General features: G+C 71.4%; 54 protein-coding genes and 1 riboswitch (1 of these 55 running past the window's edge). Of the genes, 38 read left to right on the top strand and 16 right to left on the bottom strand.

The window, feature by feature from the left end:
• Positions 1–82 precede the first annotated feature (82 nt).
• The 8 genes from FV242_RS13245 to crcB all read left to right on the top strand — a co-directional run bounded on the left by FV242_RS13245 (position 83) and on the right by crcB (position 7305).
• Positions 83–973: a DUF58 domain-containing protein gene (locus tag FV242_RS13245; protein WP_147939249.1), complete on the top strand. Its 891-nt coding sequence runs from the start codon at positions 83–85 to the stop codon at positions 971–973.
• Positions 974–1078: 105 nt separating this feature from the next.
• On the top strand, positions 1079–1543 hold the full coding sequence (locus tag FV242_RS13250) for a DUF4381 family protein (protein WP_147909098.1): 465 nt from the start codon (positions 1079–1081) through the stop codon (positions 1541–1543).
• A complete protein-coding gene (locus FV242_RS13255; RefSeq protein WP_147939250.1) occupies positions 1540–2580 on the top strand; it encodes a VWA domain-containing protein in 1041 nt (346 codons plus the stop codon). The genes FV242_RS13250 and FV242_RS13255 overlap by 4 nt, the downstream gene beginning before the upstream one ends.
• A gap of 166 nt (positions 2581–2746) precedes the next feature.
• Entirely contained in the window at positions 2747–3676 is a 930-nt protein-coding gene (locus FV242_RS13260; protein WP_147939251.1) for a VWA domain-containing protein, read from the top strand.
• The gene (locus FV242_RS13265; protein ID WP_147939252.1) at positions 3676–4596 is read left to right on the top strand and encodes a tetratricopeptide repeat protein; all 921 of its coding nucleotides are present in this window, start codon (positions 3676–3678) and stop codon (positions 4594–4596) included. The genes FV242_RS13260 and FV242_RS13265 overlap by 1 nt, the downstream gene beginning before the upstream one ends.
• A gap of 173 nt (positions 4597–4769) precedes the next feature.
• Entirely contained in the window at positions 4770–6008 is a 1239-nt protein-coding gene (locus FV242_RS13270) for a BatD family protein (protein ID WP_187278417.1), read from the top strand.
• Positions 6009–6180: 172 nt separating this feature from the next.
• Positions 6181–6690, top strand: coding sequence for a hypothetical protein (locus FV242_RS13275; protein ID WP_147939254.1), 510 nt, complete (start codon positions 6181–6183; stop codon positions 6688–6690).
• 62 nt (positions 6691–6752) lie between these two features.
• Positions 6753–6826, top strand: a riboswitch (Fluoride riboswitch).
• Between the two features lie 89 nt (positions 6827–6915).
• The gene (gene crcB, locus FV242_RS13280; protein WP_147856154.1) at positions 6916–7305 is read left to right on the top strand and encodes a fluoride efflux transporter CrcB; all 390 of its coding nucleotides are present in this window, start codon (positions 6916–6918) and stop codon (positions 7303–7305) included.
• Between the two features lie 122 nt (positions 7306–7427).
• Here crcB and FV242_RS13285 read toward each other — a convergent pair whose 3' ends face one another.
• Positions 7428–8258: a pyruvate, water dikinase regulatory protein gene (locus FV242_RS13285; RefSeq protein ID WP_058190745.1), complete on the bottom strand. Its 831-nt coding sequence runs from the start codon at positions 8256–8258 to the stop codon at positions 7428–7430.
• A 453-nt stretch (positions 8259–8711) separates the two neighbouring features.
• Between FV242_RS13285 and FV242_RS13290 the strand changes: the two genes are divergently transcribed.
• The 3 genes from FV242_RS13290 (at position 8712) to FV242_RS13300 (ending at position 10726) form a co-directional block, all read left to right on the top strand.
• Positions 8712–9869 (top strand): uroporphyrinogen decarboxylase, encoded by a 1158-nt coding sequence (locus FV242_RS13290; protein ID WP_147939255.1) that lies wholly within the window; start codon positions 8712–8714, stop codon positions 9867–9869.
• Positions 9870–9874: 5 nt separating this feature from the next.
• Positions 9875–10306, top strand: coding sequence for a protoporphyrinogen oxidase HemJ (gene hemJ, locus FV242_RS13295; protein ID WP_147939256.1), 432 nt, complete (start codon positions 9875–9877; stop codon positions 10304–10306).
• A 75-nt stretch (positions 10307–10381) separates the two neighbouring features.
• A complete protein-coding gene (locus FV242_RS13300; protein ID WP_147909088.1) occupies positions 10382–10726 on the top strand; it encodes a lysozyme inhibitor LprI family protein in 345 nt (114 codons plus the stop codon).
• Positions 10727–10993: 267 nt separating this feature from the next.
• On the opposite strand, the gene hisG is transcribed toward FV242_RS13300, so the two are convergent.
• From hisG to FV242_RS13325, 5 genes are all read right to left on the bottom strand, one after another.
• Entirely contained in the window at positions 10994–11986 is a 993-nt protein-coding gene (gene hisG, locus FV242_RS13305) for an ATP phosphoribosyltransferase (protein WP_147909087.1), read from the bottom strand.
• Complete coding sequence (locus tag FV242_RS13310; protein WP_147898692.1) at positions 11983–13125, bottom strand: ATP phosphoribosyltransferase regulatory subunit; 1143 nt, start codon at positions 13123–13125, stop codon at positions 11983–11985. The genes hisG and FV242_RS13310 overlap by 4 nt, the downstream gene beginning before the upstream one ends.
• 118 nt (positions 13126–13243) lie before the next feature.
• On the bottom strand, positions 13244–13486 hold the full coding sequence (locus FV242_RS13315; protein ID WP_147939257.1) for a hypothetical protein: 243 nt from the start codon (positions 13484–13486) through the stop codon (positions 13244–13246).
• A 155-nt stretch (positions 13487–13641) separates the two neighbouring features.
• Positions 13642–15186 carry a histidine--tRNA ligase gene (gene hisS / locus FV242_RS13320; RefSeq protein WP_147939258.1) on the bottom strand — a complete coding sequence of 515 codons (1545 nt, stop codon included), beginning with the start codon at positions 15184–15186 and terminating at the stop codon, positions 13642–13644.
• Positions 15187–15454: 268 nt separating this feature from the next.
• Positions 15455–15958, bottom strand: a complete 504-nt coding sequence (locus FV242_RS13325) for a DUF3429 domain-containing protein (RefSeq protein ID WP_147909084.1) — start codon at positions 15956–15958, stop codon at positions 15455–15457.
• A 682-nt stretch (positions 15959–16640) separates the two neighbouring features.
• On the opposite strand from FV242_RS13325, the gene rho reads away from it, so the two are divergent.
• From rho to FV242_RS13355, 6 genes are all read left to right on the top strand, one after another.
• The gene (gene rho, locus FV242_RS13330) at positions 16641–18011 is read left to right on the top strand and encodes a transcription termination factor Rho (RefSeq protein ID WP_147909083.1); all 1371 of its coding nucleotides are present in this window, start codon (positions 16641–16643) and stop codon (positions 18009–18011) included.
• A gap of 229 nt (positions 18012–18240) precedes the next feature.
• Positions 18241–18852 carry a nucleoside triphosphate pyrophosphatase gene (locus tag FV242_RS13335; RefSeq protein WP_147939259.1) on the top strand — a complete coding sequence of 204 codons (612 nt, stop codon included), beginning with the start codon at positions 18241–18243 and terminating at the stop codon, positions 18850–18852.
• Positions 18853–19014: 162 nt separating this feature from the next.
• Positions 19015–20001: a cation diffusion facilitator family transporter gene (locus FV242_RS13340; protein WP_187278413.1), complete on the top strand. Its 987-nt coding sequence runs from the start codon at positions 19015–19017 to the stop codon at positions 19999–20001.
• Complete coding sequence (locus FV242_RS13345; RefSeq protein WP_147939260.1) at positions 19998–20849, top strand: shikimate dehydrogenase; 852 nt, start codon at positions 19998–20000, stop codon at positions 20847–20849. The genes FV242_RS13340 and FV242_RS13345 overlap by 4 nt, the downstream gene beginning before the upstream one ends.
• Positions 20846–21487 (top strand): dephospho-CoA kinase, encoded by a 642-nt coding sequence (gene coaE / locus FV242_RS13350; RefSeq protein WP_147939261.1) that lies wholly within the window; start codon positions 20846–20848, stop codon positions 21485–21487. Before FV242_RS13345 ends, coaE begins: the two co-directional genes overlap by 4 nt.
• 57 nt (positions 21488–21544) lie before the next feature.
• Complete coding sequence (locus FV242_RS13355; protein ID WP_147939262.1) at positions 21545–21775, top strand: hypothetical protein; 231 nt, start codon at positions 21545–21547, stop codon at positions 21773–21775.
• Positions 21776–21874: 99 nt separating this feature from the next.
• Here FV242_RS13355 and FV242_RS13360 read toward each other — a convergent pair whose 3' ends face one another.
• Complete coding sequence (locus tag FV242_RS13360) at positions 21875–22747, bottom strand: alpha/beta fold hydrolase (RefSeq protein ID WP_187278414.1); 873 nt, start codon at positions 22745–22747, stop codon at positions 21875–21877.
• Positions 22726–23628, bottom strand: a complete 903-nt coding sequence (locus FV242_RS13365) for a YihY/virulence factor BrkB family protein (RefSeq protein ID WP_147909078.1) — start codon at positions 23626–23628, stop codon at positions 22726–22728. The genes FV242_RS13360 and FV242_RS13365 overlap by 22 nt, the downstream gene beginning before the upstream one ends.
• A 255-nt stretch (positions 23629–23883) precedes the next feature.
• On the opposite strand from FV242_RS13365, the gene FV242_RS13370 reads away from it, so the two are divergent.
• The 4 genes from FV242_RS13370 to FV242_RS13385 all read left to right on the top strand — a co-directional run bounded on the left by FV242_RS13370 (position 23884) and on the right by FV242_RS13385 (position 28709).
• Entirely contained in the window at positions 23884–24774 is an 891-nt protein-coding gene (locus FV242_RS13370) for a DMT family transporter (RefSeq protein ID WP_187278415.1), read from the top strand.
• A gap of 93 nt (positions 24775–24867) precedes the next feature.
• The gene (locus tag FV242_RS13375; RefSeq protein ID WP_147939263.1) at positions 24868–26418 is read left to right on the top strand and encodes an FAD-dependent oxidoreductase; all 1551 of its coding nucleotides are present in this window, start codon (positions 24868–24870) and stop codon (positions 26416–26418) included.
• A gap of 182 nt (positions 26419–26600) precedes the next feature.
• On the top strand, positions 26601–26807 hold the full coding sequence (locus FV242_RS13380) for a hypothetical protein (protein WP_147909075.1): 207 nt from the start codon (positions 26601–26603) through the stop codon (positions 26805–26807).
• Between the two features lie 219 nt (positions 26808–27026).
• Entirely contained in the window at positions 27027–28709 is a 1683-nt protein-coding gene (locus FV242_RS13385; protein ID WP_147909074.1) for an acyl-CoA dehydrogenase family protein, read from the top strand.
• Positions 28710–28825: 116 nt separating this feature from the next.
• On the opposite strand, the gene FV242_RS13390 is transcribed toward FV242_RS13385, so the two are convergent.
• Together FV242_RS13390 and FV242_RS13395 are read right to left on the bottom strand one after the other, a co-directional pair.
• On the bottom strand, positions 28826–29005 hold the full coding sequence (locus FV242_RS13390; RefSeq protein WP_147909073.1) for a hypothetical protein: 180 nt from the start codon (positions 29003–29005) through the stop codon (positions 28826–28828).
• Positions 29006–29124: 119 nt separating this feature from the next.
• A complete protein-coding gene (locus tag FV242_RS13395) occupies positions 29125–30393 on the bottom strand; it encodes a glycosyltransferase family 4 protein (protein ID WP_147939264.1) in 1269 nt (422 codons plus the stop codon).
• Positions 30394–30505: 112 nt separating this feature from the next.
• On the opposite strand from FV242_RS13395, the gene FV242_RS13400 reads away from it, so the two are divergent.
• The 3 genes from FV242_RS13400 to FV242_RS13410 all read left to right on the top strand — a co-directional run bounded on the left by FV242_RS13400 (position 30506) and on the right by FV242_RS13410 (position 33174).
• Positions 30506–31759, top strand: coding sequence for a glycosyltransferase (locus tag FV242_RS13400; protein WP_147939265.1), 1254 nt, complete (start codon positions 30506–30508; stop codon positions 31757–31759).
• A 350-nt stretch (positions 31760–32109) separates the two neighbouring features.
• Positions 32110–32466: a phasin gene (locus FV242_RS13405; RefSeq protein ID WP_147909070.1), complete on the top strand. Its 357-nt coding sequence runs from the start codon at positions 32110–32112 to the stop codon at positions 32464–32466.
• 219 nt (positions 32467–32685) lie between these two features.
• Positions 32686–33174 carry a hypothetical protein gene (locus FV242_RS13410; protein WP_147939266.1) on the top strand — a complete coding sequence of 163 codons (489 nt, stop codon included), beginning with the start codon at positions 32686–32688 and terminating at the stop codon, positions 33172–33174.
• 60 nt (positions 33175–33234) lie between these two features.
• Here FV242_RS13410 and FV242_RS35475 read toward each other — a convergent pair whose 3' ends face one another.
• Entirely contained in the window at positions 33235–33714 is a 480-nt protein-coding gene (locus FV242_RS35475; RefSeq protein ID WP_246692697.1) for a hypothetical protein, read from the bottom strand.
• On the opposite strand from FV242_RS35475, the gene FV242_RS13420 reads away from it, so the two are divergent.
• The 3 genes from FV242_RS13420 (at position 33614) to FV242_RS13430 (ending at position 38110) form a co-directional block, all read left to right on the top strand.
• Positions 33614–34093 carry a PIN domain-containing protein gene (locus FV242_RS13420; RefSeq protein ID WP_246692695.1) on the top strand — a complete coding sequence of 160 codons (480 nt, stop codon included), beginning with the start codon at positions 33614–33616 and terminating at the stop codon, positions 34091–34093. The two genes, FV242_RS35475 and FV242_RS13420, sit on opposite strands and share 101 nt — an antisense overlap.
• Positions 34094–34242: 149 nt before the next feature.
• Positions 34243–35523: an N-acetylmuramoyl-L-alanine amidase gene (locus FV242_RS13425; RefSeq protein WP_147939269.1), complete on the top strand. Its 1281-nt coding sequence runs from the start codon at positions 34243–34245 to the stop codon at positions 35521–35523.
• A gap of 169 nt (positions 35524–35692) precedes the next feature.
• Positions 35693–38110, top strand: a complete 2418-nt coding sequence (locus FV242_RS13430; protein ID WP_147909487.1) for a penicillin-binding protein 1A — start codon at positions 35693–35695, stop codon at positions 38108–38110.
• Positions 38111–38448: 338 nt separating this feature from the next.
• Here the strand turns inward: FV242_RS13430 and purQ are convergent, their stop codons facing one another.
• From purQ to FV242_RS13455, 5 genes are all read right to left on the bottom strand, one after another.
• Positions 38449–39129 carry a phosphoribosylformylglycinamidine synthase subunit PurQ gene (purQ, locus tag FV242_RS13435; RefSeq protein ID WP_147939270.1) on the bottom strand — a complete coding sequence of 227 codons (681 nt, stop codon included), beginning with the start codon at positions 39127–39129 and terminating at the stop codon, positions 38449–38451.
• A complete protein-coding gene (purS, locus tag FV242_RS13440; protein ID WP_147939271.1) occupies positions 39129–39368 on the bottom strand; it encodes a phosphoribosylformylglycinamidine synthase subunit PurS in 240 nt (79 codons plus the stop codon). The genes purQ and purS overlap by 1 nt, the downstream gene beginning before the upstream one ends.
• A gap of 131 nt (positions 39369–39499) precedes the next feature.
• Complete coding sequence (locus FV242_RS13445) at positions 39500–39733, bottom strand: hypothetical protein (protein WP_147854731.1); 234 nt, start codon at positions 39731–39733, stop codon at positions 39500–39502.
• Positions 39734–39853: 120 nt separating this feature from the next.
• The gene (locus tag FV242_RS13450) at positions 39854–40453 is read right to left on the bottom strand and encodes an ActR/PrrA/RegA family redox response regulator transcription factor (protein ID WP_147854732.1); all 600 of its coding nucleotides are present in this window, start codon (positions 40451–40453) and stop codon (positions 39854–39856) included.
• 58 nt (positions 40454–40511) lie between these two features.
• Positions 40512–41897 (bottom strand): ActS/PrrB/RegB family redox-sensitive histidine kinase, encoded by a 1386-nt coding sequence (locus FV242_RS13455; RefSeq protein ID WP_147909484.1) that lies wholly within the window; start codon positions 41895–41897, stop codon positions 40512–40514.
• A gap of 215 nt (positions 41898–42112) precedes the next feature.
• Here FV242_RS13455 and FV242_RS13460 point away from each other — a divergent pair, with 215 nt between their 5' ends.
• The 11 genes from FV242_RS13460 to FV242_RS13510 all read left to right on the top strand — a co-directional run.
• Positions 42113–43405: a polyhydroxyalkanoate depolymerase gene (locus FV242_RS13460; protein ID WP_147939272.1), complete on the top strand. Its 1293-nt coding sequence runs from the start codon at positions 42113–42115 to the stop codon at positions 43403–43405.
• Between the two features lie 481 nt (positions 43406–43886).
• The gene (locus tag FV242_RS13465; RefSeq protein WP_147939273.1) at positions 43887–45473 is read left to right on the top strand and encodes an ABC transporter substrate-binding protein; all 1587 of its coding nucleotides are present in this window, start codon (positions 43887–43889) and stop codon (positions 45471–45473) included.
• A gap of 16 nt (positions 45474–45489) precedes the next feature.
• On the top strand, positions 45490–46431 hold the full coding sequence (locus tag FV242_RS13470; RefSeq protein WP_147909481.1) for an ABC transporter permease: 942 nt from the start codon (positions 45490–45492) through the stop codon (positions 46429–46431).
• Positions 46432–46538: 107 nt separating this feature from the next.
• Positions 46539–47402 carry an ABC transporter permease gene (locus FV242_RS13475; protein ID WP_147909491.1) on the top strand — a complete coding sequence of 288 codons (864 nt, stop codon included), beginning with the start codon at positions 46539–46541 and terminating at the stop codon, positions 47400–47402.
• An 11-nt stretch (positions 47403–47413) separates the two neighbouring features.
• On the top strand, positions 47414–48412 hold the full coding sequence (locus FV242_RS13480; RefSeq protein WP_147909480.1) for an ABC transporter ATP-binding protein: 999 nt from the start codon (positions 47414–47416) through the stop codon (positions 48410–48412).
• A 244-nt stretch (positions 48413–48656) separates the two neighbouring features.
• Positions 48657–49664 (top strand): ABC transporter ATP-binding protein, encoded by a 1008-nt coding sequence (locus FV242_RS13485; RefSeq protein WP_147939274.1) that lies wholly within the window; start codon positions 48657–48659, stop codon positions 49662–49664.
• A gap of 19 nt (positions 49665–49683) precedes the next feature.
• The gene (locus tag FV242_RS13490; protein WP_147939275.1) at positions 49684–50823 is read left to right on the top strand and encodes an amidohydrolase/deacetylase family metallohydrolase; all 1140 of its coding nucleotides are present in this window, start codon (positions 49684–49686) and stop codon (positions 50821–50823) included.
• A gap of 324 nt (positions 50824–51147) precedes the next feature.
• Positions 51148–51918, top strand: a complete 771-nt coding sequence (locus FV242_RS13495; RefSeq protein ID WP_147939276.1) for an ABC transporter ATP-binding protein — start codon at positions 51148–51150, stop codon at positions 51916–51918.
• Positions 51911–52831 carry an ABC transporter permease gene (locus FV242_RS13500; RefSeq protein ID WP_147909477.1) on the top strand — a complete coding sequence of 307 codons (921 nt, stop codon included), beginning with the start codon at positions 51911–51913 and terminating at the stop codon, positions 52829–52831. The genes FV242_RS13495 and FV242_RS13500 overlap by 8 nt, the downstream gene beginning before the upstream one ends.
• A 112-nt stretch (positions 52832–52943) precedes the next feature.
• Positions 52944–53936: an Ldh family oxidoreductase gene (locus FV242_RS13505; RefSeq protein ID WP_147909476.1), complete on the top strand. Its 993-nt coding sequence runs from the start codon at positions 52944–52946 to the stop codon at positions 53934–53936.
• Between the two features lie 166 nt (positions 53937–54102).
• A protein-coding gene (locus FV242_RS13510) for a molybdopterin-dependent oxidoreductase (protein WP_147939282.1) crosses the window boundary here: on the top strand, positions 54103–55100 show its 5' portion. It continues 205 nt past the right edge of the window; only the first 998 of its 1203 coding nucleotides appear in the window; it begins with the start codon at positions 54103–54105; its stop codon lies beyond the right edge, outside the window.

Here is a 55100-nt window from a genome sequence, read left to right on the forward strand (position 1 = left end):
ACCCGGCCTGACGGCCGGCCCACCCTCCCCCGCAGCGGGGGGAGGGAAGAGCGCGCGTTTTGAGAGTGCCGCCCAGTCCCAAATGAACGGCGTCCATCTCTCGGGTGAGGCCCTGATGGGCCTGCGCCACTTGGCCCGGCGGGGCGCGGCGCCGGCGACCCGGACGCTCGCCGGCCTGCCCGGCGGCATCGTCACCAAGCGGCGCGGGCGCGGTTCCGAGCCGGAGGACGTGCGGCTCTGGTCCGAGGGCGACGACCGCCGGTTCATCGACCGCAACGCCACCGCGCGCACCGGGCAGCTGCACGTGCGCACCCATCACGACGAGCGCGACCGCGCCGTGGTGCTGCTCGCCGATTTCCGGCCCTCGATGCTGTTCGGCACCCGCCGGGCCCTGCGCTCGGTGGCCGCCGCCGAGGCCCTGGCGCTGCTCGGCTGGCGGGTGGCGGCCGATGGCGGCCGGGTCGGCCTCGCGGTGGCGGCCTCGGGGGGGCAGACGGTGCTGCGCCCGGCCGGCGGCGAGCGCGCCATGATCGCGGTGACCGGCGCCCTGGCCCAGGCGCATGCGGACGCCCTCGCGGCGGCCGGCGCCGCCGGGTCCGACACACCCCTGGAGCCGACCCTCGGGCTCGCCCGCAGCCTGCTGCCCGCCGGCGGACACCTGGTCGTCGCCAGCGCCCTCGACGCCCCCGGCCCGGGCTTCGACGAGACGCTGACCCTGCTGGCCGAGCGGGTCGCGATCCGGCTGATCCTGGTGAGCGACGCCTTCGAGCGCGCCCGCCCGCCGGGCTTCTATCCCTTCGCGTTGGCGGATGGCCGGCGCGGCACCGCGCTCCCGACGGCGCTGCCGGGTGAGACCGCCGAGGCGCGGCTGGCCGATTATGCCCGCTGGGGCATCGCGGGGGTGCGCCTCGACGTCGAGGCCGGCCCGGAGGCCTACGCGCCGCTGATGGAGCGCCTCGATGCGGTGCTGTGAGGCTCGGGGCTCTTCCCGACAGATGGGTGCCGGCTTGCGGACCGAGACGAGGCGCAGACGAAACCCTGCCGCGTCGCCGCGTCTCCCACATCCGGGCCCGGCGCGATGAACCCCGTCGAGATCGCCCCGAGCCTCGACCAGCTCCGCGGCCTGCACCTGCCGGGGGGCGCCGCCGGGGCGGTGCAGGGGGAGGTCGTCGCGGCGGCGGCCTTGGGCTTCCTCGCCGCCCTGCTGGTCGGGCTCGTCCGCTACCTGCGCGGACGGGCCCGGGCGAGCCTGCGCCGGGCGGCGCTCGCCGAGCTCGCCGGCACCCGCGGCCTCGATCCGGCTTCCCGTCTCGTGGCGCAGGCGCGCCTGCTGCGCCGCCTCGCCCGGACGCTCGCGGGGGACGCCGCCGCCCGGGAGACTGGCGCGGCCTGGGCCGCCCGCCTCGACACGCTCCTGGCCACCGACTTCTTCACGCGCGGATCCGGCCGGGTCCTGGCCGACGGGCTGTACCGGCGCCAGGAACCCGACCTCGACGGGCTCGACGCCGAGCTGGGACGCCTGATCGGACGGTTGCGGACATGAGCGGCCTCCTCCCCGCCTGGCTCACGGCGCAGCTCTCGGCCTTCGACCTCGCGGCGCCCTGGATCCTGTTCGCCTTGCCGCTACCGCTGCTGGCCGCCCGCCTGCTCCCGGCCGAGACGGAGGGCGGCAGCGGCGCCCTGCTGGTGCCCGGGACCCTGGTCGGCACCGCCCGCTCCGGCGCCGACCTCGCCGCCCGCGGCCGCCGCCGGGCCGCCCTGGTCTGGACCCTCTGGGCCGCCCTGGTGGTGGCGCTCTCCGGGCCCCGCCTGGTGATGCCGGCCGCGGCCCTGCCGGCTTCCGGCCGTGAGATCATGATCGCCATGGACCTGTCCGGCTCGATGGAGCGCCGCGATTTCACGCTGGACGGCGAGACCGTGAACCGGCTCACCGCGGTCAAGCGCGTCGGCACCGACTTCATCCGGCGCCGGGCCGGGGACCGGATCGGCCTCGTGATCTTCGCCGACCAGGCCTACGTCGCCGCCGCCCCGAGCTTCGACACCGCGGCGGTCGCCCGCGCCCTCGACGAGGCGACCATCGGCATCAGCGGCCGTTCCACCGGCATCGGCGACGGCCTCGGACTGGCCCTGCGCCGGCTCGACCCGAAGGACCCCGGGCCGCGTGCCGACGGCCTGGCGGCGCCCTCCGCGGCGCCCTCCGCGAAGGCCGTGATCCTGCTCTCGGACGGCGCCAACAATGCCGGCCAGACCGCCCCCAAGGACGTGGCCGCCCTGGCCAAGGAGCTGGGCATCAGGGTCTACACGATCGCGCTCGGCCCCCGGGACATGGCCGATGCCGACGGCGAGCAGGACGTGGTCGACACCGAGACCCTGCGCGACATGGCCCAGGCCAGCGGCGGCGAAGCGTTCCGGGTCCGCACCACCGAGGATCTCGTCCGGGTCGCCGACGCGATCGACAGGCTGGAGGGCGGCCGCGCCCTCGCGCCCCCCCTGCCGCTGCGCCGGGATTTTTGGCCCTGGCCGGCGGCCCTGGCGCTCGCCGCCGCCGCGGCCCTGCTGGCGACCCGGAGGGGGGTATGATGCGTCCGAATACGGCCTCCCCAACCCACACCCTCTTCCTGAGGTGCCGCGTCGGCGGCCTCGAAGGAGGGCTCCAGCCAGCCGCACGATCCCTGGAAACCTCCTTCGAGGCCTCCGCTGCGCTTCGGCACCTCAGGATGAGGATGTGGGCGGCAGGACAGCCCGCATGAGCGCCCTCGACGCCTTCGCGTTCCTGCGCCCCTGGTGGTTCCTGGCGATCCCGGTCGTGGCGCTGCTGGCGCTCCGCGCCGCCTGGCGGGCGGCGCCGCTCGGCGATTGGGGGCGGGCGGTCGATCCGGCCCTCATGGCCCATCTCGCCCGCGCCGGAGCCGTGCTCGGCGGACGGCGGCAGGCGAACCGGGCCGCCGCCCTGGCCGCCGGGGCGATCGCGCTGGCGCTGACCGGCCCCGCGGTGGAGCGCGCCGATACGGCGACCTTCCGCAATCTCGACGCGACCGTGATCGTCCTGGACCTCTCCCGCTCGGTCACCGAGGGTGGGAACCTCCAGGGCGTCCGCCAGGCCGCCGCCGCGATCGCCGAGGCCGCCGGCACCCGGGCCGTGTCGCTCGTCGTCTATGCCGGCGACGCCTATCTCGCCGCCTCGCCGACCACCGATCGGGACAGCTTCGGCACGACCCTGTTCGCCCTCGATGCCGACACCGTGCCGGACCGCGGCAGCCATCCCGAGCGCGGGCTGGCGCTGGCCCGCCGGACGCTGGCGGAGGCCGACGTCGTCGCGGCCGACGTGGTGCTGATCAGCGACGGCGACGGCATCGGCGAGGCCGCCAACCGGGAAGCCCGCGCTCTGGCCGATCGCGGCTGGCGCCTCCAGGCCCTGTTCGTCCCCGCCGACAAGCCGCTGCCGCCGGGTGCCCCGAAGCCCGACCGGGCCGCCCTCGACGCGCTGGTCCGGGCCGGCGGCGGGCGCGTCGCCGACATCACCGAGCCCGGCCCGGTGCTCGACGCGGTCGGGGCGGGGACCGCCCAGCACCTCGCGGCCGGTGGCTACGGCGTGCTCGCCTACGCGGATCTCGGCCGCTGGCTGCTGCTGCTTGCAGCCCTGCCGGCCCTGGTCCTGTTCCGCAGGAGCGCGTGATGGAGCGGTTCTTGTCCAGAACCGGTCTCGCAGTCCCGATCCGCGCCGGCCTTCCCCCGGGCTGGCGGCGGTTCGCCCGGATGGCCGGGCTGGCGCTGGCCGGCCTCGGGCTCGTGGCTCTGCTCGCCGTCTCGCAGCCCCGCACCGGGTTCGGGCGGCTGCTGATGGCGCTCGGCCTGCCCGGGCTCGCCGCCGACCTGATCGTCGATCCGGCCTGGCGCGCCGCCGCCCTGTACCAGGCCGGCCGCTACGGCGAGGCGATCGCGCTGTTCCGCAACGGCGGAAAACGGGCCCGTTACAACCTCGGCAACGCCCTGGCGCGAGCGGGCGATTTCGAGGGCGCGCTCGCCGCCTACGACGAGGCCCTGCGCTTCGACTCGCGCGACGCCGACGCGCAGGCCAACCGCTCCCTGGTCGCCCGGATGGTCGCCGAGGTGATCGACCGCGGCCCCGGCGGCGGCATCGCCAACGGCACCGCGCAATACGGCGCCCGCTACAACAACACCGCCAACCAGGACCAGAACAACGACATCAACGCCGCCTCCAGCGGCGAGGGCCTGGCCGGCAACAAGGAATCCAACGCCAGCGCGTCCCTGCCCGGCAACAGCAAGGTCGCCCGCCGCGGCAAGGCCGAGCAGCAATCGATCGACGCCGGCAAGGGCCAGGCCCGGGGCTCGGCCGGCGACGCGGCCGGGCGCGGCCGCACCGGCGGCGGTGCGGCCATGGTCGCGGAGGCGCCCGAGCGCGAGGTCCGCCGGGTGACCAAGAGCTTCGAGGCCCACGAGATCCGCCCCGACCGGCTCTGGCTCCAGACCCTGCCGGACGATCCCGGCCGCTTCCTCAAGCTGCGCCTGCGCGCCGAGCAGACCCGCCGGGTCGAAGCCGGCACCGCCATCCCGGCCGGGAGCAATCCGTGGTAGTGTTTTGGGACTTTTTCCGCCCGCGTCTGGCTCCCCTGGCGCGCTGCCGGACGGCCACGTTACCGGATGCGGAGCGGGTCCCCTCTCCCGTACGGAAGAGGGGGCTCGTCGTGGCCTGCGCAACGCGATGTGAACGTGCAGCAGCCGGCAGCCGGAAGCGACAGAGCCGCCTCCTGCTCCTGGCGCTCGCGCTCCTCGCCCCCGTCTCGGCGCAGGCCGAGATCGAGCCCGGCGACCTGACCCTCACGGTCACCGCGGAGTTCAACGGCAACAGCCCGCCCTTCGCCCGCGAGATGGTGCTGTTGAAGATCCATGGGGTCTACAAGCAGCCGATCCTGCTGGAGGAGGTCGTCCAGCCCACCCTCGCCAACTTCTCCTGGACGCAGCTCGGCCGCGACCATTGGAGCAAGACAAAGCTTCCGGACGGCCAGAGCGCCATCGCGTTCGACCGCACCGTGGCGGTGTTCCCGCACCACGCGGGCGACTTCATCCTCGAGCCCTTCACCCATAAGCTGACGGTCAACGACTTCGGAGAGCGGCGGATCGTCGAGGTGCGCTCGAAGCCGATCCCGTTCCCGGTGGCGGCCTGGACCGCCGCCGGAGGCGGCCCGGACATCAAGGAACCCTGGTGGCTGCCCGCCCGCGACGTGGCGGTCACCGATTCCTGGAGCCCGGACCCCGAGACCGTGAAGCTCGGCGAGACCACCCGGCGGATCGTCACCTTGGAGGTCCAGGGCATGGTCGCCGAGGGCCTGCCGCCCCGGCCGGTGATGCGCACCCGGGGCATCCTCACCTTCGCCGGCCCGGTCACCCGCGAGACCCTGCTGACGCCCTCCGGGCCGGTGGCCCGGGCGACCTACCAGTGGGACGTGCGGCCCGGCGTGCCCGAGGTGATCCCCCTCGACGCCATCGCGATCCCGTGGTTCGACACCAACACCCGCACCATGCGCGAGGCCGAGATCCCGGCCCGGCAGATCGGCGGCGGCCTGCCCGACCGGGAGGGCGACCGGGCGCCGCCCCCGGTGCCGTCCCCGCTGGTCGCGGCCGCCGCGGCGCTCGCGGCCTTCGGCCTGGGGCTGGCCCTGATCGGGTACGGCGCGGGCCGGCCGCGCCTGCGCCTGTCCGGTACCGCCCGCCGGGCCCTGAACCGGGCCGCCCGCGCGGGCGATCCGACCGGGTTCCGCGCAGCCCTGGAGGCCGCCCGCCGGGAGTCGCCGGAACTCGCCCGGACCTGGCAGGCCCGGCCCGATCTCGCGGCGCGGCTCGCCGCCCTCGACCGGGCGGTGTTCGGCACCGCGGGCGCCCCCGTCCCGGACCTGCCGGCCCTGGCCCGGGCGCTGTCGCGGCCCGAATTCTCGGCGGGCGCGCCCGGTCCGGACCGGTTGGCCCCGCTCGACGGGCCGGCGGCCTGATCCGGGCTTCGGCGGCCCCGGCATAGCGTCCGGGCAGGTACGCTTCTTGTGCAACGGCTCAAGTTCTGAGCACGCATCAATGTTTTGCACCGTCTTGCGGGACCTGATTTCGCTTCGTAGTCTTTGCTATCCCAACAACAAAGACTTGATTCGAAACAACAGGGAGGACGCCATGACACGCGCCAACGACGTCAAGAACCGGTTCCGCGCCCGGCTGCAGGATGCCGACGCCCGCAGCAACGACTTCCGCCGGAAGCTGCTGGAGGAGGGCAACCGCGCCCTCGAGCCGGTGGTCGGCGTCCTGAGCCTGATGGCGGAAGTGCTCAACGAGGAGGACAACGTCCACGGCAGCATCACGGGCCTCGAGGCCAAGATCGACCAGGACAACTTCATCAGCCTGTGCGCCAAGCTGCGCGGGACCGACACCGAGCAGAAGATCAAGATCAAGTACGGCCCCGAGCTCGGCGGCAGCAACACCATCTCGGTCTCGGGCCTCAATCAGCGCTACAACGAGCGCCTGGTCCCGGGCGCGACCGGCGCCGCCCTCGGCCGCAGCGTCGGCAGCGACATCCACCTGGACGAGCACCGCGGGACCGACCTGGCCGAGGTGGTCCGCGAGGTCGTCGAGGATTTCTACGCGGCCCAGATCGAGCAGCGCAGCCACTTCGCCGCCGTGCAGTAACGCGATCGCTGATCGTGCGGCGGGGAGCCGGATTCCCCTCGGCCCCGTCCTCGGCTAATCCTGCCCGGGATGGGGATGGGGCTCCCCGATAACCGCCCGGCCGTCGCCAGGCCGGGCTGATGGCTCCTACCGCACGGGCGGCTCCGGACGTCCGCGGTGGGGCCGTGCGCCCGACGCCGCGAAGCGGACGTGACGGCACCGCCCGACCGAACAGGAAGGGCCGGCATGATCAACACCCTCATCGTCATCCTCGGGGCCGGGCTCGGCGGCGGGGCCCGCCACGGGGTCAACGTCGCGGTCGCCCGGCTGCTGCCGGGCTTCGGGTTTCCCCTCGCCACGATCGTCATCAACGTGCTCGGCTCGTTCCTGATGGGCGTGCTGGCCGAGAGCTTCGCCCTGCGCGGGGCGGCCGGACACCCGGCGCGGCTGTTCCTGACCACCGGGGTGCTGGGCGGCTTCACCACCTTCTCGACGTTCTCGCTGGACGCGATCAGCCTGTACGAGCGTGGCCATCTGGCCGCCGCGGCCCTGTACGTGACGGTCTCGGTGGCGGCCGGTCTGCTCGGCCTGCTGGCCGGCATCGCCCTGATGCGGACGGTTCTCAGCGGTGGCTGAAAATGGTCATAGTTTCGAAAGGTCTTCGACCTTTTTCCGGGTCCAGGGCAGAGCTCTGGTATCCCGGGGCTGCGCCCCATTCCCCGCCAAAGGGCTGAGCCCTTCGGAACCCCGGACTTGCCTCAGTCGGCGATGAACTTCAGGCGGTGGTCGCGGTAGAGGTCGACGATCGCCGCGGCGGTCTCCTCGATCGAGCGACGGGTCACGTCGATGGTCGGCCAGCGGTTCTTGGTGAACAGCCGGCGCGACATGGTGATCTCGTCGGCCACCGCCGAGCGGTCGACATACATCGAGGATTCGTCGGCGTTGAGGCTCGACAGTCGGTTCTGACGGATCTGCACGATCCGCTCGGGCGAGGCGAACAGGCCGACCACCAGGGGCTTGCGCGCCCGCTCGATCGCCGGCGGCAGCGGCATGCCGGGCACCAGCGGCAGGTTCGTGGTCTTGAGCCCGCGGTTGGCGAGGTAGATCGAGGTCGGTGTCTTCGAGGTCCGGCTGACCCCAAGCAGGATCACGTCGGCATCCTCCAGGTCCTCCGGCAGGTTGCCGTCGTCGTGGGCCAGCGTGAAGTTCATCGCGTCGATGCGCTTGAAATACTCCGCGTTGAGCATGTGCTGGGCGCCCGGCCGGGCCGTGGTCTCGGCCCCGAGATAGGCGCGCAGCAGGTCGTGGACCGGCCGCAGCACCGACAGGCAGGGGGAGCCGGTCTCGCGGGCGACCTCTTCGAGCCGCTCGCCCAGGTCGCCGCCCACCAGGGTGTAGAGCACCAGGCCCGGCGCCGCCCGGATCTCCGAGATCACCCGGTCGAGCTGCGCCGCCGAGCGCACCAGCGGATAGACGTGCTCGATCGCCGAGACGCCCTCGTACTGCGCGGCCGCCGCCCGGCCGACGTTGATCAGCGTCTCACCGGTGGAGTCGGACACGAGGTGAAGGTGGAAGTAGCTCCGGCCCATCGGGTCGCCTTCGTCTCGCCGGGGGCGTTATCCACTGCCGGCCGCCAGGGAGTCGATGAGTGTGGATAGGATGCGGCTTCGGGCAGGTCCAGGGCGAAGGGGCCGCGCCTTATCGACTCCGCCGTTCACAGGTACGCCGTCGAGGCGCGCGGAATCCGGGCGCCTGGGAGAATCCGGGACGCAACAGGGGCGCGTACCGGACTCGGCGTTCGCAAGCCGCTGTTGGACTTGGCCGTTCTCGCAACATGGAGCGAATCCTTTAAAGCCTCGTTAACGGCGCGGCGGCGGGGACGGCCTGTGGATCCGATTGCACCATCGTGTTGAGGCCCCCCAATAGAAAAAACAGAGTCCTAGAATCTCTCTTTTCTTTTCGAGAGGGGCCTGTGTGGGGATCCGGCGCGCCTCGACTCGACAGGACGGCCGCTGACGGGCATGCGGAATGACGGGGACGGAATGGGAGCGACGATGACGGGGACGGAGCGCGGGTCCGGAGGCAAGTCCGAGCGGGCGGTGCTGCGCGTCCTCGAGGGCGAGGCGATCGGGCCGCCCCCCGCCTGGATGATGCGCCAGGCCGGCCGCTACCTGCCGGAATACCGGGCGAGCCGGGCCGAGGCCGGGTCCTTCCTCGACCTCTGCTACAGCCCGGACTTCGCCGTCGAGGTGACCCTGCAGCCGATCCGCCGGTTCGGCTTCGACGCGGCGATCCTGTTCTCGGACATCCTGGTCGTCCCCCACGCGCTGGGCCAGGACGTGCGCTTCGTCGAGGGCGAGGGCCCGCGCCTCGATCCCCTGGACGGCCGCGACGCCTTCGGGCGGCTGCGCGAGGCCGGCGATCCGGCGATTTTTTCGCACCTAGCCCCGGTCTTCGAGACGGTGAGGCGGCTGCGTGCCGAACTGCCCGGCGAGACCACCCTGCTCGGCTTCTGCGGCGCGCCCTGGACGGTGGCGAGCTACATGATCGGCGGGCGCGGCACCCCGGACCTCGCCCCCGCCCGGGCGCTGGCCGAGGGCGACACCGCCTTGGTCGACACCCTGATCGACCGCCTCGTGACGGTGCAGACCGAGTATCTCGTCCGCCAGCTCGAGGCAGGCGCCGACGCGGTGCAGATCTTCGAATCCCATGCCGGCACCCTGCCGCGCGCCGTGCCGGCCTCCGAGAATATCGTCGAGCCGGTGGGCGACGTGACCGAGAGCGCCCTGCCGGACGACGCGGCCGTGGACGCCCTGACCCGCTGGTCGCTCCGTCCGATCGCCCGGATGATCGCGGGCGTCCGTGCACGGGTCCCGCACGCCAAGATCATCGTGTTCGCCCGCGGCTCGGGCCTCGACGGCCATGCCCGGGTGGTGCCGGAGACCGGCGCCGACGCCGTGGGCGTGGATTGGGCGGTGGAACTGAAGGCCTTGCGCCGGCACGTGCCGGCCACGATGGTGACCCAGGGCAACCTGCATCCCGATACGCTGATCGCCGGCGGCGACGCCCTCGATGCCGGGGTCGACGCGGTGCTGGAGGCCACCGCCGGCCTGCCGCACATCTTCAACCTCGGCCACGGCATCACCCCGCAGACGCCGGTCGCCCATGTCGAGCGCATGCTCGCGCGGCTGCGCCGGTAGAGCCCGTGCTGTACGACTGGATCAAGGCCGGGCACGTCATCAGCCTGATCGCCTGGATGGCGGGCATGCTCTACCTGCCCCGGCTGTTCGTCTACCACGCGAGCCTGCCGCCGGGCTCGGAGGCGCAATCCGCGACCTTCAAGGTGATGGAGCGGCGCCTGCTCAAGGCGATCATGAACCCGGCCCTGATCGCCACCTGGGCGTTCGGGCTGGTGCTGGCCTGGATGAGCGGCTTTTACGCGAGCCCCTGGCTTCAGGCGAAGTTTGTGCTGGTGCTGGCGATGTCGGGCATCCACGGCTGGCTCGGCCGGATGGTCAAGGATTTCGCCGCCGACCGGAACACCCGCGGGCACAGGTTCTACCGGGTGCTCAACGAGGTGCCGACCCTCATGCTGATCGGCATCGTCATCCTGGCGGTGGTCAAGCCGGGCTTCTGATCCCGGGATCCTGTGATCCGGGGTCCGTTGCGCCGTCGGGGCCGGAGCCTTTCACCGGCCGGGCCGTTGGGGGCCATGACCAAGCTTTTCGCCCTCCTGCTGCCGATGGCGCTCCTCGCCGCCGCCCCCGCCCGGGCCGCGAGCTTCGCCTGCGACAAGGCCGAGACCCCCGACGAGAGGGCGATCTGCGGGCATCTCCCGCTTAACGACATGGATGTCGAGATGGCGACCCGGTTCGCCATCCTGAAGGATGTCCTGCCGATGGGCGGCCAGACCAAGCTGCGCGACGACCAGGAAGACTGGCTCAAGGAGCGCCACGCCTGCGGCGCTGACCTCGCCTGCCTGCGCGGCCTCTACGAGACCCGGTTGAAGGTGCTGCGCGGAGTGCTGGCGGAATTCGCCAAGCAGGGACCGCAATAGAAGCAGGGGCCGCAGCAGACGTTGTGTCGCCGGTTTGACGATCCTCGCACCGCAGGGCCGATCGATCCCGGCGCTCATGCGCGTGCGTGAACTCATCGCCGCCCGACCCACGGTCTCGTCCGCGGGCGGGAAAATCCTCTCCGGCGTCGGGGTGGCGGGTCGGTTTTGCGGTCGCTCGGCGGGGTGATCCGCCGCCGAGCGGGAGACACGGCCGGTGCAGGCGAGAGTCAGGACGTCCGCGAGCCGGTCGGCACCATGGAGGGCGTTCTAGAGCCGGGCCAGCAGCCGCTCCGCCAGCGGGTTCTCGGCCGCGAAGGCGTAGTCGACCCGCCGGACCGTCACGGCCCGGGCGCCGGCCTCGACCAGGGCGCCCGCGAGCGCGAACACCGCGCCCTCGGGGCAGCGCATCACGATCTCGCCGTCGCCCCCGCGCGGGGCACCGTAGGGCAATTCGGCCTCGTGCAGGCCCGCGATCGTGGCGAGGTCGATCGCGCCGCTCTCCGGCAGGGCCGCCCGGACCTCCCGGGTGGTGCGGGCGCGCTCCTCGGCGGCGATGCGGCCGAGCACGGTGCGCAAAGCCGTCCGCTGGTCCTCGCCCCAGGGCGCCTTCAGCGAGGCGACCAAGTTGGCCTCGGAGCGCAGGATGATGCCGTCGTCCAGCACCTTCAGGGCGTTGGCGCTGAGCGTCGCGCCCGTGGTGGTGATGTCGACCACGATCTCGGCGGAGCCGGCGGCCGGCGCACCCTCGGTGGCCCCCAGGCTCTCGACGATCCGGTAATCGGCCACGCCCTTCTCGGCGAAGAACCGGCGGGTCAGGTTCACGTACTTGGTCGCAACCCGCAGGCGGCGGCCGTGGCGGGTGCGCATCAGCGCCGCGACCTCGTCGAGGTCGGACATCGCCCGCACGTCGATCCAGGCCTGGGGCACCGCCACCACCACGGTGGCGTTGCCGAAGCCGAGCGGGGTCAGGAGTTCGACCTGGCCGCGCACGTCCGGCAGGGTCTCGCGGATCAGGTCTTCGCCGGTCACCCCGAGATGGGCGGCGCCTGAGGCGAGCTGCGCCGCGATCTCCGAGGCTGACAGGTAGCGGACCTCGACCCCCGGCACGCCGACGAGCTTGCCGCGGTAGTCGCGGGCGCCGGCACCCTGGGCGAGCCGCAGGCCGGCGCGGCCGAAGAACGCGCTGGCGTTCTCCTGGAGGCGTCCCTTGGACGGGACGGCGAGGATCAGCGGCATGGCGCCCGGTTCCGAGGGGGTCATCGGCCGGCTCCCGCCACGCGCTCGACCCAGAAGGTGCAGCCCACCGCGGGCAGGGGCGCCGGGCTGCCGAGATGCCCGAGCAGGCCGTCGTAGCGGCCGCCGCCGACCAGCATCGGCCCGTCCCCCTCGTTCACCTCGAAGATGAAGCCGGTGTAGTAATCGAGGTTGCGGGCGAAGCCGCCCTGGAAGCGGAACCGCTCGATCGGCAGGCCGCGCGCCGCGATGAAGCCGGTACGCTCCTCGAACAGGTCGAGGGCGGCCGAGAGCGCGTCGTGGCGCAGGCCCGCATCGGCGACCAGCGCCCGCAGGTCGCGTGCGGCGGCGTCCGGATGGCCGGCGATGGCCCGGTAGCGGTCGAGCACGGCGCGGTTCTCGGGGTTGAGCCCGGCCCCGCCATTGGCCTGCGCGGCCGCCTTGCCGAGGAAACGCTCGGCGATCTCGCCGGCGCTGCGGCCACCCACCGCCGAGATGCCCGCGATGGCGAGCACGTCCTCCACGAAGGCGCGCACGCCCCGCGGGTCCTGGCCCTGGATCGCGGCGAGCAGCCCGGCATGGGGATCCTCGGGCCGGGCGCCCTCGCCGCCATTGGTGACGTCGTCGAGGGATCGCCCGGCGGCGAGCGCCCGCAGGGTCCGGCGCTTGGCCGCCGGCGGCACCGCCAGCCCGTCGAGCAGAGCCACGGTCAGACCCATATCGCCGAGCCGCACCGCGGGGTCGGTCCGGCCGAACAGCGCGAGGCCTTCGAGCGCCAGCCCCAGCACCTCGGCATCGGCGGCCGGGGTGTCGGTGCGGCCAATCGATTCGATGCCGGCCTGGAAGAACTCGTCCGGCTCGTCGGCGGCCAACCGGAAGACCGGGCCGCAATAGCTGTAATCGGCCGCCCGGCCATCGGCCTGGGCCCGGTGCAGGCGGCAGACGGGGATCGTGAATTCCGGCCGCAGGCACAGCTCGGTCCCGGCCGCGTCCTGGGTGACGAAGATGCGCCGGCGGATGTCCTCGCCGGACAGTTCCAGGAACGGCTCCACCGGCTGCAGAACCGGCGGCGTCACCGGGTGGTAGCCGGCCGCACTCAGATGCGCGAGCAGGCGCGTCCGCGCCGCGTCGCCCGCCCCCGTCTCACCGGCCTCCGGTCGTGTCATGGTGTCCATCCTCGCGGGCGCTCTGTAGCAACCGCAATCGCGCTTGGCGACACGCACGCGCACCCGACCGGCGCGACGGTGTACGCAGGCCTGCCCGGACGGGGCGGGGTGCGTTTCCTCAGAGCGGCCGGGTGCTGCCGAGCCGGGCGCCCCGCGGGCGTCGTCCGGGCTTGCGGCGGGTCAGCGTGGCCATGGCGGGGGCACCCGCGATCCCGGCGCTGAGCACCGGAGCGCTGCCGGTCCCCGGGGTGGCGACCGCGGTGGCGCTCGGCAGCCGGTCGGGCACCGAGCGGCCCGCCCAGGCCGAGGCCGGCTCGGCGAGCATCAGCGCGGCCGACAGGATCAGGGTCTTGGCCAGCATCCCCGGGTCTCCCAGCCGGCCCCGTCGCGGGTCCGACCGGGGACAACGCGGCCGGACCCGCCGCGTTCGATGCCGCGAGCGGACCAGCCTCAGCGCGCGCCGTCGACGCGCATACCGGTTCGGCGCAAGCGGGCGCGCTGAACCGGGGAACGGCCCTAAACGGCCGGAAAGTGCCGGGCCAGCACGGCGCGGACCTGCGCCACCATGTCGGCCTCGGGGCAGGAGACCTGCGCCGGGCGCGCGGCCTTCCACTCGGCGTTGCTGCCGATGCTCTCGGCCGCCCGCGCACCCTCGATCAGATCCTTGATCTGGACCTCGCCGGCCAGGCGCTCGTTCGAGCCCTGGATGATCGCCGCCGGGGCGCGGCGCCGGTCGGCATACTTCATCTGCGCCTTCATGCCGGCGGAGCCGAGATAGAGCTCGGCCCGGATGCCGTCGGCCCGCAGCAGCGCGACCAGCCGCTGGTAATCGGCCATGTTCTCGCGGTCGAGGACCAGCACCACCACCGGGCCGGGGGTCTCGGTGCCGGCGAGCAGCGGGCTCTTCACCAGCTGCAACGCCGAGAACAGCCGCGAGACGCCGATGGAGAAGCCGGTGGCCGGCACCGGCTCGGCCCGGAACCGCCCGACCAGGCCGTCGTAGCGGCCGCCGCCGGCCACCGAGCCGAAGCGCACGGTCTGGCCGTCCTCGTTGGTGACCGGGAAGGTCAGCTCGGCCTCGTAGACCGGGCCGGTGTAGTATTCGAGCCCGCGCACCACGCTCGGATCGGCGCGGATCACGTCGTGGCCGTAGCCGGCGGCGGCGCAGAGCCGCATGATCGCGTGCAATTCGGCGATGCCCTCGCGGCCGGTCTCGGACCCGCCCACCGCCTCGTGCCAGCCGGCGAAGAACTTCTCCCAGAAGGCCATCCGGTCGGCGCCGTCGCCGGCATCGGCCTGGAACGACACGTAGGCCAGGATCCGGGACACCGCATCGGCGTCGAGGCCCGCGCCCTTGGTGAAGTCGCCGCTCTCGTCCTTGCGGCCCGCGCCCAGGAGGTCGCGCACGCCGTCGACGCCGAGCCGGTCGAGCTTGTCGATCGCCCGCAGGACGGTCAGGCGCTGGCCGGCCTTGTCGGGGCCGGCGAGCCCGATCGCCTCCATGACGCCGTCGAGCACCTTGCGGTTGTTGACCTTGACCACGTACTGGCCGCCGAGCCCGAGCCGGTCCAGCGTGTCGGCCATCAGCATGCAGGTCTCGGCATCGGCCGCGACGCTGCCGGCGCCGACGATGTCGGCGTCGAACTGCATGAACTGGCGGAAGCGGCCGGGGCCCGGCTTCTCGTTGCGGAACACGAAGCCGGCCCGGTAGCTGCGGTAGGGTTTCGGCAGCGCGTCGTAGTTCTCGGCCACGAACCGGGCCAGCGGCGCGGTCAGGTCGTAGCGCAGGCTGAGCCAGGCCTCGTCGTCGTCCTGGAACGAGAACACGCCGGCATTCGGCCGGTCGAGGTCGGGCAGGAACTTGCCCAGCGCCTCGGTGTACTCGACGAACGGCGTCTCCAGGGCCTCGAAGCCGTAGAGCTCGAAGCTCTTGCGGATCGTCTCCAGCATCCGCCCCTGCGCGGCGATCTCGTCGGCGCGGCGGTCGACGAAGCCGCGGGGCAGGCGGGGTTTCAGGATTTCGGCCCGGCTCTCGGCCTTCGCGGTTTCGGGCTTGGACATGTGAACGCGTTCGCTTCCCGCGGACCCGGAGCCCGGGTCCGGTGTGAGTCGTCCCCGGCGCGGCGGGGATCCTGGGGCCGGGCTCTAGAGCATGACGGGCGAAAGGGGAATTCGGTTTCCGGCCGGCTCGCTCGGCCGCTCGTGCCGCGCCGCCCTGGAGCATCGTTCCGAAAGGTGGCCGCCGGCTCCCGCCTTCGAGGGCGCTCCTGCGCGTCGCCGCGCCCGGGTGAGGGGGCGGGTGGGAACGCCCGTCAAACCGTTGAAGAATTCAGTACGGCGCCGTCAGCTTGATCCAGAGCAGGACCGCCAGGCTGATGACGGCGATCGGCATCTGCAGGGGGCGCAGGCGGGCATGGGCGAGCGGCACCTGCCCGGCGCGCGCCGCAATCGGATCCAGGATCCCGATCGCGGCGTAGCCCAGGATCAGCATGGCCAGCGCCGGCACCGCCTTGCCCATCACGGCCGAGAACAGGCTGAACAGGCCGAGCCCGTACAGGATCAGCATCGTCACGATCTGCGCGAGATGCGGGCCGCCCTCGGTGCGGAAGCTGACGCCCCGGTGGACGCCGGCCAGGAACAGCAGGATCGAGGCGGCGTACAGCAGGGTGAACAGGGCCACGAGGTAATCGAGGGGTTGGCCGTTCAGCCACCAGGTCGCGGCGGCGCCGACCGCGATCGGCACCATCGGGCCGAAGCCGAAGACGAGGTCGAGCCACGGGATCCGGCGCGGCTCGTGCGCGGTGATGGTGCGTCCGGTAGCGTCGTCGCGCATGTCTGTGGGGCCGGGCTCTCGGGTTGACGGTTTGCTGCGCTGCGGCGCCGGGACGGGGAACGGCCCCACGGGAACGCGGTTCCGTGCAGAGCGCATTAGCGCCGCCGTGCCGGTTTCGCGAGGTCCGGCGTGCGGAGGCGGTGTTCAACTGATCGTGGCGGGTGGGTTCGGGCCATCGGAATCCGGCCTCCCGAACGACGACGGTCCAGCGCATCGTGCCGGGTACCGGAACCGGCGCGATGCGCTCTAACCTCGAGCAAGAGTGTCTTTTTCCCAAAGCCGGAGGCCACCGGTCGGAACGACGCTCCGGGCTTCAGCGCCGCGCCGCATCCGGGGCGACGTGAATCCGGTGGTTCCTGCGGGGGAGAGCGGCGCGGGTGCAGCAGCCCCGTCCCGCGGCGAGGCGGGCCCGTCGTCACCGATCTCGCGCGCCCCGGACCAACCCCGATCCATCAGCCCCTTGAGTGCAGTGGAAAAACGCGTTACTTTTGCTCTGCCCTCATCACAAGGTCAGCGCCGCAGCGCGCCCGTGAGCCGCGAGGGTCCTGCCGTACACGGTCCAGCCAAGACGATCTTCGGGCCCCTCGCTGTTCCAGCGCGGCCCGCTCTCCGGCGCCCGTCCCCCGGGTTGCTTGGCGCAGAACCGGCCCTCCCACCTTCTTCGTCGGTTGCAAGACACCCCATGACGCCACATCCCGACGCCTTCGCCGACCCCCTGGCCGATCCCGAGACCGCGGATGCGGCCGACGCGCCCGCCACCCCGGGGACCGTCGCCGCCCTCGAGGGCGTGCGCGAGGTCAAGCTGTTCGATCTCAAGGCCAAGACGCCGACCGACCTGATTGCGTTCGCCGAGGAGGTCGAGGTCGAGAACGCCTCGACCATGCGCAAGCAGGAGCTGATGTTCGCCATCCTGAAGCAGCTCGCTGCCAAGGAGGTCGAGATCATCGGCGCCGGCACCGTCGAGGTGCTGCAGGACGGCTTCGGCTTCCTGCGCTCGAACGACTCGAACTACCTGCCGGGCCCGGACGACATCTACATCTCGCCGACCCAGATCCGGCGCTTCGGCCTGCGCACCGGCGACACCGTCGAGGGCCCGATCCGCGGCCCCAAGGACGGCGAGCGCTACTTCGCGCTCCTGAAGGTCAACACGATCAACTTCGAGAACCCGGAGAAGATCAAGCACAAGGTCCACTTCGACAACCTGACGCCGCTGTTCCCGACCAAGCGGTTCAAGCTGGAGCTCGAGAATCCGACCAAGAAGGATTTCTCGCCCCGGATCATCGACATCGTCGCGCCGATCGGAAAGGGCCAGCGCGCCCTGATCGTGGCGCCGCCGCGCACCGGCAAGACCGTGCTGATGCAGAACATCGCGCAGTCGATCACCCTCAACCACCCGGAATGCTACCTCATCGTGCTGCTCATCGACGAGCGCCCCGAGGAGGTCACCGACATGATCCGCTCGGTGAAGGGCGAGGTCATCGCCTCGACCTTCGACGAGCCGGCCACCCGCCACGTGCAGGTCGCCGAGATGGTGATCGAGAAGGCCAAGCGCCTGGTGGAGCACGGCCGCGACGTCGTCATCCTGCTCGACTCGATCACCCGGCTCGGCCGCGCCTACAACACCGTGGTGCCGTCCTCCGGCAAGGTGCTGACCGGCGGCGTCGACGCCAACGCCCTGCAGCGGCCCAAGCGCTTCTTCGGTGCCGCCCGCAACATCGAGGAGGGCGGCTCGCTCTCGATCATCGCCACCGCGCTGATCGACACCGGCTCGCGCATGGACGAGGTGATCTTCGAGGAGTTCAAGGGCACCGGCAACTCGGAGATCATCCTGGACCGCAAGGTCTCGGACAAGCGCATCTTCCCGGCGATCGACATCACCCGCTCCGGCACCCGCAAGGAGGAGCTGCTGGTCCCGCCGGACGCCCTCAAGAAGACCTACGTGCTGCGCCGCATCCTGAACCCGATGGGCGTCACCGACGCGATCGAGTTCCTCATGGACAAGCTGCGCCAGACCAAGAGCAACGGCGACTTCTTCGACTCGATGAACACCTGATCGGGTCCCGGACCCTGTCTCGAGGGCTCCGGCCCTGAATCCCACCAAAGGGCTCGGCCCTTTGGAAACGAAAGGTCGGCGTTGACCTTCTCCTAACCGGCCGCTGCCATGGTCGGCCCTGGGAGCCAGGTTGCGTATCGGCTCCGCGACAGCCCCGCCGGCCGGTTCATCCCGGCGGCGGGGCTCGTCGCAGCCTTGCTTCGCAAGCGCGATCCGTGACACTGGCGCGATGCCCCGCTCGCCCTGGCTCCGTCCGGACCCGCTCCTCCTCGCCTCCACCAGCCCGACCCGACGCCTCCTGCTGGAGAGCGCGGCCCTGCCGGTCGAGACCGCCGCCCCCGATGTCGACGAGCGCGCGGTCGAGGCGTCGAGCCAGGACCTGTCGCCGCCCGACCTCGCGCTGCGCCTCGCCCGCGCCAAGGCCGACGCGGTGGCCGCCCGCCATCCCGGTCGGGTCGTCCTCGGCGCCGACCAGGTGCTCGAGCTCGACGGCACGGTCTTCCACAAGCCCGGGGATGCCGACGAGGCCCGGGCCCAGCTCGCCCGCCTGGCCGGCCGCACCCACGCCCTGCATTCCGCGGTGGCGCTGGCCGGCGCCCTCGACGACGGCTTCGTGGAGACCGCCCGGCTGACGATCCGCCCCCTCGATGCCCGGGCGATCGCGGCCTATGTGGCGTGTGCCGGCGAGGACAGGGTCCGCGCCAGCGTCGGCGGCTACCAGCTCGAAGGACCGGGCATCCACCTGTTCGAATCGGTCGCCGGCGACCACAGCACCGTGTTGGGCCTGCCGCTGCTGCCGCTGCTCACGCGCTTGCGTGACGCCGGTTACCTGGATTTCTAGAGCATCGTTCCGAAAGGCGGCCGCCTTTCGGAAAAAGTCGATGCGCCGGGCCAGGCTGGGTTTCCAAAGGGCTCAGCCCTTTGGCAGGGTTCCGGGGCGGAGCCCGGAGGCTTGCGGGGCACCGCCCCGGAACCCGCAAAAGGCCCCGGACCTTTTGAAACCATGATCCAACGGAGCACCGTCTTGGCCGGGCACGATCATTCCCACGGATCCCATTCCCACGGCGGCCACGGGGGCCATGGCGGCCACGCTCACGCGCCGAAGAATTTCGGGCCGGCCTTCGCGATCGGGATCGTGCTCAACACCGGTTTCGTGGTGGTCGAGGCGGCCTACGGCTATCTCAGCAACTCGATGTCCCTGATGGCCGATGCCGGCCACAACCTCTCGGACGTGCTGGGCCTGGGCGCCGCCTGGATCGCCGCCATCCTGGTGCGCCGCCGGGCCAGCGCCCGCTTCACCTACGGCTATCGCGGCTCGTCGATCCTGGCGGCCCTGTTCAACGCGGTGTTCCTGCTGATCGCCATGGGGGCGGTGATCTGGGAGGCCCTGGTCCGGCTGGTCCATCCGGAGCCGGTGGCCGGGACCATCGTGATGGTGGTGGCCGCCATCGGGATCCTGATCAACGGCGTCACCGCCTGGCTGTTCGCCAGCGGCGCCAAGGGCGACATCAACATCCGCGGCGCCTTCCTGCACATGGCGGCCGACGCCGCGATCTCGGCCGGGGTCGTGGTCGCCGGCCTGGTGATCCAGCTCACCGGGCTCACTTGGCTCGATCCCGCGGTCAGCCTCGCCATCGCGGGCCTCGTGGTCTGGGCGACCTGGGGGCTCCTGCGCGACAGCGTGGCGATGTCGCTGGACGCGGTGCCGCCGGAGATCTCCCCGGAGGCGGTGACCGGCTTCCTGCGCGAGCGTCCCGGCGTGGTCGACCTCCACGACCTGCACATCTGGCCGATGAGCACCACCAGCGTCGCCCTGACGGTCCACCTGGTGATCGCCGAGGATCACCCGGCGCACCGGATGCCCGGCAACGGCTTCCTGGCGGAGACCACCGAGGGCCTGCGGACGCGCTTCGGCATCGGCCACGTCACGGTGCAGATCGAGGCGGCGGGCGGCCCGGCCTGCCGGCTCGCCGAGGCGTGCGCCGCGTGAGCGCGGCCCCGATCCCCCGGGCCTTCGTGGTCGGCCACCCGATCGCGCATTCGCGCTCGCCGCTGATCCACGGCTACTGGCTCGGCCAGCACGGCATCCCGGGCTCCTACGAGCGCCTGGACGTCGCCCCGGCGGCGTTCCCGGACTTCCTCCGGGCGCTGCCGGATTCCGGTTTCCGGGGCGGCAACGTCACGATCCCCCACAAGGAGGCGGCCTTCGCGCTGGCCGACACCCTGACGCCGCGGGCGAAAACGATCGGCGCGGTGAACACCTTGGTGGTAGAGCCCGACGGTCGGATCCGCGGCGACAACACCGATGCGCCGGGCTTCTGCGCCCATCTCGACCACAGCCTCGGGGCCGGATGGCCGGAGCGGGCCGGCGGCACGGCCGTGGTGCTGGGCGCCGGCGGCGCGGCCCGGGCGATCGTGGTCGGCCTCGCCGAGAACGGTGTCCGCCGGATCCTGATCGCCAACCGCACCCGCACCCGCGCCGAGACCCTGGCGGCCCTGGCACCAGGGGTCGGCGCGGCGCTCGACTGGAACGACCTGCCCGACGCGCTGGCCGGGGCGGGGCTCGTGGTCAACACCACCTCGCTCGGCATGAAGGGGCAGCCACCCCTCGACCTCGACCTCACCCCGCTGCCGGCAACCGCCGCGGTGGCCGACATCGTCTATGCCCCGCTGGAGACGGACCTGCTCGCGGCGGCGCGGCGGCGCGGGCTCGCCGCGGTCGACGGTCTCGGCATGCTGCTGCACCAGGCGGTGCCGGGCTTCGAGGCCTGGTTCGGCCTGCGCCCGGCCGTCACCCCGGGCCTGCGCGACCGGATCGTGGCGGATCTCGCCGGATGACGCAGGGGCGCCCCGCCAGCCGTCCCGTCATCCTCGGCCTGACCGGCTCGATCGGCATGGGCAAGTCGGCCACCGCCACGATGTTTTCGGCGCAAGGCGTGCCGGTCCACGATGCCGACGCCGCCGTCCATGCCCTCTACGGCCCGGGCGGCGAGGCCGCCGCGGCGATCGGGGCCGCCTTTCCCGGCGTGCTCGACCCGCAGGGCGGCGTCGACCGTGCCCGCCTGCGCGACGCGGTGCTCGGCAACGCCGACCGGATGGCGGCGCTCGAACGCCTCGTCCATCCGCTGGTCCGGGCGGCCAGCACGGCGTTCCTGGCCCGGCACGCGGCCGCGCCGCTGGTCGTCCTCGACATCCCGCTGCTCTACGAGACCGGGGGCGAGGGCCGCTGCGACGCGGTCGCGGTGGTCAGCGCCCCCCCCGAGGTGCAGCGCGCCCGGGTGCTGGCCCGTCCCGGCATGACCGCCGACGCCTTCGAGGCGATCCGCGCCAAGCAGATGCCCGACGCCGAGAAGCGGGCCCGGGCCGATTTCGTCATCGACACCAGCCGGGGCTTTCCCGCCGCCGAGGCCGAGGTGGCCCGGATCGTGGCCGCGCTGACGGAGCGCGGTGCGTCGGGACACCCGGCCCACCGGTGACACGGCCCCGCGACGGCATATCTCCCGGTCGATGATCCGGACGCGGGATGGACGACGATGCAATGTCTCGAACAGATCGGTGAGGCCGCAGGAGCCCGCGCCGTCGCGTCCAGGATCCTCGTCGCGGCGCTGATCCTGCCGCTGCTCGCGGCCGGTCCGGCCCAGGCGTACTATGGCGGTGCCTGCCCGCCGCCGAAGAAACTCGCGGCCGGCGCCTGCGTCACCGCCTGCCCGGGCGGGTACGAGGATCGCGGGCGCGACTGCGTGTACCGCAACCAGTCCCGCTGACCATTCTGTCCTACCCATCGCCCATGAGGCTGACGCCTCCTGGGCCCCGGGCGTCGGCGACCGAGGGCCGTGACGAGTCGAGGCTTCCGGCCGTCGGTCTCACACCCACCCGATCCGCGCGAAAAACCCCGCGATCTCGGCCGCGGCCCGGTCGGGATCCTCCCGGTGGGGGAAGTGGCCGACATCCGGGAACGGCGCCAAATCGAGGTTCGAGAACGTCTCGCCGAGGTGATCGGTCCAGGCATAGGGGAAGATCGGGTCGTGCTCCGCCCAGCGCACGCAGGTCGGCACGGCGATCGGCGGCAGGGGCGGGGCCTCGCCCTTCAGCATCGCGATCCGACCGGCATGGGCCCCCCGGTAATGCGCGAAGCCGCCCGCGAGGTTTCCGGGCTTCCAGAACGTGTCCGTGAAGGCGTCCAGCACGGGATCGAACGCGTCCTTGCGGTGCGACCAGTGCCGCAGGAAGTGGCCGATATAGGCAGCGCAGCTCTCGCGGCTCGCGCCGACCAGCGCCAAGGCCAGGTCCATCTGGTTGAAGGACTGGTACCAGATCTCGCTGAGCCGGTCCGGCTCCCCGAGGCGGGGCCCGATCCCGGGATAGACGAAGTCGAACAGGAACAGGCCGGCGCATCGTTCCGGGTGGGCGCGGGCGAGCGCCTGGATCACGGCCCCGCCGACATCGTGGCCGACGATGCCGGCGCGTTCGAGGCCGAGCGCGTCCAGCAGCGCCGCCATGTCGGCGGCCTGCTCGGGTGGTCCGAAGGCGCCCCCGGGCTTGTCGCTGTCGCCGAAGCCGCGCAGGTCCGGGGCGATCAGGGTGTGGCGCGCCCTGAGCCGCGCCATCACGGGCTCCCAGGTCAGCCAGAATTCCGGCCAGCCGTGGAGCAGAAGCAGCGGCGTGCCCGTGCCGCAGCGCGCGACATGCAGGTCCGCGCCGTTTACCCGGATCGTCAGGTGCTCGATGCCGTCCATCGTCCCTCCATCACGGCCCGGCGCGCCAGCATCTTCGCCTGCAGGCGGCTGCGCCGGGCGGCGATCACCGTGCCGTTGATCTCGCCGCCGAACAGGAACATCGCGGCCAGCCAGTACAGGAACACCAGGAACACCATCGCGGTGGCCAGGCCCCCGTAGGTCGACGCGTAGGCGTTCGAGAAGCGGTCGAGATAATAGCCGAAGCCGAGGCCGGCGAAGAACCACAGGACCAGCGTCACCGCGATCCCCGGCAGCACCGACAGGATCGAGCGCCGGCCGGCGGCCACGAACTTGTGGGCGATGATCAGCACCACCGCGAGCAGCAGTGCCGTGACGGCGATCCGCCCGATCGCCACCGTGAGGCTCAAGGGCTCCAGCCCGGGCGCGACCAGCACGACGTTGCGCCAGATCAGCGGACCCAGCACCACCAGCAGCGCGAAGGCCAGCATCGCGAAGGCGCCGCAGATCACGTAGCCGATCGATTCGAGCCTGGTCAGCCACCACGGCCGGCTCTCCCGCAACCCGTAGGCGCGGTTGAGGCCGACCCGCAGGCTCTCGACACCGGAGGACGAGAAGTACAGGGCGAACAGGGCGCCCAGCGTCAGCACGCCGCTGCGCTGCTCGGTGAGCACCCGGTGGACCTCGCCGACGATCGGCTTGGCGATCTCCCGGGGCCAGGCGTCGAAGATCAGGACGCCGGCCTCGTCGGCGAGCGACTGCGTGCCGAACAGGCCGGCCAGCGCCGCGAGCAGGATCAGGAACGGGAACAGGGAGGTCAGGGTCGAGAGCGCGATGTGGCTGGCGATCGCCCACCCGTCATGGGAGACGAAGCGCTGTGCCGCGAGGCCCGAGACCTGAAATCCGTTGCGGAGTGCGTTCACGGGTGTCCAACGATCCTCGTGGCCGGGCCGCCGATGAAGGACGCCCGGGCCGGCCCGTCAACGCCGCCCGACCGGTCCCGTTCGCAGTCCCACTGCCGGCCCCATCCCTGGGCCCGTTCCAGGCCCCGTTCCAGACCCCTTGCGCGGCCCGGACATGCGGGTCTCGGGGCCACCCGTGCGGGCCGATCGGATCGCGGGAGCCGGCGGGCCCGATTTCTGTTGCGACTCGCTTACCCGATGCGCCTTGATACAGCCATGCTTACGTCCGCTCCACGTCCGGCGCTCGCCGCCGGAGCCCTGCCGGTCCTGTTCGTTCCGATCTGGGCGACCGGCTTCATCTCCGCCCGGGCGGTGATCCCGCACGCCGATCCGCTGGGCTTCACGGCGGTCCGGTTCACCGGGGTCGCCCTGGTGCTGGCGCTGATCGCCGTGGCGTCCCGGGCGCGCTGGCCCGGGACCCGGGCGGGCTGGCGCGATCCGATGGTGGCCGGCTTCCTGATGCAGGGGATCTACCTGTCGGGGGTGTTCTGGGCGGTGAGCCGGGGGCTGCCGGCCGGGATCGCCGCCCTGGTCGGCAGCCTGCAGCCGCTGCTGACCGCGCTGCTGGCGGGTCCGCTGCTCGGCGAGCGGGTCGGCGGCCGGCGGGCGCTCGGGATCCTGCTGGGCTTTGCCGGTGCCGGCCTGGTGCTCGCGCCGAAGCTCGGCGCCGCCGACCCGTCCGGGATCCCGCCGGTGGCCCTTGCGGTCAGCCTCGTGGCGGTCCTGGCCCTGACGCTGGGCACCCTCTGGCAGAAGCGCACCGGCGGCGGCGGCGACCTCCTGGCCAACGCGACGCTGCAATTCGTGGGCGGGATGGCCTGCGCGATCCCGCTGGCGCTCGCCTTCGGCCATGCGACGATCGACCCCGTGGCGCCGCTCTGGCTCGGGCTCGCCTGGGCGATCCTGGTCAACTCGGTGGCCGGGATCCTGCTGTTGCTGGCACTGATCCGGCGGGGCGCGGTGGCGGGCGTCGCAGCCCTGTTCTTCCTGGTGCCGCCGGTGGCGGCCGTGCTGGGCTACCTGCTGTTCGGCGAGGTGCTCACCGCCGTGCAGGGCGCCGGGATGGCGGTGGCGGCGGTGGGCGTCGCGGTGGCGAGCCGGGCCTGAACCGTCCGACCTGCGACCGAAGGCCCGGAAACCCTTCACGGCCTCGCGGCTTGATGCGCGGGCCGTTCCGGCCCCGCACCGTGCGAGGCGAGAATGAACCAGGACAAGCCCCGCGAGATCCGCCTCGCCCTCGATGCGATCCCCCTCGGCGGCAAGGCCGAGGGCAAGGCGGGTGAGGACGCGGTGCTGTTCGTGCGCGACGCGGATGGCGTGCGCGCCTTCCAGGCCAAGTGCCCGCATCTCGGAGCCCCGCTTGCCAAGGGCGAGATCTGCGGAAGCCGACTCTACTGCCCGTGGCACAAGGCGGCCTTCGCGATCGCCGACGGCAGCGTCGAGGAACCGCCGGCCCTCGAATCGCTCACCCGCTACCCCGTCCGGATCGAGGGCGGCGAGGCGGTGGCGACGCTGACCCCCGAGCCCGCCCCGGCCAAGCGCGCCGGGACGACCGTCGGGGCGGTCCTGATCGTCGGGACCGGTGCGGCGGCGGTCGCCTGCGTCACCACGCTCCGGCGCGAGGGCTTTTCCGGCACGATCACCATGATCGGCCGCGAGGTCCAGGAGCCCTACGACCGGACCAAGCTCTCCAAGCAGTTCCTGGCGAAGCCGACGCCCCCCGAGGCGATGCTGCTGGAGCCGGATTTCGCCGCCGCACATCGGGTCGAGCGGATCGCGGCCGAGGCGACCCGGATCGACCCGGCGACCCGGAGCGTCACCCTGGCGGATGGTCGGGTTCTCACCGGCGACGCGCTGTTGATCGCCACGGGCAGCCGCGCGGTGAGGCCGGATTTCGAGGGGGTTGACCGCGACGGGGTCATGACGCTCCGCAGCCTCGACGACGCGGTGCGGCTCAGCGACGCGGCGGAGCAGGCCAGGCGCGTGGTGGTGATCGGGGCGGGCTTCATCGGCCTGGAGGCGGCGGCCTTCCTGACCAAGCGCGGCCTGTCCGTCACCGTCCTGTCGCGTGAGGAGATCCCCTTCGCCAAGCGCTTCGGCGAGGCGGTGGGGACGGCGCTGAAACGCTACCATGCCGGCAACGGCGTGACCTTCGTGACGGGATGCGTCGCGCGGATCGTCGGCGATGAATCCGTCGCGGCGGTCGAGATCGAGGACGGCACACGGCTGCCCGCCGATCTCGTGGTGATCGGCGCCGGCGCTGCGCCGGAGACCGCGATCGTCGCCGGAGCGGAGCCGGACGGGCAGGGGGGCCTCGCCGTCGGCACCGACCTCAAGCTCGCCGACGGGGTCTGGGTCGCGGGCGACATCGCGGCCTTCCCGGAGCATGGCAGCCGGCTCACCGCCCGCATCGAGCACTGGCGGCTGGCGCAGCAGCACGGCACCCACGTGGCGAGGGCGATCCTCGGAGCGACGGATGCGTTCTCCGGCACGCCGTTCTTCTGGAGCAATCAAGGGGACAAGCGCCTGGATTACGGCGGCTACGCGCCGGATTTCGACCGGGTCATCCTGCAGGGCGATCCGGCGGCGCTGGACTTCATCGCCTACTATGTCCGCGAGAACCGGGCGGTGGCAGCCTGCAGCATCGGGCGCAACCCGGCCTTCACGGCGTTCCTGCACCTGCTCGGCGAGGACCGCGTGCCGAGCGCGGAAGCGATCGAGGCCGGCGCGGATCTCCCCGCCCTGGCGTGATGCTTGTTTCGCCGCGGGCCCTCGGGGGACGCGCGTCGAAGAGACCCAGGACGGGCGAGGCCGCTTGGCGTAGCGATACCAGATCGGGTCGCCGTCACGCGGACGGAACCAGTTCCGGCGGCTCCATCTTTCGGTAGAACGCCGCCCGCCGTCCGAGAAGCTGGGCCATCCTGGGAGGCATCATGAATTCCATCGTCGTCGTGGCCCTGATCTGTGCCGCCTCCGTCCAGACTCCGGATTGTTCGCGCGAGACCGCCTTGGACGTGATCACCGGCCCGGCCCACACGCTTCAAGAATGCCTGATCCAGGGACCCGTGCTGGCGGCCAATGCCGGTTTCAAGGGCGAGGACGGCGCCTATGTGAAGACCCGCTGCGAACAGAAGCACTGAACCGGACGCGTTCCCGACGGACAGGCCCGCGGATGATCAGTCTCCAGCGCGGGGCCCCGTCTCGGGCCGGGCCGGCTTGAACTGCGAAGGGCTGCGCGTCGAGCGGTCCACCGCCGTCTTCAACTTGAGTTCAAGACGCGGCAAATGAAATCTGCTTCGGCCCCGGCGCCGGACGGGTTAGAAGTCATGATCCAATAAAACGCCACGCGAGCCAAAACCATGTCCGCATCCCCCGTTATCCAGACCGAGCCGCAGGACGTCGTCAGCCTCGTCAAGGCAGCCGGCGAGAGCGCGAAGGCCCTCCTGTCGGAAGCCACGCGCCGGGTCCGCACGCGCATCCTCGGGACGGACGGGCGGATCGATGCCGGCAAGCTCGAGGCGCAGCAGCATGCCGCCCACGGGCTCGCGTGGCTCGCGACCTACGCGGAGGCGGTGGCCGAACTCGGCGGCTATGCCGAGCGTCTCCAGGCCGAGGGCCGGTTCGGCGAGACCGAGACGCTGCTCGTGCGGATCGGCGCGGGCGAGTACCTCGACCAGCTGTTCTCCGGCATCCCGATGAGCCAGGGCGAGATGGTCCGCCCGGTCGGCTCGCTGGGCCTGTCGGCCAAGGAAGTCGCGCAGTACCGCACCGACGCGGTCGAGACCCTGATCGCCGAGGGCAACACCCTGGAGCACCGCGCCGCCCTGGTGGCGCTGATGCGTGAGGGCGGCGGCTCCGCCACGGTGGGTGCCTCGGGCCTCGACGAGGACATGGAGGCGATCCGCTCCGAGATGCGCCGCTTCGGCAAGGCCGAGGTGGTCGAGCAGGCGCATGAGTGGCACCTGAAGAACGAATACATCCCCATGGAGGTCGTCACCAAGATGGCCGAGCTGGGCGTGTTCGGCCTGACCATCCCGGAGGAATACGGCGGCATGGGCCTGCCCAAGACCGCGATGTGCGTGGTCTCGGAGGAGCTGTCCCGGGCCTATATCGGCGTCGGCTCGCTCGGCACCCGCTCGGAGATCGCCGCCGAACTGATCCTGTGCGGCGGCACCGAGGAGCAGAAGCACCGCTTCCTGCCCAAGATCGCGTCGGGCGATATTTTGCCGACCGCCGTGTTCACCGAGCCGAATACCGGCTCGGACCTTGCCTCGCTTCGCACCAAGGCGGTGAAAGAGGGCGAGGTCTGGAAGATAACCGGCAACAAGACCTGGATCACCCACCCGGTCCGAGCCGACATCATGACCGTGCTGGTACGGACCAAGCCCGAGGAGAAGGGCCATCGCGGCCTCTCGATGCTGATCGCCGAGAAGCCCCGGGGCACGGACGAAGAGCCGTTCCCGCTCCAGGGCCTGTCCGGCGGCGAGATCGAGGTGCTCGGCTACCGCGGCATGAAGGAGTACGAGCTGGCCTTCGAGGAACTGGAGGTTCCGGCCGCGAACCTGCTCGGCGAGGTCGAGGGCAAGGGCTTCGCCCAGCTGATGCAGACCTTCGAGTCGGCCCGGATCCAGACCGCGGCCCGGGCCATCGGCGTTGCCCAGTCGGCCCTCGACGTGGCCCTGCGCTACGCCGAGGACCGGGTCCAGTTCGGCAAGGCGCTGGTCAGCTTCCCGCGGGTCGCCGACAAGCTCGCCATGATGGCGGTGGAGATCAACATCGCCCGCCAGCTCACCTACTTCTCGGCGCGCGAGAAGGATGCCGGCAAGCGCTGTGACCTGGAGGCCGGGATGGCCAAGCTGCTGGGCGCCCGGGTCGCCTGGGCGGCCGCCGACAACGCGCTCCAGATCCACGGCGGCAACGGCTTCGCGCTGGAATACCCGGTCAGCCGGATCCTGTGCGACGCCCGCATCCTGTCGATCTTCGAGGGCGCGGCCGAGATCCAGGCCCAGGTCATCGCCCGGCGGCTGCTCGAGGCCGCGTAAAGATTGCGGCCCCCGCACACGGTCCGGGACCGTGTGCGGGGGCCTGGCACAGCCCGAGTGCATCGGGGGTCTGCCCCGATAGCCCCGCCCCGAGGGCTGAAACCCTCGGGAACCCGCTACTTGGTGATCTTCACCGAGACCGGGTCGCTCGACGGGAACGTCTCCTCGAGGGCGTCGTCGAGGCGCTCGTCCAGCTTCTCCTGCTTGTTCTCGGGATTGGCCTTGTCGCCCGGCTTGGCGCTGCCCTGCTGGAAGCCCGGCTTGGTCTCGTTCTTCAGCGTCTGGTCGTCGGCCATGTCTGTCGCTCGTCGGTGAGGAGTGCACGCTGGGTGCCTGTGCGCATCAACGCGACGGGCCCCCGGTGTTTCCGATCTTTCTCCCGGCGGCGGCCGCATTCGACCCGGGCGTCCCCGGATCAGGCGGTGGCGACCGCGCGGCCCGGCTGCCGGCGCGCGATCCGGCCCGGCGCGACGGCCTCCCGCATCACCGTTTCGTAGACGCTGGTCAGCCGGTCCAGATGGACGTCCGGGGTCAGCGGCGCGGTCCAGTAGCGGCCATGCGCGGCCCGGCCCATCCGGGCGGCGAGGTCGTCGTCGGACAGGCGGCGCAGGTGGGCGGCCAGCGCGTCGGGATCGCCCGAGCGGAACCAGAAGCCGGTCTCCCCGTCGACCACCGCTTCCCGGCCCGCGCAGGCATCGCTGACGACCACCGGCGTGCCGCAGGCCAGGGCCTCGTAGACGGTGAGCGGTTGGCCCTCGTACCAGACGCTCGGGAAGACCAGCGCCCGCGCCTGCCGCATCAGCGCCTGCACGGCGGCGGGGTCGCGCCAGCCCAGCATCACCGCCTCGGGATAGCGGGCGGCGAGGTCGGCCCGCTCGGAGCCGTCGCCCACGAACACCGCCCGCACCCCGGCCCGCCGGGCGGCCTCCGCGAAGATCGGCGCGCCCTTCTCGGTGGAGATCCGGCCGACGAACAGGAAGTCCCCCGGCGGCCCCGCCTGGACCGGCGCCTGGTCCACGGCGATCGGGTTGTCGACCCGGTGGAACCGGGTGCCGGCGGGCAGCAGCGGCCGGACCACGCTCTCCTGCAGGTCGCTGATCGTGATCACGTGGGCGAACAGCTCGGGCAACCGGGCGACATGCGCGAGCCCGGCATGGCGGACCATCCGGGCGACCTTGCGCGGGTAGCTGCGGGCGTCGCAGTTCGCCAGGATGCAGGAGGCCGACATCGGCACCCGGTGGCAGATCTTCTGCTCCGGATAGGCGTAGAACCCCCCGGTCGGGCAGACCAGGAAGAACTCGTGCATCGTGTAGAGGCAGGGCAGCCCGGAGGCCCGCAGGGCCGGGCCGATGGCGGGCGACAGTGCCTTGGCGAAGGCGTGGACATGGACCAGCGTGTCGCGCGGATCGCAGGCGGCGAGCTCGGCCGCCAGCGCCCGGGCCGCCGCCCCGTTCCAGATCGCCTGGGCCGCGAAGGCCAATTTGCTCCGCGCCGTGGTGACGTCGTCCTGATCCAGGCAGACCACCCGGATTCCGGCGCGCTCCAGCCGCGGATCGACCGGCCCCACGGCCGCGAACAGGCTGACGCGGAAGCCCCGGGCGGCGAGACCGAGGGCGGATTCGATCGCGACCTTGGCTTGGCCGCCGTTGATCGCGGCGTGATCGGCGACGAGGACGACGTGCACGTCAGGAACTCTGCCGCTCTCTTTTCGGGGCGTAAGTCTGTAACGACCCGCGGTTGATCCTCCGTAAACCGGCCTGGACTTATCATCGCCGCAGGTCCTGCCGAGACAATTCATGCATGTCGTGATCCTCGCCGAGTTCGCGACCGCCAGCGGCGGGGCGGAGAAGGTCGCCCTGGAATCCGCCCGCGGGCTCGCCGAGGCCGGCTTGGCGGTGACCTACATCCAGGCGATCCGAGGTCCGGTCGATCCCCTGCTGGACCATCCGGGCATTGACCGGATCGAGCTCGGCCTGCCCGACATCTGGACCCTGGGCGGCGTCCGGGCGGCGGCCACCGGGATCTGGCATGCGGCCGCGGCGCGCGCCCTGGAGGCGGCGTTCCGGCACCTGCCGGCGGCGCCGGATTGCCTCCACCTGCATCAGTGGACCCGCACCCTGTCGCCGGCGATCTTCCCGGTCCTGTCCCGGCTCGGCGTGCCGGTGGTCGTCACCCTGCACGATTACGCCATGGCCTGCCCGAACGGGGTCTATTACCGGTTCGACCGGGCCGAGCCCTGCGGGCTGGCGCCGCTGTCGCCGGCGTGCCTCGCCGCGCCCTGCGACCCCCGCAGCCGGGTTCACAAGCTCGTGCGCGTCGCCCGCGCGGGGGCGCTCCGGCAGGCGCTGCACGGGCGTCCGATCCACGTCGTCCACGTCTGCGACGCCAGCCGGCGGCGGCTCGGCGACCTGCTCGGCGGCTACGCGCTCACCCATCACCGCGTCGACAACCCGGTCCGGGTCGCGGACGGGCCGCCGGCCGACCCCGCCCGGGGCGACGCCATCGCGTATGTCGGCCGCCTGACTCGGGAGAAGGGGGCCGACCTCGTGGCGGACGCCGCCCGGGCGGCGGGGCTGACCGCCCTGTTCGTCGGCGCCGGCCCCCTGGAGGCGGAACTGCGCGCCCGGCCCGGCGTCGAGGTGGTCGGATGGCAGGCGCCCGATGCCGTCTGGGCCCTGCTGCGCGGACGCGCCCGGGCGCTCGCCGCCCCGTCGCGCTGGTACGAGACCGGGCCGCTCACCGTCTACGAGGCCCTGGCGGCCGGCATCCCGGTGGTCGCCTCCGACCGGTCCGGGGCCGCCGAGAAGGTCCGGGACGGGCGGACCGGCTTCGTGGTCGCCCCCGAGATCGAGCCCCTGACGGCGGCGTTCTCGGCCCTGCGGGACGATACCCGCGCCCGGACCCTCGGGGACAACGCCCGGGCCCGGTTCCGGGCCGAGCCGATGACCCTCGCAACCCACGCCGCCGCGCTGCGCGCGCTCTACGCCGGCCTCGTGGGAAGCGGCGCGGGTGCGCTGCACCATGCCGGTGGAGCCGCACGGTCCGCCTAGCGGCCGGCCGTGCCGGATTGACGACCCCTCGATCAGTCTCTGCCCCGGGCGCTGCGGCTATAGACAGCGGACAGCTTTGATATAGAGAGGCATCGCGCCGAGCCGATCATGACGAAACGCTCGGTAACGAACGGCGGAGCCGCCGAGCTTTGTCATTGACCGACGCGTTGCCGGCGCAGCGATCCGAACACTGCCGTTTGGCCGCCAGTCTGCACTTTATCGACGTTTCCGTCCCGGCCCGGAACCGCAGATCGGCAGTTGACTTCTTGTTGCAGTGCAACATATAGAAGCGCGTCACCGCGGACGCAGATCGGCGTCCCACCCCGAGACAGCGTGTGCTGGAGACTTCGATGCAGACCCCGAACTTCGAGATCCCGACTGAGATGCGCGACTTCGCCGAGAAGAGTGTCGACCAGGCGCGCAACGCCGTCGGGACCCTGATGTCGAACGCCATGAAGGCGGCCGAGCAGGCCCAGGTCTCGGGCCAGACCCTCCAGTCGACCATGACGGCGGCGGTCTCGAAGGGTTTCGAGCACGCGCAGAACAACGCCAACGCGACCTTCGACTTCGCCCAGAAGTTGGCCCGCACCAAGGACCTGCGCGAGGCGTTCGAGCTGCAGTCCGAGTTCGTCCGCAGCCAGTTCGCCGCCCTTCAGGCCCAGGCCAAGGATTTCGGCGCCCTCGCGCAGCAGAACGTCGCCCGCTAAAGCGCTTGCCGCCGGAGTGGATACCGGTTCGGCGTAAGCGAGCGCGTTGCTCTCAGACACGGCTCCGTCCGCTCCGGCGGACGGAGCGCGGCGGTGCCAGGTCCGACAGGGCGGGCACCGCTGGATCGTCCAGACCCGAGCCCATCAGACCCAGGCGGTCCTCCCCTCCCGGCCGGCGCTCCGTCAGGGGGCCCGACGCGAACGAGGAGACGATCCGCCATGGGCAAGCCGCGTCGACCCAGGAGGCCCCGCTTCACCTGGAACCCGCAGCTCGGCGTCGAGCCGGGTACGGCCGCACCTGCGACCGATACGGCCATCCCGGCGGATGCCGTGTCCAAGGCCACGGAGACCGGTGTCTCTCCGAGCCGGGAGGCCGCCGAGCCGAGCGCGCCGGCCGCGTTGCCGGTGGCCGCCTTCGTCCCGCCCGTCACGGTCGAGCCCGCTCCGACCGGCGCGGTCGCCGCGGAGCCTCCGGCCAAGGGCACGTCCTATCGTCCAGGGAGCGACGGCATCGGCACGACGATCGCCCAGTACATGCAGGGCGAGGGCGAGGCCGCACTGGCGCATATCCGCGCGCTGTCGCAAGCCGGCTCACCGACCGAGCTGATCCGCCTCCAGATGGGCGAGGTCCAGCGCGCCGCCGACGCCTCCCTGACCTGCTGGAGCGCCGTGTTCCGCCAGGCGAGCCGCCTCGTCGCGTTCCGCTGACGGCACGGGTGCCGGCTTGATGCGATCAGGCCGGCGACAGCGTCGATACGAGGCGCTCGCTCACACCGAACCGAGATCGCTTGGGCGGCGACCGCTCCGGCCCCGCCCACCTCGCCGAAGGACCTGAATGGACATGATGTCCAATCCGTCCCTTCCCGAGGTAAGGTCCTGCGAGCCTGGCAGGCAGCCGACGCCGAGCAGGACTTCGGTCGGCTGGTCGATGCGGCCAAGGACGGCCCCCGGTTGCTGCTCCGGCACGCCGAGCCCGTGGGGGTCGTGCCGTCGATGGAGCATCACGAGCGCCTGGGGACCCAAGCCGACGCCGCGTTCGCGGACTTCCTGCTCGCGTCGCCGCTCGAAGAGGCGGATTTCGACAAGGACGTCGGCCTGAGCCTGTCCGGTGACTGAGCCGCCGGCCGGCTGGATCGTGGACACGAACGTGATCTCGCGACCGTCCGCGACGAAGGACGATCCGGATCCGCCGGCCTCGCGCTGGATCCGGCGCAACGCCCATCCGATCCGGATCAGCGCCGTGACCATCGCGGAGATTCGCCGTGGGCTCGCGTTGGAGACCTTGCGGATCGAGCGCTTGAAAGACCCGCGGGCCCGACGACGCGACCAAGCCGTCCTCGACATCAAGGCGGACTGGTACGGACATTTGCGATCCCGCTTCGCCGACCGCATCGTTTCGATCGACGCCGACGTGGCCGAACGTTGGGCCGACGTCTCGGTCCGGTTCCCCTCCATCCGTGATGGGGACAAGGCGATCCTGGCTTCGGCGCTCGTCCATCGCTACGGGATCGCGACGCGCAATCGTTCGGACTTCAAGGCCTCGTCGGTGCCGCTGGTGGATCCGTTCGACCCGGCTACGTGGTGGGACGCCGATCCGGGGCCGACCGACCCCCATCCTGGCCATTGATCGATGTCACCCCGTGATCCGGCGCAGAACCCAGGACCGCCACATTCGGGTTGTCCATCGCGGCAACCCGCCAGGTCGCACCCGCAACCATCGATTAACCACGATCATCCTATGCCTGGGTGGAGGGCACGGGAGATGAATCCGGACCGATGCCGAGCTGTGCGCACCTGATCCGTTCCGCCTTGTACCGCCTCTGCCTCGCCGCGACGCTGGCGGCGACGCCGGTCGTGGCCCAGAACGGCGACAAGCCGACCAATCCGCCCACCGGGCCGGCGCCCGCGGTCGCCATCGGGGCGGATCTCGCCAGCCAGGCCGGCACCACGCGGCTCACCCTGACGCTGTCGCGGGCCGTGGAGGCGCGCGGCTTCGTGATGGAGCGGCCCGACCGGGCGGTGATCGATCTGCCCGAGGTCAACTTCCAGCTCGATTCCGGGGCCGGGCGCCGCCGCGAGGGCGTGGTCCAGTCGTTCCGCTACGGGTTGTTCGCCCCCGGCCGCTCCCGCGTCGTGATCGATCTGGCCGCCCCGGCCGCGATCGGGCGGATCGAGACCGTGACCCGGGCCCGGGACGGTGCGGTGCTGCTGACGATCCCGCTCCAGCGGGTCGAGCGCGAGGCCTTCCGCAAGGCCGCCGCCGCCAGCGATCCGGCCCCCGCCCAGGCACGCAGCGCCCCGCCCGAGCCCGCCGACCAGCGCCCGCTGATCATGGTCGATGCCGGGCATGGCGGCACCGATCCCGGGGCGATCGCGGTGGGCGGGGTGTTCGAGAAGGACATCGTGTTCGGCTTCGCGCAGGCGCTGGTCGGGAAGCTCGAAGCCGGGGGCCGCTACCGGGTCCGGATGACCCGCGACCGGGACGTGTTCGTGCCGCTCGCCGAACGCGTGCGCATCGCCCGCGAGGCCAAGGCCGACCTGTTCGTGTCGATCCACGCGGATTCGATTTCGGCGGCCCCGCAGGTGCGGGGCGCCACGATCTACACCAACGCCGAGAAGGCCACCGACATCGAATCCGCCAAGCTCGCCGAGCGCGAGAACCGGGCCGACGCGGCGGCCGGCGCCGACGCCGCCGAGGCGCCCCCAGACATCGCCGACATCCTGCAGGAGCTGACCCTGCGCGAGACCCGCGGCTTCTCGTCGGGCTTCGCCCGCACGCTGATGGGCCAGCTCGCCCCGGTCATGGAGATGAGCGCCAAGCCCCACCGGGAGGCACGCTTCATGGTGCTGCGCTCCCCGGACGTGCCGAGCGTGCTGGTGGAACTCGGCTATCTGTCGAGCAAGCGCGACCTGGAGATGCTGCAATCGCCCGAGTGGCGGGCGGGCGTCACCGGCTCCATGGCCAAGGCGATCGACCAGTTCTTCGGCAACCACGCGACGCTCAGGCCCGCGCTGATCACGCGACGGTCGGCCGCCGTCGCCCCAGTTTTACCATAGAGTAAGTGTCGATACGGGACGTCCGAACGCCCCGTCGCACCGCCGTTGAACCGGTAATCCGAGGGGGCTTCACGGGAGCGTCCGGGAGCCGACCGCGTCGAGAATCGACGCCCGTGCCGGATGAGCCGAACCCGGCAGGCGGCCGGGCCAGCGACGAGCGGAACACCGGATGCGTCTGATCCTTCGTTTCTTCGGGATCCTGTTCAGCGCCGCCGCGGTGCTGTTCGTGGTCGGCGCCGCGGCCGGCGGGTACTTCTATTGGAAGTACAGCCAGGACCTGCCCGACCACGCCGCGCTCGCCAATTACGAGCCGCCGGTGATGACCCGCATTCACGCGTCGGACGGCTCGCTGCTCGCCGAGTATGCCCGCGAGCGCCGGCTGTACCTGCCGATCCAGGCGATGCCGAAGATCGTGGTCGCGGCCTTCCTGTCGGCCGAGGACAAGAACTTCTACAAGCACGGCGGCATCGATCCCGAGGGGATCGTGCGCGCGTTCCTGACCAACGCCAAGTCGGGCAAGCGCCAGGGCGCCTCGACCATCACCCAGCAGGTCGCCAAGAATTTCCTGCTGTCGTCCGAGCAGACCTACGACCGCAAGATCCGCGAGGCGCTGCTCGCCCTGCGGATCGAGGCGGCCTACTCCAAGGACAAGATCCTCGAGCTGTATCTGAACGAGATCTTTTTGGGCACCATCGTGCCCGGCCGCAACCTGCACGGCGTGGCGGCGGCCGCGCTGGATTACTTCGGCAAGTCGGTCCACGAATTGACCATCAACGAGGCCGCCTACCTCGCCGCGCTGCCGAAGGGCCCGAACAACTACCACCCCTACCGCAAGACCCAGGCGGCCCTGGACCGCCGCAACGAGATCATCCGCCTGATGGCGGAGAACAGCTACATCACCAAGGAAGAGGCGGATTCCGCCAAGAAGATGCCGCTCGGGGTCAACCCGCGGGTCGCCTTCCCGAACGCCGCCAACGCCAACTACTTCACCGAGGAGGTCCGGCGCGAGATCTCCGAGCGCTACGGCGAGAAGAAGCTCTACGAGGGCGGCCTCTCGGTGCGCGCCACCCTCGACCCGAAGATGCAGGCCTGGGCCCGCAAGGCCCTGGTCGACGGCCTGGTGCGCTACGACCAGGCCCATGGCTGGCGCGGCGCCGTCACCAAGGTCGACCTGACCGGACGCGACTGGGGCATGGCTGCCGCCGAGGTGCCGGCGCTCGGCGACGTGGCGCCGTGGCGGCTCGCCGTGGTGCTCGGCAACGGCGGCGGCGGCGTGCAGGTCGGCCTCCAGCCCCGGCGCGAGGCTTCGGGCCAGGTCGGCAAGGACCGCGAGACCGGCGTGATCACCCCGGACGGCATGCGCTGGGCCGGCCGCCCCAACCTCCAGCCCGGCGACATGGTCTATGTCGAGGCGATCGACGGCGGGCGCGGGCAGTACCGCCTGCGCCAGAAGCCCGAGGTGTCCGGCGCCATCGTGGCGATGGACCCGAATACCGGCCGCGTCCACGCGATGGTCGGCGGCTTCTCGTACGACGAATCCGAGTTCAACCGGGCCACCCAGGCGATGCGCCAGCCCGGCTCCTCGTTCAAGCCGATCGTCTACTCGGCGGCGCTCGACAACGGCTACACGCCCGCCTCGATCGTGCAGGACACGCCGATCACCATCGAGGGCGGCCCCGGCCAGGAAGCCTGGACGCCCTCGAACTACGACGGCAAGTCCGGCGGCCCACACACCCTGCGGTACGGGATCGAGCATTCGAAGAACCTGATGACGGTCCGGCTCGCCAAGGATGTCGGCATGCCGCTCATCGCCGAGTACGCCCGCCGCTTCGGCGTCTACGACGACCTGCTGCCGGTTCTGCCGATGTCGCTCGGCGCCGGCGAGACCACGGTCATGCGCATGGTCACGGCCTACTCGATGCTCGCCAATGGCGGGCGCCGCATCCGGCCGACCCTGATCGACCGCATCCAGGACCGCATCGGCGAGACCATCTACCGGCACGACAACCGCAAGTGCATCGGCTGCGACGCCGAGAAATGGTCGGGCCAGGACGAGCCGAAGCTGGTGGACGATTCCGAGCAGGTGCTCGACCCGCTCACCGCCTACCAGATGGTCTCGATCATGGAGGGCGTCGTCCAGCGCGGCACCGCGACCCTGCTGAAGCAGATCGGCAAGCCGCTCGCCGGCAAGACCGGCACCACCAACGACGCCAAGGACGCATGGTTCGTGGGCTTCTCGCCGGATCTCGCGGTCGGCATCTATATCGGCTTCGACAAGCCGCGCTCGCTCGGTGACCGTGCCACCGGCGGCGGCTTGGCGGCCCCGATCGCCCTCGAGTTCCTGAAGGTCGCCCTCAAGGACAAGCCGCCGACCCCGTTCCGCGTGCCCCCGGGGATCAAGCTGATCCGCGTGAACCTCGGCTCCGGCACCCGCGCCGGCTCGGGGGAGGGCGCCGGCACGATCCTGGAGGCCTTCAAGCCGGGCACCGCGCCGCCCGATTCCTACGTCGCCCCGGCCCAGAGCGCTGCCCCCGCTTCGGTCCCGGCGGACCCCGACCGGGCCGCCCAGGCCGGCGGGCTCTACTGAGGGCCGGAAGCGGGATCTGACCCACCGGGTCATTCCGGGGTGCCGCAGGCGAACCCGGAACCCATAACCGCCGACGGTGCGAGGTCTTGATCTGTCGGCGGTTATGGATCCCGGGTTCCGCTTCGCGGCCCCGGGATCCCAAACTCGGGTGCGGTGCCGGCTGCTGATCCCTCCAAGACAGAAAAAAGCCGCCCGATTGGGGGCGGCTTGGGAGAGTCATCAGGGAGGCATCAAACAGAGCGGACGGAACCGTCCAACTCGATATCCAGAACTCTGGATGTCTCTTTATGCCCCGTGAACCTTAATCGCCGGTTAAAGATCGGTCTTGCGCCCGAAACTCAGGCGGCGAGACTGTCGAAGAGACCGCGTCCGTCGGTGCCGCCGATCAGGCCTTCGACGAAGTTCTCCGGGTGCGGCATCATCCCGAGGACGTTGCCGCCCTCCGAGTAGACGCCCGCGATGGCGTTGAGGGAGCCGTTGCGGTTGGCCTCGACCGTGATCGTGCCGGCGGCGTCGCAGTACCGGAAGGCCACGCGGCCCTCGCCCTCGATCCGCGCCAGTGTGTCGGGGTCGGCGAAGTAATTGCCCTCGCCATGCGCGACGCAGACGTCGATGACCTGCCCCTGTTTGTAGGCGCTGGTGAAGCGCGTGTCGGTGCGCTCGACCCGCAGCGTCTGGCGGTGGCAGATGAAGCGCCGGTTGACGTTGCGCATCAGGACCCCCGGCAGGAGGCCGGACTCGCACAGGATCTGGAAGCCGTTGCAGATGCCGAGCACGAGGCCGCCCCGGGCCGCATGCGCCCGCACCGCGTCCATGGCGGCCGCGCGTCCCGCGATCGCGCCGCAGCGCAGGTAGTCGCCGTACGAGAAGCCGCCCGGCAGGACGGCAAGGTCGGTCCCGGCCGGCAGATCCGGATCGGCGTGCCAGACCATGCTGACCCGTGCGCCCGACCGGCGCAGCGCCCGGGCGACGTCGCTCTCGCGATTCGAACCCGGAAAGACGACGACCGCAGCGTGCATCAGAGGATCTCGATCGCGTAGTTCTCGACGACGGTGTTGGCGAGCAGCTTCTCGCAGGCCGTCCGCAGGGTGGCCTCGGCGGCCGCGCCGTCGGCGGCGGAGACCTCGAGGTCGAACACCTTGCCCTGCCGGACGCTGTCGACGCCTTCGACGCCCAGCGACCGGAGCGCGGCCTCGATCGCCTTGCCCTGCGGGTCCAGCACACCGGTCTTCAGGGTGACGATGATACGGGCTTTCATGGATCTTCCGGTCTCACGCGCAGCCGAAAACGTGGGCGCGACCCGCGGCGTCGTTACACGGGCGGCCATCGCGCGTTCCCTAGCAGGAAGGCCGCCGGCCTGTCGAACGCCGTGTCGGACGGACGGGGCGGCTAGCGGGGCGTGGCCCGGGTGCGGATCGGCTCGATGCTGGTCGCCCGGCGCCAGAGCTGGAGCATGATCCAGGCGGCGAACAGGCTGAACAGACCCATCAGCACGTGGCCGACCCGGTCGCCCAGGTCGAACAGGCCGGCGAGCGCCCAGCCGGCCGCGATGGCGACGGCGAACACCTCGGTGCCGACGAGGACCATCATGCTCACGATGGTGATGGCGTTGCGCCCGTTCACGAGACCCGTCTCCCGGTCGATTGCGAGACCCCGAAACGAAATGATCCCGGGACCCGCGCAGCTAGCCCAGAGGCGAGGGGCTATGCAACCGCGGGAGCCGGGATCGTCCGGTCCCTGACGTCAGCGCGGCGCGCGCTTGGCCAGGATCCGCTGCAGGGTCCGGCGGTGCATGTTCAGGCGCCGGGCGGTCTCGCTGACGTTGCGGCTGCACAGTTCGTAGACCCGCTGGATGTGCTCCCAGCGGACACGGTCCGCCGACATCGGGTTCTCGGGCGGGTCGGCCCGCTCGCCCGGCTGCGCCATCAGCGTGCCGTGGATCTCGTCGGCGTCGGCGGGCTTGGCGAGGTAGTCGAACGCGCCGAGCTTCACCGCCGTGACGGCAGTCGCGATGTTGCCGTAGCCGGTCAGGATCACGCCCCGCGCCTCGGGGCGGCGCTCCTTGAGGCGGGCGATCACGTCGAGGCCGTTGCCGTCGCCAAGCCGCATGTCGATCACCGCGAAGGCGGGGGGGCGAGCCTCGACCGCCGAGACGCCGTCGGCCACGCTGTCGGCGACCTGGACGTGGTAGCCGCGGCTTTCCATGGCCCGGGCGAGCCGCGTCGAGAACGGCTTGTCGTCGTCCACGATCAGCAGGCTGCGATCGGTGAAGGCGGCGAGGGGATCGGCTTCGTTGATCACGGCAGGATCGATCGCTGTCGTGGTCCCGGGCTGCGTCAGCATCCGGTACTCCTTTCGGGTTTTCGTGAGGGCGTTATTCGGTCAGTTCTTGGTCTGATCCTCATATAGGGACGACATCGCCCGGGGGCAGGGGCGCGTGGATATTGAGTTCCGGCGAATGACGCGGGGCTGCCCCCCGCTCGAAGATGTGGCGGGCCCAGGAGACGCGCACGATCGCCCCATGGGCCTCAGGTGCCGAGACGTTCATCAGCGCGATCTGGGCGCCCGAGCGCTCGATCAGGGTCTTGGCGATGAACAAACCGAGGCCGAGGCCGGCCCCGACGGTCCCGCCGGTCTGCGCGCGGTCGGCGCTGCGGGTGGTTACGTAGGGCTCGCCCGCCCGCAGCAGGACCTCGCTGGAAAAACCCGGACCGTCGTCGCGGATCTCGATCCAGACGCGCTCCTGGGTCCAGCGGCCTTCCACGGTGACGCGCGAATCGGCGAAGTCGACCGCATTGTCGAGGATGTTGGCCAAGCCGAACATCACCCCGGGGTTGCGGCGGCAGGCGGGCTCCGGGCCTTCGCCCAGGCTGGAGATGTCGAGCACGGCGCCAAGCGCGCGCTGGGGCGCCACCAGCTCCTCGACGAGATGGCTGAACGTCACCGTCTCCAGGAAGCCGACGCCGTCGCCGTCGAGGGACGTGAGCTTGCCCAGGATGCCTCGGCAGCGGTCGACCTGCTCGCGCAGCAGGTTCAAATCCTCGGCCACCGCCGGCGAGGCGGTCGGCCCGAGCTGGCGGATCAGCTCCTTGGTCACCAGCATGATCGTCCCGAGGGGCGTGCCCAATTCGTGGGCAGCCGCCGCCGCGAGACCGTCGAGCTGCGACAGGTGCTGCTCCCGGGCCAGCACCAGTTCGGTGGCCGCCAGGGCCTGGGCGAGGAGCCGCGTCTCCTCGGCGACCCGCCACGCGTAGACGCCCGTGAAGGCGGTCCCGAGCAGGATCGCGGTCCAGACCCCCGAGACGTACAGGAACGGCAACTCGATCCGCCCGTCCGAGAACCAGGGCAGGGGCCGGTGCACCAGGGCGAGCAGCGTCGCCAGCCCCACGGCGAGCAGGCCGAGCGCCAGGGTCCGCTCCGGCGGCAGCGCCGTCGCGGAGATCAGCACGGGGGCGAGGAACAGCAGCGAGAACGGGTTCTGCAGGCCGCCGGTGAGGAACAGCAGCGCTGCGAGCTGCACGATGTCGAAGGCCAGCAGCAGGGCTGCGGAATCGTCGCTCAGTCGGTAGCTCGCCGGGAAGCGGATGCGCAGGGCCAGGTTCAGCCAGGACGAGGTGGCGATCACCAGGAAGCACCAGCCGAACGGCAGCGCCAGGCCCAGGCCGAACTGCGCCCCGACCACGGCGGCGCTCTGGCCGGTGATGGCGAGCCAGCGCAGGCGGACGAAGGTGTCCAGCCGGAGGTGCCGGGCGTTGCGGACGAGGCCGTTGAGATTGCTGTCGGGCATGCGTGCATCGATGCAGCGCCGGGTGAATCCTCACCGACGCAGAGCTTGGGCAGACGTGCGGCCCCGTCGAGCCGACGGGGTCGTGACGGGCAAGTCGCCCCGGGGCGCGGATGTTCCGCGATCGTTCAGGGTGGAACCTTAGGCTGTCACCGCGGGTTGCGTCAGGCTTTTCGCCCGTCGGCGCTCCGCCGGCAGTCCCGGGACGCGAGGTGGCGATGCTTCTGGCTTACGCGATGTTCGAGGGCGCCCGCGCCATGATGGCGCCGGCCCGGCTCGCCGCCGACCTGACCCGCCACGCGCTCCAGATGCCCGGCAATCCCCTGGCCTACGGACCCTATGCCCGGGCGGTCAGCGCGGGCTGCGAGATGTTCGAGCGCGCCACCCGCCGCTACGGCAAGCCGGCCTTCGGGTTCACCGAGACGCTGATCGACGGCGCAGCGGTCCCGATCAGCGAGCGGGTCGTCTGGGAGCGGCCGTTCTGCCGGCTGGTGGCGTTCGAGCGGGCCTTCCTGACCCCGCCCGCCGAGCCGGAGCCGAAGCTGCTCATCGTCGCGCCGATGTCGGGGCACTACGCCACGCTGCTGCGCGGCACCGTGGAGGCGATGCTGCCGAACCACCGGGTCTACATCACCGACTGGAACGATGCCCGGATGGTGCCGCTCGCGGCGGGGCGCTTCGATCTCGACACCTACATCGACTACCTGCAGGAGATGTTCGCGCTGCTCGGGCCGGACCTGCACATCATGGCGGTGTGCCAGCCGGCGGTGCCGGTCCTGGCTGCGGTGGCGCTGATGGAGAGCAAGGACGGCCAAGGGGAGGGCGACCCGGCGGTGCCGGCTTCCATGACCCTGATGGGCGGCCCGATCGACACCCGCCGCTCGCCCACGGCGGTGAACTGCCTCGCCCAGGAGCGCGGCCAGACCTGGTTCGAGCGCAACACGATCAGCCTGGTGCCGCCGATCTTCCCGGGGGCCTGGCGCCGGGTCTATCCCGGCTTCCTGCAGCTGTCGGGCTTCATGGCAATGAACCTCGACCGCCACGTCACCGCCCATTCCGACATGTTCGACCACCTGGTGAAGGGCGACGGCGACTCGGCCGAGAAGCACCGGGACTTCTACGACGAGTACCTCGCGGTGATGGACCTGACCGCGGAATACTACCTGCAGACCGTTCAGACGGTCTTCGTCGACCATGACCTGCCGACGGGCCGGATGCGTCACCGCGGCACCCCGGTCGATCTCGGGGCGATCCGCCGCTGCGCCATCCTGGCGGTGGAGGGCGAGAACGACGACATCTCCGGGGTCGGCCAGACCAAGGCGGCCCTCGACCTGACGCCGAACCTGCCCGAATCCCGCAAGGCGTACCATCTCCAGGCCGGCGTCGGGCATTACGGGGTGTTCAACGGCTCCCGCTACCGCACCGTCATCGCACCGCGGATCGCCGCCTTCATCCGCGCCCAGCAGGCGGAAGCCCGGACGCGCGGATCGCATCTGCGCCAGGTGGGCTGACGAAAGGTCCGATCTCGAAAGGTCCGAGACCGTTCGCGGGTCCAGGGCGGAGCCGGTTTCCCGGGGCCTCCGCCGGAAGGCGGCGAGCCCACTGAAATCCCGCTTCCGATCCCGCGATCCCGCCGTGCATGGCCGGCGCGCGCTGCATTTTGAATTCTCTTCCACCCACGGTGGCGCGAGGCTTGCGAGGTCGCCGGCGTGAGCACGATGACCGCCGATCCTCCACCGCCCCTCCGCGTCCCCGGCCGGACTCCATCCAGCCGGATGAGGCCGTGCGCGAACAGGATGCGGATAACTGGAATTCGATCCCCCAAAACCGTCTTGCGGTAGCAGGGAACTGGCGCATGTTGCTGATCGTGTGAAAATCCAGCCTCCCCCGGCCGCGATACACGGCCGGGTCCTTCCGTCGACCGATTCACAGACGCACCCGGAGTGCGGGCCGGTGGCCGGGATCGAGATCCCGCCGGCCAGGGAGATCACGATGGACCGCAGGACGTTCCTCAAGGGCTCGGCCGCACTCGGGCTGGCCGCCCCGCAGGTCGCGATGCCGGCCGTGGCGCAGGGCGCCAAGGTGCTGCGCTTCGTGCCCCAGGCGAACCTCGCCAATTTCGATCCGATCTGGGGCACGCAATACGTGGTGCGCAATGCCGGCACCCTCGTGTGGGACATGCTGTACGGCGTCGACGCGCAGCTGAAGCCGCAGCGCCAGATGGTCGAATCCGAGGAGGTCTCGGGCGACCAGCTGACCTGGACCTTCCGGCTGCGGCCCGGCCAGACCTTCCACGACGGCGAGCCGGTGTTGGCCAAGGACGTGGTGGCGAGCCTCGGACGCTGGATGGCCCGGGACCCGATCGGCCTGATGATCCGGGGTATCCAGGACGACCTCGCCGCGGTCGACGACCGGACGTTCCGCTGGCGACTCAAGAAGCCGTTCCCGAAGCTCCTCTACGCGCTCGGCAAGACCAACGCCCCGATGGCCCTGATCATGCCGGAGCGGATCGCCAAGACCGACCCGTTCACGCAGATCACCGAGTATGTTGGCTCCGGCCCGATGACCTTCGTGCGCAACGAATGGGTGCCGGGCGCGCGCGCCGTGTTCCAGAAATTCGGCGGCTACAAGCCCCGCGAGGAGCCGAATTCGTGGCTGGCGGGCGGCAAGCACATCCTGGTCGACCGGGTCGAATGGGTGATCATGCCGGACGCGGCCACCGCCTCGGCGGCCCTGCAGAACGGCGAGGTCGACTGGTGGGAGAACCCCATCTCCGACCTCGTGCCGCTCCTGCGCAAGAACGCCAACCTCAACGTCGACATCGCCGACCCGCTGGGCAATGTCGGGTCGTTCCGGATGAACCACCTGCATCCGCCCTTCGACAACCCGAAGATCCGCCAGGCCGTCATGACCGCCATGAGCCAGGAGGATTACATGCGGGCGATCGTCGGCGACGACGACACCTTATGGAAGACGCTGCCGGGCTTCTTCACGCCGGGCACGCCGCTCTACACCGAGGCGGGCGGGGGCAGCGTCGGAAAGGGTGACATCAAGCTCGGCCAGAAGCTGCTGAAGGAAGCCGGCTACAAGGGCGAGCCCGTCGTCTGCGTGGTGGCGCAGGACCAGGGGATCACCAAGGCGCAGGGCGACATCACCGCCGACCTGCTGAAGCAGATGGGCTTCAACGTCGACTTCGTCGCCACCGACTGGGGCACCACCGGCACCCGCCGGGCGTCCAAGGCGCCGCCGTCCCAGGGCGGCTGGAACATGTTCCACACCTGGCACGCGGGCGCCGACTGCATCAATCCGGCGGGCTATCCCGCGGTCCGGGCCAGCGGCGACAAGGCCTGGTTCGGCTGGCCCAACGTCCCGCCCGTGGAGGCCGCCATCGCCGAGTGGTTCGACGCGGCCGATCCGGCCGCCGAGAAGGCCGCCATCGACAAGGTCAACGCCGCCGCCTGCGAGGGCGTGGTCTACGTGCCGACCGGGTTCTTCCTCGGCTACCAGGCCTGGCGCAAGAACGTCTCCGGCATCGTGAAGGGGCCGATCCCGTTCACCTGGGGCGTGTCGAAGGCCTGAGGCCAGGAGGCGTCCCATGCTCGGCTATATCGGCAGGCGCATCCTGGCCACCATCCCGGTGATGGCGGTGGTCGGCTTGTTCGTCTTCAGCCTCCTCTACTTCGCCCCCGGCGATCCGGCCGCGATCATCGCGGGCGATCAGGCGACACCGGACGACGTCGCGCGCATCCGCGCCTCGCTCGGCCTCGACCGGCCGTTCCTGGTCCGGTTCGGCGAATGGTCCTGGCAGATCCTGCACGGGGACCTCGGCACCTCGATCTTCACCAACCTGCCGGTCACCACGATGATCGGGCAGCGGGTGCAGCCGACCGTCTCGCTGATGCTCGTCACCCTGATCCTGGCCGTCGTGGTCGCGGTGCCGCTCGGCGTCGTGGCGGCCTGGAAGGCCGGCAGCCTGATCGACCGCCTGGTCATGGGGCTCGCCGTGATGGGCTTCTCGGTGCCGGTCTTCGTGGTCGGCTACGTGCTGGCCTACGTGTTCGCCCTCGAACTCGGCTGGCTGCCGGTGCAGGGCTACACGCCGATCGAGCAGGGCCTGTGGCCGTGGTTCGCGAACCTGATCCTGCCCGCGGTGACGCTGGGCCTCGTCTACATCGCGCTGATCGCCCGGGTGACGCGGGCGACCATGCTGGACGTGCTGCAGCAGGATTACGTGCGCACCGCCCGGGCCAAGGGGCTGGCGCAGGGGCCGGTGCTGTTCATCCACGCCCTCAAGAACGCCGCGGTGCCGATCGTCACCGTGATCGGCATCGGCATCGCGCTGCTGATCGGCGGCGCCGTCGTCACCGAGACGGTGTTCGCGATTCCCGGCCTCGGCCGCCTCACGGTCGATGCGATCCTGCGGCGCGATTACCCGGTCATCCAGGGCGTCGTCCTGCTGTTCAGCTTCGTCTACGTGCTGGTGAACCTCGCCATCGACCTGTTCTACACCTTGCTCGACCCGAGGATCCGCTATTGACCGCGACCGTCGCGCCTCTCTCCGGTCCGTCGCGCGCCGCGGACCCGTCGCTCAAGGGCCCGCCGCACAAGGGGCCGCCCCCCGCGGGGCTCGCCGTCGCCACGCCGCTGCCGGACGTGATCCCGGCCCGCAAGCGCCGGGGCCGGGTCTGGACCTATGTGCGCCGCAACCCGACCATCGTGGCCGGCGGGGGCCTGCTCCTCGTCGTGTTCCTGATGGCGGTGCTCGCGCCCTATCTCGGCACCGTCGATCCCACCGCCCTGGCGCCGGCCAAGCGCACCCGCGTGCCCTCGGCCCAGTACTGGTTCGGCACCGACATGCTCGGCCGGGACATCTATTCGCGGGTGGTCTACGGCGCCCGGGTCTCGCTGCTGGTCGGCTTTTCCGTGGCGCTCCTCGCCTCGGTGGCGGGGCTCGCGGTCGGACTCGTCTCCGGGATGGTGCGCTGGCTCGACGGCATCGTCATGCGGATCGTGGACGGCATGATGTCGATCCCGCCGATCCTGCTGGCCATCACCCTGATGGCGCTCACCCGCGGCTCGGTCCAGAACGTGATCGTGGCGATCACCATCGCGGAGATCCCCCGGGTCGCCCGGTTGGTCCGGGGCGTCGTGCTGTCCTTGCGCGAGCAGCCCTATGTCGAGGCCGCCGTGACCACGGGCACGCGCATGCCGGCGATCATCTGGCGCCACATCCTGCCCAACACCCTGGCGCCCATGACCGTGCAGGCGACCTACATCTGCGCCTCCGCGATGATCACCGAGGCGATCCTGTCGTTCATCGGCGCGGGCGTGCCGCCGTCGACGCCGTCCTGGGGCAACATCATGGCCGAGGGCCGGGCCCTCTGGCAGGTGAAGTTCTACATCATCCTGTTCCCGGCGATCTTCCTGTCCATGACGGTGCTCGCGGTGAACCTCGTCGGCGACGGCCTGCGCGACGCCCTCGACCCCCGCATGGCCAAAGACGCGTGAGGACCAGCAGCGTGAGCGGCACCCCCCTCCTGTCGATCGAGAGCCTGCAGGTCCACTTCCGCACCCCCGACGGGGTGAACCGGGCGGTGGACGGCGTGTCCTTCGCCATCCAGGCGGGTGAGACCCTGGCGATCGTCGGCGAATCCGGCTGCGGCAAGTCGGTGACCGCGATGTCGATCCTGCGCCTCCTGCCCGAGCCGCCGGCCAGCATCGCCGGCGCCATCCGGTTCGAGGGGACGAATCTCCTCGACCTGCCGACCCGCGCGATGCGCAAGATCCGCGGCAACGACATCAGCGTCATCTTCCAGGAGCCGATGACCAGCCTGAACCCGGTGCTGACGGTGGGCCGCCAGATCGGCGAGACCCTGCGGCTGCACCAGGGCCTGAGCCGGCGCGAGGCCGAGGCCCGGGCCGTGGAGATGCTGACGCTGGTCGGCATCCCCGAGCCCGGGCGCCGGGTGCGGGAATACCCGCACCAGCTCTCGGGCGGCATGCGCCAGCGGGTGATGATCGCCATCGCGCTCGCCTGCTCGCCCAAGCTCCTGATCGCCGACGAGCCGACCACGGCGCTCGACGTGACCATCCAGGCCCAGATCCTCGACCTGATGCGCGACCTGAAGCATCGCGTCGGCGCCGCGATCATGCTGATCACCCACGATCTCGGCGTGGTCGCCGAGGTCGCCGACCGGGTGGTGGTGATGTATGCCGGCCGGAAGGTCGAGGAGGCCTCGGTCCGTGACCTGTTCCGGGCGCCGCGCCATCCCTACACCCGCGGCCTGATGGGGGCCGTGCCCAAGCTCGGCGCTGTCGAGCACGGCGCCACCGAGCGGCTCGCCGAGATTCCCGGCATGGTCCCGAGCCTGAAGCAGCGGATCGAGGGCTGCGTCTTCGCCGGACGCTGCCCGGACGTGACCGACCTGTGCCGCGCCTACGCCCCGGCCCTGGAGCCGAAGGCCCCCGCGCATCTCGCCGCCTGTCACTACGCGCCCAAGGACGCCCTCGCGGCATGATTTTTTATGACTTGGCGCAACGCGCGGCGCGTCTTCCCTCCCCCCTCTGCGGGGGAGGGTGGCCCCTGCGTCAGCAGGGGTCGGGAGAGGGGAGCGCCGCGTCCGGACCGGTCGCGACACCCGATCCATCCTGCAACGTCGCGCTGCCCCTCTCCCGACCCGCTTCGCGGGCCACCCTCCCCCGCAGAGGGGGGAGGGGACGCGCTGCGCGCGCCTTTTCTCGTCCCGTCACGGAGACCCGCCCGTGACCACGACCGCCCGCACGCTCCTCCAGGTCAGAGACCTCAAGAAACACTTTTCCCTCGGCGGCGGCCTGTTCGGCCGGTCGACCCGGGTGCTCAAGGCGGTGGACGGCCTGTCCTTCACGGTGGACCGGGGCGAGACCCTGTCGCTGGTCGGCGAATCCGGCTGCGGCAAGTCCACGGTCGCCAAGGCGCTGATGCGCCTCTACACGCCGACCGCCGGGCAGGTGGTGCTGGCCGGCCGGCGCATCGACGACCTCTCGGCCGGCACCCTGCGGCCCCTGCGCCGCCGGATGCAGATGGTGTTCCAGGACCCGTTCTCGTCCCTCAACCCGCGGATGCGGGTGCGGGCGATCCTGGCCGAGCCGATCCGCAATTTCGGGCTGGCCAAGGGCTCGGCCGACATCGAGGCGAAGCTCGCGGCCCTGATGGAGCGGGTCGGCCTGCCGCGCGAGGCGTTGGGGCGCTGGCCCCACGAATTCTCCGGCGGCCAGCGCCAGCGCATCGGCATCGCCCGGGCGCTCGCCGCCGAGCCGGACCTGATCATCTGCGACGAGGCGGTCTCGGCGCTCGACGTCTCGGTGAAGGCCCAGATCGTCAACCTGCTGCGCGACCTGCAGCGCGAGCTCGACCTCGCGATGTTGTTCATCTCGCACGACCTCGCCATCGTGGAGCACATGACCCACCGGGTGGCGGTGATGTATCTCGGCAAGATCGTCGAGATCGGCCCGCGGCGGGCGCTGTTCCTGGCCCCGAAGCACCCCTACACCCAGGCCCTGCTCTCGGCGGTGCCGATCCCCGAGCCCGGGGCCGGGCGCACCCGCATCGTGCTCAAGGGCGACGTCCCGAGCCCGATCAATCCGCCCGCCGGCTGCCGCTTCCACACCCGCTGCCCGCAGGCCTTCGAACGCTGCCGGGTCGAGGAGCCCCGCCTCGATCCGGTGGGCGCCGGCCATCTGGCCGCCTGCCACCTCAACGACGACGCGTCCGCACCGGCGGTCGCGGCCTGACACGATCCCGGAGACAGCCGTGCCGCACGACCTCATCCTCAAGGGTGCGCGGATCATCGACCCGTCCCAGAACCACGACGGGATCGGCGACGTCGCCTTCGCGCAGGGCCGGGTCTCGGGCTTCGGCCGCGATCTCGTCGCGGGCCCGGGCACGCAGGTGCGCGCGATGGCGGGCGCGATCGTCACGCCGGGGCTGATCGACCTGCACACCCACGTCTACTGGGGCGGTACCTCGCTGGGCATCGACGCCGACGCGTTCTGCCGGACCTCCGGGGTGACGACCTCGGTCGATACCGGCAGTGCCGGGCCCGGCAATTTTTCCGGATTTCGCACCCACGTCATCGACCGCTCGGAGGCGCGGATCCTGGCCTACCTGCACGTCTCCTTCGCCGGCATCTTCGGCTTCTCGAAGACCATCATGGTCGGCGAGAGCGAGGATCCGCGGCTGATGGCGCCCCGCGAGGCCGTGGAGGTGGTCGAGGCCAACCGGGACGTCATCGTCGGCATCAAGGTCCGGGTCGGGCGCCACGCCTCCGGCGACCAGGGCACCGCGCCCCTCGACATCGCCCTGCAGGTCGCGGAGGAGACCGGCCTGCCGCTGATGGCCCATATCGACGAGCCGCCGCCGAGCTACGAGGCGGTGCTGGCCATGCTGCGCCCCGGCGACGTGCTGACCCACGCCTTCCGGCCGTTCCCGAATTCCCCGATCACCGCCCAGGGCGCCGTGAAGCCCGCCCTGCGGGAGGCCCGGGCGCGCGGCGTGCTGTTCGATATCGGCCACGGCAAAGGCTCGTTCGCGTTCAAGACCGCCCGGGCCATGCTGGCGGGGGGCTTCCTGCCGGACACGATCTCGTCCGACGTGCACCAGCTCTGCATCGACGGGCCGGCCTTCGATCAGGTCACCACCATGTCCAAGATGCTCTGCCTCGGCATGAGTCTGCGCGACGTCGTCGCCGCCTCCACGGTCAACGCCGCGGTGGCGCTCAAGCGCATGGAATACGGGACCCTGAAGGTCGGGGCGCTCGGCGATGCCACCGTGCTGTCGGTCCGGGACGGCGCGTTCGACTACGTGGACACGCGGGGCGAGCACATGACTGGCGCCCAGCGGATCGTGTCGGAGGGCGTGGTGCTGCGGGGTCGATGGTGGCACCCGGTTTGAGATGGGGACGATGCGGTTTTCCGCCGAAGGGCTCGCAGGCCGCCGTCCTTGGGAGTGGAGGACCATCGATCGAGCGCGCCTGGGAGCCGTACGAAACAGAACCTCCAGCGCCGCGTCCGAACCGGCATAAGCGGCCGATTCCACACCCGCGCAGTCGCTCAAGACCGACGCAACGAGCGGGTTCAACCGGACAGCAATCCTAATTTATTAAGAATACGCCGCTTTACAGCCTCGCCGCATCGATCCTACACTTTCCCGTGAGGTCCGGACCATCGCCGGACGATCAGCGACATGCGGCTCAAGCCGCGGCGCCAGGGAGGATGGATGGATACGGGTCAGCCTCTGCTGGAGGTCGACGGCGTCACGCTCCGCTACAAGACGCCCGAGCACCTCGTCACGGCCACCTACCGGGTGAGCTTCCGGATCTGGCCCGGGGACCGGTTCGTCCTGCTCGGACCCTCCGGGTGCGGGAAGTCGACCCTGCTCAAGGCGGTGGGCGGCTACATGGCCCCTACCGAGGGAGAGATCCGGCTGAAAGGCCGCCCGGTGACCGAGCCCGGCCCCGACCGGATGATGGTGTTCCAGGAATTCGACCAGCTGCTGCCATGGAAGACGGTCCGGCAGAACGTGGTCTTCGCCCTCGAAGCCTCGGGCCGGCTGAAGGGACGGGAGGCGCTGGAGCGGGCGAACCTCTACATCGACAAGGTCAACCTGACGAAGTTCGCCGACAGCTACCCGCACACCCTGTCGGGCGGCATGAAGCAGCGCGTCGCCATCGCCCGCGGCATGGCGATGGAGCCCGACATCCTGCTGATGGACGAGCCGTTCGCGGCGCTCGACGCGCTCACCCGGCGGCGCATGCAGGACGAGCTGCTGATGCTCTGGGAGGAGACGCGCTTCACGGTGCTGTTCGTGACGCACTCGATCCCCGAGGCGATCAAGGTCGGCTCGCGCATCCTGCTGCTCTCGCCCCATCCGGGCGAGGTCAAGGCCGAGCTCAACAGCGCGGCAACCCCGGAGGCGGCGCTGCAGCTCGAGAACCGCATCCAGCAGATGCTCTTTTCGGAAGAGATCCAGGAGGCGGAGAATGTCTAGCGCGCGCGTGTTGACCGGCGCTCCCCTGACGGTGCCGCCGCGCCCCGCCGCCACGGATCCGGCCCGCCCCGAGATCGTGCGGGAGACCGGCCACGCCCACGGCGCCCCGGTTGTGGAGAAGCCGCTCTCGGCGTTCGAGCGCCTCTACAACCAAGCCTGGCTGCGCAAGATCCTGATCCTCGTCCTGCTGGCGGGGATCTGGGAAGCCTACGGGCGCTACCTCGACAACGACCTCCTGTTCCCGACCTTCTCGGCCACCATGGAGGCGTTCTTCCGGGCGGTCGCCGACGGGACGCTGCCGGCCCGGGCCTGGAGCTCGCTGAAGGTGCTGCTGATGGGCTACGCCGCCGGCGTCCTCCTGGCGACCCTGCTCACCGGCATCGCCATCGCGTCGCGGATCGGGACCGACCTCCTCGAGACCCTGACGTCGATGTTCAACCCGCTGCCGGCGATCGCGCTGCTGCCGCTGGCGCTGATCTGGTTCGGGCTCGGCAACGGCAGCCTGATCTTCGTCCTGGTCCACTCGGTGACCTGGGCGATCGCGCTCAACACCCATTCGGGTTTCCTGTCGGTGAGCCGGACGCTCACGATGGTCGGGCGCAATTACGGGCTGTCGGGCCCGCGGCTGATCGGCAAGATCCTGATCCCGGCCGCGTTCCCGTCGATCCTCACCGGCCTGAAGGTCGGCTGGGCCTTCGCGTGGCGCACGCTGATCGCGGCCGAGCTGGTGTTCGGCGTCAGCTCCGGGGCGGGCGGGCTCGGCTGGTTCATCTTCGAGAACAAGAACATGCTCGACATCCCGAACGTGTTCGCCGGGCTGCTCACCGTGATCCTGATCGGCCTCGTGGTGGAGAACCTGATCTTCCAGACGATCGAGCGGCGGACCATCCAGCGCTGGGGCATGCAGGCCTGATCCCCTGACGCCTGATCCCCTGACGCCTGATCCCCTGACGCCTGATCCTCAAGCGGCGCGGCTTCGGGTATGCCCCGCGGATCCTTCGCGGTGACCCGGAGCCTCGACCACCATGCCGACCCTGTCCCTCGCGGAGGCCCACGCGCTCGCGGCCGGCGCCTTCCGCCGCTGTGGCGCCGCCCCTGCCGCCGCCGACAGCACCGCCCGCGCGCTGGTCGCCGCGGAGGCGGACGGCCTGAAGGGCCATGGCCTGTCGCGGGTGCCGGGCTACGCCGCGCAGCTGCGCACCGGCAAGGTCGTGGGCGATGCCCGCGTGGTGGTGAGCCGGCCCCGGCCGGGACTCCTGGCGATCGATGCCGGCAACGGCTTCGCCTACCCGGCGCTCGACGCGGCCCTGGCCGAGCTGCCGGATCTGGCACGCCGGCAGGGGATCGCGGCGGCCGGGATCCGCCGCTCGCATCATTGCGGGGCGGCCGGCCTGCCCGTCGAGGCGCTGGCCGAGGCCGGGTGCGTCGCGATCCTGTTCGCCAACACCCCCGCCGCCATGGCGCCCTGGGGCGGCAGCCGGGCGGTGTTCGGCACCAACCCGCTGGCCTTCGGCTGCCCGTTGCCCGGTCGGGCGCCCATCGTGATCGACCTCGCCCTGTCGAAGGTCGCCCGGGCCAGCATCGTCGGCGCGAAGCAGCGCGGCGAGGCGATCCCGGAGGGCTGGGCGCTCGATGCCGAGGGACGCCCGACCACCGATCCCGCCGCCGCCCTCGACGGCACGATGGCGCCGCTCGGCGACGCCAAGGGGACGGCGCTCGCCTTGATGGTGGAACTCCTGGCGGCCGGGCTCACCGGTGCCCGCTTCGCCGCCGAGGCCAGCTCGTTCCTCGACGCGGCGGGCGACCCGCCCGGCACCGGACAGCTGATCCTGGCGATCGACGCCACGGCCCTCGGCCCCGACGCCCCGGAGCGCTTCGCCGTCCTGGCGGCTTCGATCGAGGCGCAGGACGGCGCTCGCCTGCCGGGAAGCCGGCGCCTCGACCTGCGGGTCCGCGCCGCGCGGGACGGGCTGACGGTTCCGGACACCCTCGCGGCCGAGATCGAAGCGTTGGGGTGACGGCGATGCGGTGTTTCCCGTGAAACACGCACGCTGCGGGGCGAAGCGGTTCGGGCAAGGGAAAGTCTGATACACCGCCACGGCAGGGGCGCTCGAGACGGCCGGATCGCGGGGCGTCCGCGCAGGATCGCTCGGTATGCCGGGACGGCGGATGAAGGACGCGACGATGGCTCATCTCGACAGGCGCCGCGTTCTCCAGGGCGGCCTCGGCGCGCTGGCTGTTGCGGCGACGCCCTTGCGCGCCCGGGCTGAGGAGGTCGTGCTTCCCTTCGGCAACGGCACGCGCCCGCTGGTCGCCTATCCGGGCAAGCGCCCGCTTCTGCAGACCACGGCCCGGCCGCCCCAGCTGGAGACGCCGTTCGCGGTATTCGACGAGGGGGCGATCACCCCCAACGACGCCTTCTTCGTCCGCTATCACCTGGCCGACATCCCCCTGGAGATCGACCCGGACACGTTCCGGCTCGGCATCGCCGGCCATGTCGAGCGCCCGGTCTCGCTGTCGCTGGCCGAGATCAAGGCGCTGCCGGGGCGGAGCGAGATCGTGGCGGTCAACCAATGCTCGGGGAACTCGCGCGGCTTCTTCGAGCCGCGCATGGCCGGCGGTCAGCTCGCCAACGGCGCCATGGGCTGCGCGCGCTGGACCGGCGTGCCGCTGAAGAGCGTGCTCGACCGCGCCGGGGTGAAGCCGGGCGCCGTGCAGGTCACGTTCGACGGGATGGACGGGCCGGTCCTGCCCGAGACCCCGGATTTCGTGAAGGCGCTCGGCCTCGACCATGCCCGTGACGGCGAGGTGATGCTGGCCTGGGGCATGAACGGCGAGGACCTGCCCTGGCTCAACGGGTTTCCGCTGCGCCTCGTGGTGCCGGGCTTCTACGGCACCTACTGGGTCAAGCACCTGAACGCGATCACGGTGCGCGACACGCCGTTCGACGGCTTCTTCATGAAGAGCGCCTACCGCATCCCGGACAATGCCTGCGCCTGCACGGAGCCGGGCCAGGCCGCCAAAGCCACGGTGCCGATCGGCCGGCTCAACGTGCGGTCGTTCCTGACCAATCTCGCCGACGGGGCGGACATCAAGGCCGGTCCGGTGCACGTGCGCGGCATCGCGTTCGACGGCGGCTCCGGGATCAAGACGGTCGCGGTGTCCACCGACGAGGGCCGGAC

The sequence above is a fragment of the Methylobacterium sp. WL64 genome (assembly GCF_008039945.1).
Classification (GTDB): domain Bacteria; phylum Pseudomonadota; class Alphaproteobacteria; order Rhizobiales; family Beijerinckiaceae; genus Methylobacterium.

What these genes read in the sequence shown, in the direction of transcription:
- FV242_RS13450 (WP_147854732.1), bottom strand. Translation starts at nt 40,453, where the DNA reads ATGCTGACGCAGCCCGGGACCACGACAGCGATCGATCCTGCCGTGATC.
- FV242_RS13495 (WP_147939276.1), top strand. Translation starts at nt 51,148, where the DNA reads ATGGATACGGGTCAGCCTCTGCTGGAGGTCGACGGCGTCACGCTCCGC.
- FV242_RS13340 (WP_187278413.1), top strand. Translation starts at nt 19,015, where the DNA reads ATGATCCAACGGAGCACCGTCTTGGCCGGGCACGATCATTCCCACGGA.
- FV242_RS13505 (WP_147909476.1), top strand. Translation starts at nt 52,944, where the DNA reads ATGCCGACCCTGTCCCTCGCGGAGGCCCACGCGCTCGCGGCCGGCGCC.
- FV242_RS13385 (WP_147909074.1), top strand. Translation starts at nt 27,027, where the DNA reads ATGTCCGCATCCCCCGTTATCCAGACCGAGCCGCAGGACGTCGTCAGC.
- FV242_RS13265 (WP_147939252.1), top strand. Translation starts at nt 3,676, where the DNA reads ATGGAGCGGTTCTTGTCCAGAACCGGTCTCGCAGTCCCGATCCGCGCC.
- FV242_RS13470 (WP_147909481.1), top strand. Translation starts at nt 45,490, where the DNA reads ATGCTCGGCTATATCGGCAGGCGCATCCTGGCCACCATCCCGGTGATG.
- FV242_RS13355 (WP_147939262.1), top strand. Translation starts at nt 21,545, where the DNA reads ATGCAATGTCTCGAACAGATCGGTGAGGCCGCAGGAGCCCGCGCCGTC.
- FV242_RS13325 (WP_147909084.1), bottom strand. Translation starts at nt 15,958, where the DNA reads ATGCGCGACGACGCTACCGGACGCACCATCACCGCGCACGAGCCGCGC.
- FV242_RS13245 (WP_147939249.1), top strand. Translation starts at nt 83, where the DNA reads ATGAACGGCGTCCATCTCTCGGGTGAGGCCCTGATGGGCCTGCGCCAC.
- FV242_RS35475 (WP_246692697.1), bottom strand. Translation starts at nt 33,714, where the DNA reads ATGGTCACGGCGCTGATCCGGATCGGATGGGCGTTGCGCCGGATCCAG.
- FV242_RS13310 (WP_147898692.1), bottom strand. Translation starts at nt 13,125, where the DNA reads ATGACACGACCGGAGGCCGGTGAGACGGGGGCGGGCGACGCGGCGCGG.
- FV242_RS13460 (WP_147939272.1), top strand. Translation starts at nt 42,113, where the DNA reads ATGCTTCTGGCTTACGCGATGTTCGAGGGCGCCCGCGCCATGATGGCG.
- FV242_RS13290 (WP_147939255.1), top strand. Translation starts at nt 8,712, where the DNA reads ATGGGAGCGACGATGACGGGGACGGAGCGCGGGTCCGGAGGCAAGTCC.
- purS (WP_147939271.1), bottom strand. Translation starts at nt 39,368, where the DNA reads ATGAAAGCCCGTATCATCGTCACCCTGAAGACCGGTGTGCTGGACCCG.
- FV242_RS13380 (WP_147909075.1), top strand. Translation starts at nt 26,601, where the DNA reads ATGAATTCCATCGTCGTCGTGGCCCTGATCTGTGCCGCCTCCGTCCAG.
- FV242_RS13410 (WP_147939266.1), top strand. Translation starts at nt 32,686, where the DNA reads ATGGGCAAGCCGCGTCGACCCAGGAGGCCCCGCTTCACCTGGAACCCG.
- hisS (WP_147939258.1), bottom strand. Translation starts at nt 15,186, where the DNA reads ATGTCCAAGCCCGAAACCGCGAAGGCCGAGAGCCGGGCCGAAATCCTG.
- FV242_RS13360 (WP_187278414.1), bottom strand. Translation starts at nt 22,747, where the DNA reads ATGGACGGCATCGAGCACCTGACGATCCGGGTAAACGGCGCGGACCTG.
- FV242_RS13370 (WP_187278415.1), top strand. Translation starts at nt 23,884, where the DNA reads ATGCTTACGTCCGCTCCACGTCCGGCGCTCGCCGCCGGAGCCCTGCCG.
- FV242_RS13260 (WP_147939251.1), top strand. Translation starts at nt 2,747, where the DNA reads ATGAGCGCCCTCGACGCCTTCGCGTTCCTGCGCCCCTGGTGGTTCCTG.
- FV242_RS13335 (WP_147939259.1), top strand. Translation starts at nt 18,241, where the DNA reads ATGCCCCGCTCGCCCTGGCTCCGTCCGGACCCGCTCCTCCTCGCCTCC.
- FV242_RS13455 (WP_147909484.1), bottom strand. Translation starts at nt 41,897, where the DNA reads ATGCCCGACAGCAATCTCAACGGCCTCGTCCGCAACGCCCGGCACCTC.
- FV242_RS13390 (WP_147909073.1), bottom strand. Translation starts at nt 29,005, where the DNA reads ATGGCCGACGACCAGACGCTGAAGAACGAGACCAAGCCGGGCTTCCAG.
- FV242_RS13255 (WP_147939250.1), top strand. Translation starts at nt 1,540, where the DNA reads ATGAGCGGCCTCCTCCCCGCCTGGCTCACGGCGCAGCTCTCGGCCTTC.
- hisG (WP_147909087.1), bottom strand. Translation starts at nt 11,986, where the DNA reads ATGACCCCCTCGGAACCGGGCGCCATGCCGCTGATCCTCGCCGTCCCG.
- purQ (WP_147939270.1), bottom strand. Translation starts at nt 39,129, where the DNA reads ATGCACGCTGCGGTCGTCGTCTTTCCGGGTTCGAATCGCGAGAGCGAC.
- FV242_RS13275 (WP_147939254.1), top strand. Translation starts at nt 6,181, where the DNA reads ATGACACGCGCCAACGACGTCAAGAACCGGTTCCGCGCCCGGCTGCAG.
- FV242_RS13500 (WP_147909477.1), top strand. Translation starts at nt 51,911, where the DNA reads ATGTCTAGCGCGCGCGTGTTGACCGGCGCTCCCCTGACGGTGCCGCCG.
- FV242_RS13300 (WP_147909088.1), top strand. Translation starts at nt 10,382, where the DNA reads ATGACCAAGCTTTTCGCCCTCCTGCTGCCGATGGCGCTCCTCGCCGCC.
- FV242_RS13430 (WP_147909487.1), top strand. Translation starts at nt 35,693, where the DNA reads ATGCGTCTGATCCTTCGTTTCTTCGGGATCCTGTTCAGCGCCGCCGCG.
- coaE (WP_147939261.1), top strand. Translation starts at nt 20,846, where the DNA reads ATGACGCAGGGGCGCCCCGCCAGCCGTCCCGTCATCCTCGGCCTGACC.
- FV242_RS13400 (WP_147939265.1), top strand. Translation starts at nt 30,506, where the DNA reads ATGCATGTCGTGATCCTCGCCGAGTTCGCGACCGCCAGCGGCGGGGCG.
- FV242_RS13315 (WP_147939257.1), bottom strand. Translation starts at nt 13,486, where the DNA reads ATGCTGGCCAAGACCCTGATCCTGTCGGCCGCGCTGATGCTCGCCGAG.
- FV242_RS13425 (WP_147939269.1), top strand. Translation starts at nt 34,243, where the DNA reads ATGCCGAGCTGTGCGCACCTGATCCGTTCCGCCTTGTACCGCCTCTGC.
- FV242_RS13405 (WP_147909070.1), top strand. Translation starts at nt 32,110, where the DNA reads ATGCAGACCCCGAACTTCGAGATCCCGACTGAGATGCGCGACTTCGCC.
- FV242_RS13465 (WP_147939273.1), top strand. Translation starts at nt 43,887, where the DNA reads ATGGACCGCAGGACGTTCCTCAAGGGCTCGGCCGCACTCGGGCTGGCC.
- FV242_RS13250 (WP_147909098.1), top strand. Translation starts at nt 1,079, where the DNA reads ATGAACCCCGTCGAGATCGCCCCGAGCCTCGACCAGCTCCGCGGCCTG.
- FV242_RS13285 (WP_058190745.1), bottom strand. Translation starts at nt 8,258, where the DNA reads ATGGGCCGGAGCTACTTCCACCTTCACCTCGTGTCCGACTCCACCGGT.
- rho (WP_147909083.1), top strand. Translation starts at nt 16,641, where the DNA reads ATGACGCCACATCCCGACGCCTTCGCCGACCCCCTGGCCGATCCCGAG.
- crcB (WP_147856154.1), top strand. Translation starts at nt 6,916, where the DNA reads ATGATCAACACCCTCATCGTCATCCTCGGGGCCGGGCTCGGCGGCGGG.
- FV242_RS13375 (WP_147939263.1), top strand. Translation starts at nt 24,868, where the DNA reads ATGAACCAGGACAAGCCCCGCGAGATCCGCCTCGCCCTCGATGCGATC.